The organism is Desulfoplanes sp. (assembly GCF_054921335.1).
Genome location: NZ_JBUDSQ010000021.1, coordinates 1 through 53,554, shown reverse-complemented (window position 1 = coordinate 53,554; position 53,554 = coordinate 1). Strand labels below are relative to the sequence as shown.

46 protein-coding genes and 1 tRNA gene are annotated in these 53,554 nt (G+C 55.1%); 14 read left to right on the top strand and 33 right to left on the bottom strand.

The window, feature by feature from the left end:
• Positions 1-215: 215 nt before the first annotated feature.
• The 20 genes from ACY692_RS06750 to ACY692_RS06655 form a co-directional block, all read right to left on the bottom strand.
• Complete coding sequence (locus tag ACY692_RS06750) at positions 216-3,059, bottom strand: ATP-binding protein (RefSeq protein WP_462324585.1); 2,844 nt, start codon at positions 3,057-3,059, stop codon at positions 216-218.
• Between the two features lie 378 nt (positions 3,060-3,437).
• Positions 3,438-3,905, bottom strand: coding sequence for a chemotaxis protein CheW (locus ACY692_RS06745; RefSeq protein WP_462324584.1), 468 nt, complete (start codon positions 3,903-3,905; stop codon positions 3,438-3,440).
• 51 nt (positions 3,906-3,956) lie between these two features.
• Positions 3,957-5,942: a methyl-accepting chemotaxis protein gene (locus ACY692_RS06740; protein WP_462324583.1), complete on the bottom strand. Its 1,986-nt coding sequence runs from the start codon at positions 5,940-5,942 to the stop codon at positions 3,957-3,959.
• A 14-nt stretch (positions 5,943-5,956) separates the two neighbouring features.
• Entirely contained in the window at positions 5,957-6,085 is a 129-nt protein-coding gene (locus ACY692_RS06735) for a hypothetical protein (RefSeq protein WP_462324582.1), read from the bottom strand.
• 401 nt (positions 6,086-6,486) lie between these two features.
• Entirely contained in the window at positions 6,487-6,780 is a 294-nt protein-coding gene (locus ACY692_RS06730; RefSeq protein ID WP_462324581.1) for a transposase family protein, read from the bottom strand.
• Between the two features lie 495 nt (positions 6,781-7,275).
• Complete coding sequence (locus ACY692_RS06725) at positions 7,276-8,154, bottom strand: CoB--CoM heterodisulfide reductase iron-sulfur subunit B family protein (protein WP_462324587.1); 879 nt, start codon at positions 8,152-8,154, stop codon at positions 7,276-7,278.
• Between the two features lie 8 nt (positions 8,155-8,162).
• Positions 8,163-8,660 carry a 4Fe-4S dicluster domain-containing protein gene (locus ACY692_RS06720; protein WP_462324580.1) on the bottom strand — a complete coding sequence of 166 codons (498 nt, stop codon included), beginning with the start codon at positions 8,658-8,660 and terminating at the stop codon, positions 8,163-8,165.
• Positions 8,661-8,956: 296 nt separating this feature from the next.
• Positions 8,957-12,022 (bottom strand): FAD-dependent oxidoreductase, encoded by a 3,066-nt coding sequence (locus ACY692_RS06715; RefSeq protein WP_462324579.1) that lies wholly within the window; start codon positions 12,020-12,022, stop codon positions 8,957-8,959.
• A 10-nt stretch (positions 12,023-12,032) separates the two neighbouring features.
• Positions 12,033-13,163, bottom strand: a complete 1,131-nt coding sequence (locus ACY692_RS06710; protein ID WP_462324578.1) for a 4Fe-4S dicluster domain-containing protein — start codon at positions 13,161-13,163, stop codon at positions 12,033-12,035.
• 16 nt (positions 13,164-13,179) lie between these two features.
• The gene (locus ACY692_RS06705) at positions 13,180-13,605 is read right to left on the bottom strand and encodes a hydrogenase iron-sulfur subunit (protein WP_462324577.1); all 426 of its coding nucleotides are present in this window, start codon (positions 13,603-13,605) and stop codon (positions 13,180-13,182) included.
• Between the two features lie 127 nt (positions 13,606-13,732).
• Positions 13,733-15,949, bottom strand: coding sequence for a 4Fe-4S binding protein (locus ACY692_RS06700; protein ID WP_462324576.1), 2,217 nt, complete (start codon positions 15,947-15,949; stop codon positions 13,733-13,735).
• A gap of 192 nt (positions 15,950-16,141) precedes the next feature.
• A complete protein-coding gene (locus ACY692_RS06695) occupies positions 16,142-18,412 on the bottom strand; it encodes a (Fe-S)-binding protein (RefSeq protein ID WP_462324575.1) in 2,271 nt (756 codons plus the stop codon).
• Positions 18,413-19,049: 637 nt separating this feature from the next.
• The gene (locus ACY692_RS06690) at positions 19,050-20,471 is read right to left on the bottom strand and encodes a sigma-54-dependent transcriptional regulator (protein ID WP_462324574.1); all 1,422 of its coding nucleotides are present in this window, start codon (positions 20,469-20,471) and stop codon (positions 19,050-19,052) included.
• 62 nt (positions 20,472-20,533) lie between these two features.
• Entirely contained in the window at positions 20,534-23,200 is a 2,667-nt protein-coding gene (locus tag ACY692_RS06685) for a hybrid sensor histidine kinase/response regulator (protein ID WP_462324573.1), read from the bottom strand.
• 251 nt (positions 23,201-23,451) lie between these two features.
• Complete coding sequence (locus tag ACY692_RS06680; protein WP_462324572.1) at positions 23,452-24,507, bottom strand: potassium channel family protein; 1,056 nt, start codon at positions 24,505-24,507, stop codon at positions 23,452-23,454.
• A gap of 67 nt (positions 24,508-24,574) precedes the next feature.
• Positions 24,575-25,783 carry a putative sulfate/molybdate transporter gene (locus tag ACY692_RS06675; protein WP_462324571.1) on the bottom strand — a complete coding sequence of 403 codons (1,209 nt, stop codon included), beginning with the start codon at positions 25,781-25,783 and terminating at the stop codon, positions 24,575-24,577.
• 629 nt (positions 25,784-26,412) lie between these two features.
• Positions 26,413-26,583 carry a hypothetical protein gene (locus ACY692_RS06670; RefSeq protein WP_462324570.1) on the bottom strand — a complete coding sequence of 57 codons (171 nt, stop codon included), beginning with the start codon at positions 26,581-26,583 and terminating at the stop codon, positions 26,413-26,415.
• A gap of 379 nt (positions 26,584-26,962) precedes the next feature.
• Positions 26,963-27,199, bottom strand: a complete 237-nt coding sequence (locus tag ACY692_RS06665) for a DUF4492 domain-containing protein (RefSeq protein WP_462324569.1) — start codon at positions 27,197-27,199, stop codon at positions 26,963-26,965.
• A gap of 190 nt (positions 27,200-27,389) precedes the next feature.
• Positions 27,390-27,737: a DsrE family protein gene (locus tag ACY692_RS06660; protein ID WP_462324568.1), complete on the bottom strand. Its 348-nt coding sequence runs from the start codon at positions 27,735-27,737 to the stop codon at positions 27,390-27,392.
• Positions 27,738-27,996: 259 nt separating this feature from the next.
• Entirely contained in the window at positions 27,997-28,155 is a 159-nt protein-coding gene (locus ACY692_RS06655; RefSeq protein WP_462324567.1) for a rubredoxin, read from the bottom strand.
• Positions 28,156-28,472: 317 nt separating this feature from the next.
• Here ACY692_RS06655 and ACY692_RS06650 point away from each other — a divergent pair, with 317 nt between their 5' ends.
• The 5 genes from ACY692_RS06650 (at position 28,473) to ACY692_RS06630 (ending at position 34,504) form a co-directional block, all read left to right on the top strand.
• Complete coding sequence (locus tag ACY692_RS06650) at positions 28,473-29,066, top strand: superoxide dismutase (RefSeq protein WP_462324566.1); 594 nt, start codon at positions 28,473-28,475, stop codon at positions 29,064-29,066.
• Positions 29,067-29,213: 147 nt separating this feature from the next.
• Positions 29,214-29,606 (top strand): cytochrome c3 family protein, encoded by a 393-nt coding sequence (locus tag ACY692_RS06645; RefSeq protein WP_462324565.1) that lies wholly within the window; start codon positions 29,214-29,216, stop codon positions 29,604-29,606.
• 110 nt (positions 29,607-29,716) lie between these two features.
• Complete coding sequence (locus ACY692_RS06640; RefSeq protein WP_462324564.1) at positions 29,717-30,595, top strand: hypothetical protein; 879 nt, start codon at positions 29,717-29,719, stop codon at positions 30,593-30,595.
• Between the two features lie 162 nt (positions 30,596-30,757).
• Positions 30,758-31,822 (top strand): hypothetical protein, encoded by a 1,065-nt coding sequence (locus tag ACY692_RS06635; protein ID WP_462324563.1) that lies wholly within the window; start codon positions 30,758-30,760, stop codon positions 31,820-31,822.
• Positions 31,823-31,825: 3 nt separating this feature from the next.
• Positions 31,826-34,504 (top strand): c-type cytochrome, encoded by a 2,679-nt coding sequence (locus ACY692_RS06630; RefSeq protein ID WP_462324562.1) that lies wholly within the window; start codon positions 31,826-31,828, stop codon positions 34,502-34,504.
• Positions 34,505-34,755: 251 nt separating this feature from the next.
• On the opposite strand, the gene ACY692_RS06625 is transcribed toward ACY692_RS06630, so the two are convergent.
• The 7 genes from ACY692_RS06625 to ACY692_RS06595 form a co-directional block, all read right to left on the bottom strand.
• Positions 34,756-34,929, bottom strand: a complete 174-nt coding sequence (locus tag ACY692_RS06625) for a hypothetical protein (protein WP_462324561.1) — start codon at positions 34,927-34,929, stop codon at positions 34,756-34,758.
• A 21-nt stretch (positions 34,930-34,950) separates the two neighbouring features.
• A complete protein-coding gene (locus tag ACY692_RS06620; RefSeq protein ID WP_462324560.1) occupies positions 34,951-35,679 on the bottom strand; it encodes a DVU0298 family protein in 729 nt (242 codons plus the stop codon).
• The gene (locus ACY692_RS06615) at positions 35,672-36,880 is read right to left on the bottom strand and encodes an FprA family A-type flavoprotein (protein ID WP_462324559.1); all 1,209 of its coding nucleotides are present in this window, start codon (positions 36,878-36,880) and stop codon (positions 35,672-35,674) included. The genes ACY692_RS06620 and ACY692_RS06615 overlap by 8 nt, the downstream gene beginning before the upstream one ends.
• 293 nt (positions 36,881-37,173) lie before the next feature.
• Positions 37,174-37,335: a rubredoxin gene (gene rd / locus ACY692_RS06610; protein WP_462324558.1), complete on the bottom strand. Its 162-nt coding sequence runs from the start codon at positions 37,333-37,335 to the stop codon at positions 37,174-37,176.
• Positions 37,336-37,382: 47 nt separating this feature from the next.
• Positions 37,383-37,580 carry a rubredoxin gene (locus tag ACY692_RS06605; protein WP_462324557.1) on the bottom strand — a complete coding sequence of 66 codons (198 nt, stop codon included), beginning with the start codon at positions 37,578-37,580 and terminating at the stop codon, positions 37,383-37,385.
• A gap of 207 nt (positions 37,581-37,787) precedes the next feature.
• A complete protein-coding gene (rbr, locus tag ACY692_RS06600; protein WP_462324556.1) occupies positions 37,788-38,363 on the bottom strand; it encodes a rubrerythrin in 576 nt (191 codons plus the stop codon).
• 91 nt (positions 38,364-38,454) lie between these two features.
• Positions 38,455-38,880, bottom strand: a complete 426-nt coding sequence (locus ACY692_RS06595; RefSeq protein WP_462324555.1) for a Fur family transcriptional regulator — start codon at positions 38,878-38,880, stop codon at positions 38,455-38,457.
• A 198-nt stretch (positions 38,881-39,078) separates the two neighbouring features.
• Between ACY692_RS06595 and ACY692_RS06590 the strand changes: the two genes are divergently transcribed.
• The gene (locus ACY692_RS06590; protein ID WP_462324554.1) at positions 39,079-39,534 is read left to right on the top strand and encodes an Hsp20/alpha crystallin family protein; all 456 of its coding nucleotides are present in this window, start codon (positions 39,079-39,081) and stop codon (positions 39,532-39,534) included.
• 79 nt (positions 39,535-39,613) lie between these two features.
• Positions 39,614-40,465, top strand: a complete 852-nt coding sequence (htpX, locus tag ACY692_RS06585; protein WP_462324553.1) for a zinc metalloprotease HtpX — start codon at positions 39,614-39,616, stop codon at positions 40,463-40,465.
• Positions 40,466-40,581: 116 nt separating this feature from the next.
• Here the strand turns inward: htpX and ACY692_RS06580 are convergent.
• Positions 40,582-40,668 (bottom strand) — tRNA-Leu (locus tag ACY692_RS06580).
• 200 nt (positions 40,669-40,868) lie between these two features.
• Here ACY692_RS06580 and ACY692_RS06575 point away from each other — a divergent pair.
• On the top strand, positions 40,869-41,201 hold the full coding sequence (locus ACY692_RS06575; protein ID WP_462324552.1) for a hypothetical protein: 333 nt from the start codon (positions 40,869-40,871) through the stop codon (positions 41,199-41,201).
• A 106-nt stretch (positions 41,202-41,307) separates the two neighbouring features.
• Here ACY692_RS06575 and ACY692_RS06570 read toward each other — a convergent pair whose 3' ends face one another.
• On the bottom strand, positions 41,308-42,285 hold the full coding sequence (locus tag ACY692_RS06570) for a hypothetical protein (RefSeq protein WP_462324551.1): 978 nt from the start codon (positions 42,283-42,285) through the stop codon (positions 41,308-41,310).
• Between the two features lie 554 nt (positions 42,286-42,839).
• Between ACY692_RS06570 and ybgF the strand changes: the two genes are divergently transcribed.
• The 6 genes from ybgF to xerC all read left to right on the top strand — a co-directional run bounded on the left by ybgF (position 42,840) and on the right by xerC (position 47,886).
• On the top strand, positions 42,840-43,586 hold the full coding sequence (ybgF, locus tag ACY692_RS06565) for a tol-pal system protein YbgF (RefSeq protein ID WP_462324550.1): 747 nt from the start codon (positions 42,840-42,842) through the stop codon (positions 43,584-43,586).
• 13 nt (positions 43,587-43,599) lie between these two features.
• A complete protein-coding gene (gene dprA, locus ACY692_RS06560) occupies positions 43,600-44,775 on the top strand; it encodes a DNA-processing protein DprA (RefSeq protein WP_462324549.1) in 1,176 nt (391 codons plus the stop codon).
• A 62-nt stretch (positions 44,776-44,837) separates the two neighbouring features.
• Positions 44,838-45,194 carry a hypothetical protein gene (locus ACY692_RS06555; RefSeq protein ID WP_462324548.1) on the top strand — a complete coding sequence of 119 codons (357 nt, stop codon included), beginning with the start codon at positions 44,838-44,840 and terminating at the stop codon, positions 45,192-45,194.
• Positions 45,191-46,021 carry an HDOD domain-containing protein gene (locus ACY692_RS06550; RefSeq protein WP_462324586.1) on the top strand — a complete coding sequence of 277 codons (831 nt, stop codon included), beginning with the start codon at positions 45,191-45,193 and terminating at the stop codon, positions 46,019-46,021. The genes ACY692_RS06555 and ACY692_RS06550 overlap by 4 nt, the downstream gene beginning before the upstream one ends.
• 22 nt (positions 46,022-46,043) lie before the next feature.
• The gene (locus tag ACY692_RS06545) at positions 46,044-46,979 is read left to right on the top strand and encodes a GGDEF domain-containing protein (RefSeq protein ID WP_462324547.1); all 936 of its coding nucleotides are present in this window, start codon (positions 46,044-46,046) and stop codon (positions 46,977-46,979) included.
• Entirely contained in the window at positions 46,954-47,886 is a 933-nt protein-coding gene (xerC, locus tag ACY692_RS06540; protein ID WP_462324546.1) for a tyrosine recombinase XerC, read from the top strand. Before ACY692_RS06545 ends, xerC begins: the two co-directional genes overlap by 26 nt.
• Here xerC and ACY692_RS06535 read toward each other — a convergent pair.
• From ACY692_RS06535 to ACY692_RS06520, 4 genes are all read right to left on the bottom strand, one after another.
• On the bottom strand, positions 47,825-48,205 hold the full coding sequence (locus ACY692_RS06535) for a response regulator (RefSeq protein ID WP_462324545.1): 381 nt from the start codon (positions 48,203-48,205) through the stop codon (positions 47,825-47,827). The two genes, xerC and ACY692_RS06535, sit on opposite strands and share 62 nt — an antisense overlap.
• Positions 48,206-48,430: 225 nt before the next feature.
• On the bottom strand, positions 48,431-49,870 hold the full coding sequence (locus ACY692_RS06530) for a sigma-54-dependent transcriptional regulator (protein WP_462324544.1): 1,440 nt from the start codon (positions 49,868-49,870) through the stop codon (positions 48,431-48,433).
• A gap of 9 nt (positions 49,871-49,879) precedes the next feature.
• On the bottom strand, positions 49,880-51,349 hold the full coding sequence (locus ACY692_RS06525; RefSeq protein WP_462324543.1) for an ATP-binding protein: 1,470 nt from the start codon (positions 51,347-51,349) through the stop codon (positions 49,880-49,882).
• A gap of 669 nt (positions 51,350-52,018) precedes the next feature.
• Positions 52,019-53,356 (bottom strand): ArsB/NhaD family transporter, encoded by a 1,338-nt coding sequence (locus tag ACY692_RS06520; protein ID WP_462324542.1) that lies wholly within the window; start codon positions 53,354-53,356, stop codon positions 52,019-52,021.
• Positions 53,357-53,554 lie beyond the last annotated feature (198 nt).

Sequence of the window (53,554 nt, the reverse complement as noted above, 5' to 3'; positions counted from 1 at the left end):
GGAAGGTCCTGTAGGTCATGGCTCGGCGATGGTGTGGCATGTTGTTTATGGATACTATCGATGCGCTCTTGGCATGAGGGGAGCCTGAAATTTTTTATCTTGGATGGACGATTTTGGGGTCAAAAATGTGGTTTTAAGGCCGAAAATGGCTGCTTTTAAGCGGTTATTGATAATAATTTTGAGATGTTATCTTGGTCCGACCCCGATAAAGAGATCTATGGAACCATCTCGTACAGCTTGTTTTTGAGTTCGTGTATGGTGAACGGTTTGTGAATGAACGAACAGCCTTGCTGCATGGTATTTTTACTGTCGAACATTTTACGGGTATGGCCGGACATGAACAGGGTTCTGAGACCGGGAAATTTTTTGCGGAGATTCTCGCTCAGGACCGTACCATTCATTCCCGGCATGACCACGTCCGTGAACAAGAGATCCACATGATCCAATTCTTCGATCAATTCCAGGGCGTGTTCCGAAGAGGACGCCTCGAATACTTCGATACCGCAGTGTTCCAGAAGCATAATGATCGACTTGCGGACCAGCTCCTCGTCCTCCACAAGTAGAACCTTTTGGATTCCATGGGTATTCAGGGAGGATGCGGGGTGCTGGATCACTTTTTTCTCGGCCTGCTCACAGATTGGAAAATAGAGGCTGAAGGTCGTTCCGCAACCCGGGTCGCTGTATACGTTGATCGCTCCGCAGTGTTCACGAACGATGCCATAGGTCGTGGCAAGACCGAGCCCCGTGCCGGAGGAACCGGGCTGGCCTGATTTGGTGGTGAAAAACGGTTCAAAAATCTTTTCCTGTGTCTCCTTTTCCATGCCGCAACCATCATCATCCACTTGAACGTTCACATACCTGCCCGGCTTGATGCCTCTGGAGATGGTGGTCTCGGTATCGACAATTTCGATATCGGCCACGCATACGATCAGCATGCCTCCATCGGGCATGGCATCCCGCGCATTGACGGCAAGATTCATGAATATCTGTTCCAACCGCCCCGGGTCGCCCATGATTCTTGCTTTACTCTCCGTGCAATCCACGACTAATCGGATATTTTCTGTCAGGGTTTTGCGGAGCAAAAAATCCATATCTTTTATGATCCGTGAAAGGACCAGTGGACGCAGTTCCATGGTCTCGCGACGGGCAAATGCGAGTAACCGGCCGATCAGATCTCTTGATTGCATACCGGCCTTGAGAATTTCCGAAGCGAAACGCTGATTGGGGTCATCCTTGGGCATTTTGAGTTTCAGAAGTTCGATAAAGCCGAGAATGGGGGTTAACAGGTTGTTGATGTCATGGGCAATTCCGCCGGCCATGCGTCCCACCGAATCCAGCTTCTGCCCCCTTGCGACCTGCTCTTCAAGTTTGCGTTTCGTGGTGATGTCACGGTTCCACGAAATGAATCCATCCAGATTTCCTTCAGAATCATAAACCGGATTGACCGATACCTCGCTCAGATAATTTGTTCCGTCTTTTTTTGTTTTGACCAGGGTCCCCTGCCAGGATCGTCTTGCTTCCAGATTTTTGTAGAGAGACTCACGTACGGACGAATCGGTATCTGTCGCACCCAGGGTGCGGGCATCCTTGCCCATGATTTCATAGAGGAAATATCCGCATTGGCTTTCAAAGGCTGGATTGACATAGGTAATGGCGTGATCCGCCGAGGCCATGATGACCCCGTCGGTTGAATCATGCACTGCCATGGCCAACCGTTCCCGGACGTGTCGCATGGCCAGAGTGTACAGGGCATATCCGAGATCCCCGGCAATTTCCTGCAACAACTCGTGTTCCCTGGGGTCCAGATGGAATCCAGAGGGAACCGAGACGACCAGGATGCCATAAACCAGGTCCTGGTAACCGATTCTGACAGCCATGGCCACTCGCTGGCCGTAGGTTGCGGAGAGGGGGCAGCCTTTGCAGGTGTCCAGGGGTCGATCTTTGACAATGACACCGCGTTTTTGGCGCAGTTCACGCAGACAGAAAGGTTCGTTGCCTTCCTCCAGGTAGGCGGCCATGGGCTTGAAGTTTCCGTTGAATCCCGCCTTGAAGAATCGGGGCATGTTTTCCTGGTCCGTCGGAGCGATCCATGCGGTACGGTACCCCCTGGTTTCAACCAGCAGCTTGCAGGCGGTATTGAGCATCTCTGCCGGATTTTTCTCCTGGGTGATCAATTGGTTGACGTTGCGGATCGCTTGCAGGATTCGGTTGAGGTGGTCGATCTGTTCGTTGTTTGCGGATCGCTCGTCCAGAAGCCGGTTGAAAAACATCCCTCCGGCCAGACTGGCGATGATGTACAAAGATCCGGTGAAGAAACCCTGCCCCCCGCCGACCCACATGGATATATGAACGAAATCCGTTTGATCCGGATTGAAGGCCAGAAAGCGGATGACATCCTGAACCAGACAGAGGCCAAGGCCCAGTCCAAGGGATCCCCCGAGTATTCTGATGGGTCGGTTGGTCTTCGATCGGGGATCGAGACCGGCCAGGGAACGCAACCAGGGGATTTCCAAAAAAAATGCGGTCAGGAGAAGAAGGATATACGCCGTGACGAAATGCTTGAAAACGACCAGGGAGATCCAGTCCGCTGGTACCGCCGTCCATACCGGATCTTTGGCCCACCAGAACGTGTTCAGGGAGACAAGCCATGAAAAAATCGTATAAAATCCTAGGGAAGCGGATATTCGAAAGGGGATTTCAACCAGAAAAGAGGTCGAGAGCCATGAGTGCTTGGGATGGGCACGGCGGAAATCGGCCCAAAACCCATGCCAAACGATCCACAGGGTAAACATTGGTACGGAGTATAACAGACCGTAACCATCTGACTGCCAGGTCCACCACATGGTCTGACATCCGCCAGCAAGGGCCGAAAGCAGCCCATATCGCCATCCCCATGTCAGGGCGATCAGCAGAGGAAAAAAAAGACCCGGCAACAGGGTGATTTCGAGGGTGGCGCTGTCAAAGACCGATATCGGATAAAAATTGAGGATACAACCGATACCGCCGAAAACTATCGAGACAATGAATTTGTATTTTATGGACAAGGGCTTGAGGGGCATGGATCCCAAATCTGGTTTGAAGTGGAGTGGACTCGTGGGGAGAAGGTGAGGATCAAACAGCCCCCGCATCTACGAAATATCTATAGAAAAAATCAGGTAAACGTTATACAAAATCGTGTAAATATTTTTTTGCGTAAGAGCCTTGTATGACAAAAGTTGTGAAACAAAAATCAAAACTTCGTTCACATGTTGTTACAGCAGTTCGATGGTGTGGGTTCCAAACGGAAGAAGAGCAGTTGGATCATTTCACAGGTTGATACAGCAAGCGATCATTGTTCCAGGTAAAACCAAAGCCGGGAAAAAGACCGATTCGGTCTTTCCCGGCTTCTACCAACCTTGAATGAAAGGGCTGATATGCAGTCTGTTCTTGATACATTTTTATCCGGTTGCCTGCAGATCAATCTCTTCGCTGTGCGCAAGGGTAGTTCCGTCGAGGATGATGACAAACTGGTCATGATGTTTGCCGATTTTCTTGATGAACCGATTGTCTACACTCATCCCGGAAGCTGGAACGGGCTCCATGTTCTCTTCTGCTATCTGGAGGACCTCGCGGACGGAATCAACCTTCATTCCAATGGTCATCCGGGTATTTTCATGATCAACGACCATAATGATGATGCTCGTATCAACCGTATCTTCCTTGTGGGGAAGCTGGAATGTTGAACGTAGATCGAAAACAGGCACCGCGTGTTCCCGAAGATTGATCACCCCGAGCACGGCTTCGGGGGTCTGGGGGAGTCTGGTTATCCTGGGCAGCTCGAGGATCTCCTTGACCGATCCTATATCGATCCCGAAAATTACCCCATCCAGAACAAAGGTCAGAAATTGATCACGTATGTGGGTCATGGATGACTCCTGTTTTTAGGGATGATGAGATGATGATGCCACAAGCCCCTGTTAGAATCGTTCGAATTCCGCATCGTTTTTCGTATCTTCGAGCTGAAGATCGATGCCCACGGTTTTGTTGTCTTTCTGTCTCCTGTTGGTTGACGAGCCGGGAAGCTGGCCTTGTTTGGCGGTCCGGGCCGGACGTGCCCCGTTTCCTCCGAGTGCCCCAACCAGTCTCTGACCATTCCCGATATTGAAAAAGGTCATGGTCGCCTGGAGCTGCTCGGCCTGGGAGGAGAGTTCCTCGGATGTAGCAGCCATTTCCTCGGAGGCAGAAGCGTTTTGCTGCACCACCTGGTCGAGTTGCTGGACCGCCTGGTTGATCTGTTCGGATCCGGCGTCCTGCTCCTTGCTGGCAGCAGCGATCTCCTGGACCAGATCCGCTGTCTTGCGGATGTCCGGCACGATGGCATCGAGCATCTTTCCCGCATGTTCGGCCTTGGCAACGCTCGAACCGGACAATTCACTGATTTCGGCGGCCGCGTTGCCACTGTTTTCAGCGAGCTTCCGAACCTCTGCCGCGACAACCGCGAACCCCTTGCCGTGCTCCCCTGCCCGGGCAGCCTCGATAGCCGCGTTCAAGGCCAGGAGATTGGTGTTGCGGGCAATTTGCTCGATAATGGAAATCTTGTCCGCGATGTTCTTCATGGCATCCACTGTCTCGCCAACTGCCCTGCCTGTTTCCTGCGCATCATCAGCGACCCTGACGGCAATTTTTTCGGTCTGAAGGGCATTTTCCGTATTCTGCCTGACATTGGCGGCCATCTCCTCAATACTCGACGAGACCTCTTCGATGGATGCTGCCTGTTCTGTGGCGCCCTGAGAGAGCTGTTCAGCCGAGGCGGAGAGTTCCTGACTACCCGAAGCCACATTGTCGCTGGCCGATTGAACATCAACCACGATTTTCTTGAGTTTCTGGACCATGGCGTTCAATGATCCCGCAAGCAGACCGATTTCGTCCTTCTGGTCGATGTCGATGTTCACCGTCATGTCACCCCCCGACATTCCCTCGGCCGCAACAACGCCCTTTTTCACGGCCAGCACAATCGCCCGGGTGATTACAAAGGCGATCAATATGCCCAAAACAAGGGCCACACCGGTCGAGCCTATCAAAAAGACATTGGCGGTACGGATCTGCTCTTGCATTTGGACTTTCTGATCCTGCCTTGCCTCGTTGCAGACCGCAATGGCCTTGCGCGCCAGGCTGACCATTTCCTGCTCCTGGACCTTTTGTTTTTTCAACAGATCGGCAAAGGCCCAAAAAGCGTTTTTGTATGCCTCGAGATCGGCAATGACCTGTTTTCCCTGTTCGATATTGGCTTGAACCTGGAATTTTGCGGTCATCTCCTGGGCAAGGGTCAACCCTGCCTTGAAATCTTTCCGTGCTTCATCGATGGCGCTCGATTTCCCGTTTTGGATGAATTCCAGGACATTTTTTCGAACCAGCAAGAGATGGTTCTGGATAGCGGCAGCATTGGTCGCCTTTTCGAATTTGTCCTCGATGGTGTTCTTGTCGAGGATGGATTCACCCATGATTTTCTGGAATTGGCGGCCCTGTTCCTGCTGCATGGCCGCAGCTTCGGCAAGGACTCGATCCGCACTGGTCTCCATCTTTTCAAGGAGTTCACTTTTTTGTTTCTCCAGTTCGACGTATTTATCAAAGGAAGCGATGTATTCCTGTCCCCCCGTAAGCACACGGTCCATAAGATCCTTGTGTGCCTGAAGATGAAATTTAGCCTTGCTGGCCTCTGCCTGTTTCTTTATTTCACCCGCGTTCTCATGAACTTTGTCAATAGATGTTTTTTCCTTGCGCAAGATAAAGTTTTTCTCATATTGCCGAGCCTTGAGGATTCCCTTGACCAGGCGGTTCATGTCGTCTCCCTTTGCGCTCCGATCCACGACCCCATGCATGCTTTTCCAACCAATAACAGCAACTGCCAGCGTGATCAGCAAAATAACGGCGAATCCACCTCCAATCTTTTTCCAAAGCAACATGTTTTTGAACACCTTCACAACTCCTTCTTGTTGAGAATGAGGCCGCGAGTACCCATGTATTTACTCACGCGGTCGACGATAGCCTCCTCTGTCAGACGTTCAATTTCGACACACAGGGGAAAGCATGAAAATGAATGCGTCATATCCCCTCTTGCATTTGATGTGAAGGAATTATTTTAACTGGTTTTTTCTCAAACCCTACCATGAGACCCTACCATTCCCGAGGGGAGCCCCCAAGCCAGGGTAGGGGAGACTGTTAGTGAGAATTTGAAAATTTTAAATTGAAATTCAGGCAACAACATTTTGAAATAAAATGATTTGTTTTGCTGGTCCAAAAAATCGTTCTCATGGGATGCCACGAAAAAGCAGGACGGAGAGCAGAGCGGGGTACTGAAAAACCTGTAGTCGATTTTTCAAAAACCCCCATAGGGAAGGGGGAAAGGGGAGGAAGAAAAAAATGGAAAAAACGGTTTCAGGGGGGGGGAGGTCTCACGTTTTAAGGAACGGAGACCGGAGGAAAGGAGGCGGGAAGATGCCCCCTTTTTCAGGTTTTTTGTTCTTTTTTTGGCTCCTCGCTATTTCGTTTGGGTGGGGGAAGGGGAACGTTGGCTGTCAGGTACGTCTGATGTTGAAAAAAATTGAGATGCCGCCATGTCTTTTCGATCGTGTCGTGATTTTCGAGCCCAGCTTGACCGCATATCGGGCATGTGAACGTACTCCCTCGGAGGAAGCCAAGTCTGACGTCGAGTCGCTGATCTTGAGGATCGAATTCAGATGAAACTACCTCCCAAGGCGGAGTCAAACCGAGTGCTTTTTGGAAGAGGTCTAAGTCTTTCATAGCCACTTTTGCAACTCCGACGCCGCCCAGACCTCAACCCCCTACCCGAACGAAATAGCGAGGAGCCCTTCTGTTTTTGGGGGGCAGTCTTGATTTGAGTGTTCGGCATCCCTTGAACGGGATTCGTAACTATTCAGGACGAGCACTCGCCATGAGGGTGTGTCTTTCTCTGGGAACGCCGAGCGTCTGCTCGGCCTTTTGGGAAATGCCCAATGGGTATATCGTCATTGTGTTCGGTTCTAGTATGTGCCCCTATTCCCTGCGGATTCGTCGACGCATTGCCGAGCAGACGCTCGGCGTTCCCGGGAGGAGCAATGCATGATCGAGCCTTCATCGGCTGAATAGTTGCCGGGATTCTTCTATAGCATCACGGAGATTATGTTGTGTGGGGTTCGTAATGCAGATCGCCCGCAGGGAGGAGAATCCCTACGGGCGATCTGCGTTAGGCGGAGCACGATCCGCCGTGCTCCTTGAGGAGGGTGGATGGCAAAAAAATCAGAACCGCTCGAGGATGGCATCCCTGGGCATGGTCGAAATACTGGCGACCTGTTTCGGGTCCTTGCCCATGCACAGGGCCAGAAGCTGGCTGTAGTCGAAGACCGGGATGGTGTAGCGTTCTTCACCGACCTGCTGGTTGAGGGTTTTCTGGACGTTGTCCAGGTGCATGAGGCAGGTGATGCAGGAGGTGACGATGAAGTCGGCCCTGGTTTCGTCGATAATGGCGTCCAGGGTTTCCTGGATGAAAGCGTTGGCCTCGGCGGGCGAATTGTTGGTGAAGCCGCCTGCGCCGCCGCAGCAGGTGTGTTCTCTGGAGAAGTGGTCCACTTCCGCGCCCAGGGCCTCGGTCAGGTTTTCCAGCCCCACGGGGTTGCGGGATGACTTTTCAAAGCCCACTATGTCGCTGGGGTAGAGGGTGTGGCAGGGGTATTGGACCACACCGTGGAGCCCTTCCAATGTGTGTTTCAGGGACCGGGCGATGGTTTCCGTGCCCACCTCGTTGTACAGGACATCGCTTATGTGGCGGACTTTGGCCTTGCCGGTCACGGATCTGCCCGTGGGTTCGAGCAGTTTGTTCACCCGGCACAGCGTTTTTTCGTCGTGGATGAGATGGTGGCGTCCCATGTTCAAAGAGCTGTAGCAGGATCCGCATTCCACCAGGATGTCGACATCCTTTTCCTCGGCAATGGACAGGTTCCAGCCGCTGGCGGCCAGGTGGGAGTCATCGTCCGTGGACGGGAAGGAACCAAAGGCCGGGCAGCAGACATAGCCGTCCATTTCAACGAGATCCACGCCCAGATCCGGCATGGTCTCCCGGATGGCCTTTTCCAGATCCGGTCGGATGGCCGGCATGTTACATCCCAAAAAAAATCCCATTTCCATGGCTAGTCCTCGCTGAACATATAGGCGTTTTCATTGATGAGTTCGGTTTTCATGAGCATTTCCTGGAACTGTTTCCGCTTCTCGGGAAGTTTGCTCAGAACGGGCAGTTCGGGCAGACCGAGCTGTTCCCTGAGCTCCGTATTCGCCCCCACGGCCTGGGTGTATCCCCTGCGGTAGATGTCCACGATGGAGGGGGGGATGCGGGTTTCGTCGTTCTTGCTCTGCCATTTGCGCACGGCCAGACAGAGCTCGAAGGGTTTGACGTCCATGGGGCACATCTCCTCGCACAACGAGCAGGAAACACAGGTCCACGGGGTGTCGTCGTCAAGGAGGTCATCCTCGAGTCCAAGGATGACCTTACGGGCCAGGTTGCGGATGAGCAGGGGCGGATCGGCCTGGGAGGCCGGGCAGCCTGAAATGCAGGTGCTGCAGTTGTAGCAGTGCAGCAGGTCGTCGTTGTTGTATATTTCTTTCCACAGAGTCGGATCTGTCTGGTTCATATCCATAATGTGGATCTCCTTGGTTTAGATGGCCCACGGAACACACGGAAGACACGGAAACGGGGCGGGGATCGTCGGCAGATGCCGTCGTTGTTGCAAGGATTGTTTTCTCTCGCCTCCCGGGGCTCGAGAAAACTGGGCACGGCGCGCCGTGCCCCTACGGGTTTTGGGGCAATGGGCTCGGTATTGTGGGATTCATGGGTGATTGCCGGGTGCCCGTACGTGATCCTGCTATCCTTGTGTTCTTTTTTTTCCGTGTATTCCGTGTGTTCCGTGTGTTCCGTGGGCTCATGGTATTACATGAACATGGAATCGAGCACGGCCATCATCTGTTTGTCCTGCCAGCCGAGGACTTCGGCTGCGTTGTTGGGGCAGGTGGCTGCGCAGATGCCGCAGGCCTGGCAGACTGCCGGGTCGACCACGATGCGGTCGTAGTCTTCGTCGTACCGTCTGGCCTCGTAGGGACAGGCCTCCACGCAGCGTCGGCAACGGGCGCACAGTCCGTCGTGGGTTACGGAGAACTGTCTGGCCGTGTGGACCACCCTGCCCGCCAGATAGGTGTATCCCTTCTGGGCCGCTGCCTGGGCCTGGACCACGCATCCCGGAAGGGTTCTGGGCGAATGGGCCGTGCCCGCCACATAGACACCGGGTCGGGGGCATTCCACGGGCCGCCATTTGGAGTCGGCCTCCACAAAGAAGCCGTCCTGGTTCAGGTCCAGGCCTCCGAAGGCTTGGGCCAGTTCCCGGTTGGCGGGGGAGGGGGCCAGGCCTGTGGACAGGACGAGGAAGTCCGCCCGGATCTCCGCCGGTACATCCAGGATGGTTTCCTTGTATCTGATCAGGGGCTTGTCGTCCTCGAGCTCGACCCGGGGTTTTTCATCCAGGGAGTAGGTGACAAAGATGATCCCCTTGCGCCGGGCCAGGGTGTAGTATTTTTCATAGTCCCCATAGGTCATCATGTCCCGGTACAGGACCACGATCCTGGCAGCGGGGTTCTTTTCCTTGACCCGCAATGCATTGGCCAATGCAGCCTGGCAGCAGACCCGGCTGCAGTATTCCTTCTTGCCCTTTTCCCGCGAACCCACGCACTGGATCATGACGATGGTCTCGGCCTGGTCTGTTTCGGGATCTCCCGTTGCCAGCTTGTCCCGGAATTCGCCCTGGGTGAGGATACGTTTTGACGTGCCGTAGCCATATTCGTCCGTGGATGCCTCGGCACATCCCGTGGCCAGGATGGAGACGCCGTGGTGCACCTGGGTCTCTTCCCCGGATTCGTTGTTCTTGATGGTTGTTGCAAAGGCCCCCAGAGTCCCCTGGGAGGAGGTGACCCGGCTGTTCAGATGCACGCTGACGTGGGGACTTTTCTCGATCCGTTCCTTGAGTCTTTCGGCCGTTGCCCTGGGATCAAGGCCGGTCAGGGTGCGGGAGACCGTGTTCCCGGCGTATCCTCCGAGCCTGGGTGCGGTCTCGATCAGGGCCACGTCAATGCCCCGTTTGGCTAGGGACAGGGCCGCGGTCATTCCGGATATCCCGCCTCCCACAACCAACCCTTTGCGTTCGACGGGCAGGACTTTCTCGTGCAGGGGGGTGCGGTACCTGAGATCCTCCATGTCCGCCCGGATGTCTCTGACCAGGCCGTGAACCGTGGCTTCGCTCACCTGGAAATCACGTTGTTCCATGAGTCCCAGAAAATCGAAGATCTTGACCAGAGAAGGGTTCATCCCGGCCTTGGCGATGGTTTTACGGAGCTTGTTCCGGTAAAGGTACTGGCTGCAGGCCCCGATGAGCATCCGGTTGCCCGTGGTGGAGGCGAGCAGGGAGCTCAGTTCCTCACGTCCTTTTTCCGTGCACACGGCATCGATGGTATGGACTTCGGCCACGCCGGGCAGGTTGCCCAGTCTATCGGCCAGAAGGTCCACGCCCTGAACCCGTGATCCCACTTTTTTGGTACAGGTACACAGCAAGAGGACCAGGGCGGGTGGTTCGTTTTCTCGGGGTGAGGGGGCTGGTTCGCTTTCCTTTTCCGTGAACCGGACATCCTGGGTGGACAGAAGTTCGGAAACCTTGCCCGCGGCCGCCGTACCCCCGGCAATGGCCTCGCTGATATCCGTGAGCCCCATGAGAGACCCGCACACATACAGGCCGGGTTTGGACAGGCAGACCTTTTCCAGACCGTGGCGTTTGAGAAGGTTATTGTCGTTCAGTCCGGCCCCGGTCAGCTCGGCGATGCGCTTGTGTTTGGCAAAGGGATCCTGCCCCGTGGACAGCACGACCACGTCAAAGGAGCGGATCGAAAAGCTCTGGGTTGCGGGATCGAAGTAGCGGATCTGTAATAGGCCGTCCTTGTCCTTGCGGACCCCCTGGACCCGGCAGCGGATCTTTTCCACACCGTGCTGGGTTTCCGCCTTTTCCTGGTACCGGTAGAAGTCTTTCCCAAAGGTGCGCATGTCCATGTAGAAGATGGTCGTTTCCACGTCTTCTCCGCCCTTTTTATGGGCCAGGACCGCCTCCTTGAGGGCGAACATACAGCAGATGGACGAGCAGAACGGGGCCTTCTGGTGGCGGTTTCTGGAACCCACGCATTGGATCCACGCGAATTTTTTGGCCTCCCTGCCGTCGGAAGGACGTCTGATGGTGCCGTCATAGGTGCCCGAGCCGCTGAGCATGCGCTCGAACTGCAGACCGGTGACGACATCCGGGGACACGGTATAGGACTTGCCTTCTTCGGATGTCCGGGGATCGTGCAGCTTGACGCCCGAGGCAAAGATGATCGCCTGGACCGTGACGGTCTGCTCGGTGGGCTGTGCGTCCAGATTGATGGCCCCTGTGCGGCAGACCTCCACGCATTTGCCGCACCGGGTGCACACGTCCGCGTCCAGAACGTGTTTTTTGGGATTGGAATGGGGGACCGGCTGATAGATGGCCTTGCGCATGGTCAACCCCTGGTTGAATCCGTCCTTGGTCTCCACCGGACAGGCCTCGATGCACTCGCCGCATTCGCAGCAGATTTCCTGATCGATATACGCGGGCTTGGTGGTCAGCCGCACCTTGTACGCCCCCACGTCCCCGTCGATGGACACCACGTCGGTGGAGGCCAGAATCTGGATGTTGTCGTGGTACAGCCCCTTTCTGAGACAGAACTGGGACCCGGATTCCCGACCGACCATGGGGAGCATCCGGCACATGCCGCACTGGTCGTTGGGGAATTGATAGTCGAGCATGTCCAGGATGCCGCCCACCTGGGGGGAGATGTCCGTGAGCACCACCTTGTATCCGGTTTCAGCCAGTTCCATGGCCGCCTTGATGCCGGAGATTCCGGCCCCCACGACCAGAACCGTTCCTATACGCTGTTCTTCTGCCATGAGAGCGCTCCTATTTGACCTGACCGGTGACGTCGGTGAATTCGTTGTCGAAAAACACGGACAGGGGCAGAGGTTCTTCCAGGGAGCGGCCGGCCTGATAGTCGAACCGTTCCTGGATTTTTTCGCTCGCCGATCTGAAGATGGGCATCAGGTCGATCCCGTTGGGACAACTGCTGGTGCACTGGCCGCAGCCGATGCAGGAGGTGCCGATATGGGAGATGCGGGTCATATGATAGAAGACCGTGTCCGCGGGCATGGGCAGATCGCCCAGGGCCTCGGACCGGTCCATGAACTGATCGCCCGTGTACCTGAAGGTGTCGGTGACGAACACGCATTCCTTGCAATAGCAGACCGGGCAGGCCACCCGGCAGTTGTAGCAGTTGACGCAGGGGGCGAGATAGTCGGTCAGGGCCGGGATGGAATCCACGGTTTCCCGGTATTTCTCCAGGACCTGGTCGCGCTGTTCCGTCCGTTCCCTGACCAGGGCTTCCAGTGCCGAGGCACGCTTGGAAGGAAGATCCGAGGTCGGCAGCCCCAGGGTTTCCAGGGCCGCTGTTCCCTTGTCCGAGACCGCCTGGACACAGACTTCATTGTTCCCCGTACCCACGAGGCAGAGATGCAGATCCACATTCTCTGTCGCCGGGAATTCGCAGATGGCGCAGGCCCCGGCTATGTCCGTATCGCCCGTTTTGGTTGTTCCCTGACGGGCATGTTCCAGAAAGGATTCCGTGGTCATGCCTTCTGAGCACAGTTTGGTGAAATCCTTGTTTTCGTACCGGCCGTAACAGTCCATGCCGATAAGCAGCACGTTGGACAGGTCGGCCTGCTTGAGCTTGACCAGCTCCACCAGGGCCCGCATCTCGCAGGACCTGAGGACCACGCCCAGCTTGCGCTCGCTTGGGCGGGTGGTGATGGACGAGACCAGTTTGGCCGTGTTCACCGGCACTACCGGGGCAAAGGGGTCCACGTTCTCCAGCCTGGCGGGATCGTTCACCAGGGTCTGTCTGACCATGCCTGATCCCGTTGTGACCGGCACCAGCAGGGCATGCACGGTCTCCTTTTCCAGCAGTCCCTTGAAAAATCCGGCCAGTTCCTTGTTCATGGTGTCCTTGCCAAAGGACAATGTGCAGCATGTACTCATGATCGTCTCCCCGCCGTTACCCGGCCATTTGTGCAGCATGGACCGGACTCGGGCCGAGGACCCGCAGCTTTTCGGTCATATCCCTGGTGACTTCCTGGAGCATGTTCCCGTCGCTTGCCGCGATCCAGCGCAGCCAGAACCGTTGTTCGTCGATCCCGTAGCCTTTGAGGAGTTCGGTGAGCATGGCCACCCGTCGTCTGGCCTTGAGATTGCCGTTGATATAGTGGCAGTCGCCCGGCCAGCAGCCGCCGATGAGCACGCCGTCGGCACCGTTTAGAAAGGCCTTGATCACGTATTTGGGATCGACCATGCCGCTGCACATGACCCGGATGATCTTCAGGTTGGGCGGGTAGGAGAGGCGCGAGGTACCCGCCAGATCCGCGGCCGTGAACGTGCACCAATTGCAGAAAAATGCCACGATGTTCGGTTCGAATGTATCCATTATCAACTCCTGATTCAGGGTAACTATTCTCTGATGATTGATTAGAGTATGTGAAGTGATGTCTGCTTCCGTCATCCCGGCTTTTTACGCACGGTTCGACAGCCATGCGCACAACCGGGGTGCCCGGTCAGTCGCAGTTGCAGAAAATGCCGTCGAGTTCGGCCAGAACCTGTTTGTCCGTGAAATGCTGTACCTTGGCCGCTCCGCTGGGACAGTGACCGGCGCAGCTGCCGCAGCCCTTGCACACGGCGCTGTTGACTTCGCTTATCCCCTTGAGATTGTTGAAGGTGATGGCCCCGTACGGGCACAGGCCGATGCATATCTGACACCCCACGCACACGTCCGGATCGATGGTGGAGACCATGGGCGAGACCTCGACCGTGCCGCAGGAGCTCAGGGCCAGGCACTGGGCCGCGGCCGCCTTGGCCTGGGCCACGGTGTCCGGGATGTCCTTGGGGCCCTGGCAGGCACCGGCGATGAATACGCCGCTTGCCGAGGTGGAGACAGGCTCCAGCTTGGGATGTTCTTCCAGTAAAAATCCGTCGCCGCCGATGGTGACTCCAAAGGTCCGGGCCACATGGGGGAGATCTTTGCGCGGTTCCATGGCCGTGCACAAAATGGCCATTTCCACGGGGATCTCCACCATGCGTGCCGACAGGGTGTCTTCGGCCCGCACAACGAGTTTATCGCCCGACTGTTTGATCTCCGAAGCCTTACCCCGGATCATGCGTACCCCTTCACTCTGGACCCGCTTGTAGAACTCTTCATACCCTTTGCCGAAACAGCGCATGTCGATGTAGAAATTGTACACCTCGGTGTCGTGCCCGCATTTGTCCTTGATCAGATGGGCGAATTTGAGCCCGTACATGCAGCAGGTGCGGGAGCAGTATTCGTGGTACCGGATGTCCCGGCTGCCGATGCAGTGGAGGATGGCCACGCTCTTGGGCGGCTTGGTGAATTTGCCGGGATTGTCCGGGTCCCGTTTGAGAATCTTGCCGCTGGTGGGTCCGGTGGCGTTGGAAAGACGTTCGAACTCCAGATTGGTGAGCACATTGGGGCAGCTTCCGTACCCGAGCTCCTTCATGGGCGTGGGATCCAGTGTATTGTAGCCCGTGGCCAGGATACACGAGCCCACCTTGATCTCCACGATCTCCTCTTTTTGGGAGAAGTCGATGGCTCCGGCCTTGCAGGCGGCCACGCATTTTTGGCATTTGCCCGTGTTCAAACCGATGCACGCCTCGGGATCGATGGTGGGTGCCTGGGGAATGGCCTGGGGGAAGGCGATGTCGGCCGCGTGGCGGGTGATGAGCCCCTGGTCCCAATCGGAAGACAATGTTTTGGGCGGGTTGCCGTCCGCGTCCACAACGCGGATGGCGTCTTTCTTACACACGGTCTGACACAGGCCGCAGCGGATGCAGGTGTCGTTGTCGATGACATGGGCCTGCTTCTTCTCTCCGGAGATGGCCTTTTCCGGGCATTTGCGGGCGCACAGGGTGCAGCCGATGCATTTTTCCGGATCGATTTCATAGTGGTAGGGAGTGGGCGTCTGCCGCTCGGGAAAGAGTTTGTAGCTCACCGGACAGACCTTGGCGCAGTCCCCGCAGCCCGTGCACTTGTTCATGTCGATGTACCGGGGATGCTTTTTGACACGCACGGTGAAGTTGCCGATATACCCGGAGATATCCATGACCTCGCTATAGGAGAGCAGCTCGATGTTCTTACTCTGGCCCACCGAGACCATCTTGGGGGTGCCGATACACGCGGCGCAGTCCAGGGTGGGGAAGGTCTTGTCGAATTGGAGCATGTGCCCGCCGATGGTGGGGGCCTTTTCCACCAGATAGGCCTTGTTGCCGGAAGATGCGATGTCCAGGGCGGCCTGCATGCCCGCGATGCCCCCGCCCACGATGAGGGTGTTGGTGCATACGTCGAAGGTGGACGGTGTCAGGTCGTGCTGGTGGACCACCCGGGCGATGCCCGCCCTGGCCAGGATTGTGGCTTTTTCCGTGGCCTCGTCCATATCTTCGGTGACCCAGGAGACGTGTTCGCGCACGCAGACCATGTGGAAGGCCCGGTACGGGTTGAGACCGCCCCGTTTGCAGGCCCCCTGAAAGGTTGTTTCGTGCATGCGCGGGGAGCACGAGGCCACGATCACACGGGTCAGCCCGTATTTCCTGATGTCCTTTTCAATGAGTTCCTGGCCCGGGTCGGAGCACATGAACAGATAGTCCCGGGAGACGACCACGTTCGGGAGCTTGGCCATTTCCTCGGCAACCTCCTTGACCCGGACCCGGTAGGCGATGTTCACCCCGCAATGACATATGTAAAAACCGATGCGTTCAGCCATGATGTTTCTCCTCAACCAAAACTATTTGGAAAACATGAATGTCGAGATGGTCTGCTACGAAAATGCCTTCCCTGCCATCTCATATGATTTAAGAAATTGAAAAATTTCAGAAATTTAAGAAATTAAAGACTAGAACGGTAACAGCCTGCAATATCTTAAATGTCTTAAATATCTTAAATCCAGAATTATATTTTATATATCGATGTTCGTTGATTCCGTGCCCAGAGACTCGGCAAGGAGTTCGGCCACGTCGCAGACCCGGATTTTTTCCTGCACTTTCATGTCCCGGATGGCGCTGTTCAGCATGCGGATGCAGTAGGGGCATGCCGTGGCGATGATCTCGGCCCCCGTGTCCAATGCCTCGCGTACCCGCCTGCGGGAGAGACGATCCATGGGCGGGCAATCCTCCTGAAGCCAAGCGCCTCCGCCCCCGCCGCCGCAGCACAGGCTGTTTTCCCGGGTATGGGCCATTTCCACGCGAGTAATCCCCGGGATGCTGTCCAGGATGGTCCGGGGGTGGTCATAGCTGCCTGCGTGACGCCCCAGATAACAGGGATCGTGGTAGGTGACCCGAGCCTTGACGGAATGTTCGGGCACGAGACGTTTTTCCCGGATGAGCCCGGCCAGGACTTCGGTATGGTGGAGGATGGCTATTTCGTCGTCCAGTCCGTCATAATGGCGGGTGAAGGTCTGCAGACAATGGGGGGAGTTGACCAGCAGCCGGGAGGCACCGGTTTCGAGGATGGCACTGGTGTTCATTTTTTTGAAGGCGGTAAAGAGGTCTTCGGAGCCTGTTGTCCGGGCCAGGTCGCCGCAGCATCGTTCCTTGGTGCCCAGGGTGCCGACGGTGACTCCTGCCTTGTTGAGCAGCTCGAGCAGTGCCTTTCCTGCCTGACGGCTGCCCTGACCGGGATCCGTGTCATGGGCTGTGGTGCAGCAGGTGAACAAACAGTAGTCCGTGTCCGGGGTGCAGGCTGTCAGCTCCACAGGATGAGCCCACTGGGTGCGTTGTTCCTGACTGCCCCCCCATGGATTGTTGTTGCTGTTCAGACTCTCAAGCGGTTGTTCCAGGAGGGTCGGCAGGTTGCGGGCCAGAACGTCCTGGGCGCGTACCGAGGTGAGCAGCTCGGCCATGTCGATACCCCGGGGGCAATGCTCCAGGCAATTGTTGCAGGTCAGGCACTGCCAGGCGGCATTGTCCACATTGTCCCGGGTGGCCGTCTCCAGACTGATGGCACGAAGCGCGAGTCTGGGACTGAGCCCGGACTGGGGGCAGACGCTGGTGCAGGTGCCGCATTGCATGCAGGTCTGGAAGGTTTCCTGAGCGCGCTTTTTGGTTTCCTCGAAATCCGTGATGGACGGCTGGGTCGCCTTTTCCCGAACCCTGGAGAGAAAGATGGCCAGGGGGCGGTAGAAGAGGTGGGACCATTTGCCGAAGGGAACCTCGATCATGAGCATGGGTACGGCAATGGCCAGATGGATGACATAGGTCACATAGGTGGCCACGGGGAATCCGGCCAGGCGGAAGAGATGCATGACCAGCCCGGTGGCGGCCGTGGAAAACAGGAGGATCAGAAAGAGCCAGTCCGAGAGTTCCGAATACCGGTGCATGAGTTCCTTCTGCTTGTACCGGCTGTACATCATCTCTCCGGTGACGCCCATGATGGTCCCGGTGGCATAGTACCCGAACAGGGCCGAAAAATGCCAGGAGCTGTCATCCACCTGGAACCACCGGATGAACACGATGATAAGCGACATCATGGTCAGATACCCGGTGACCAGGAAGAGATGCTTGATCCAGCGGGTCCGGTCCCCCCCGCATTCACTCCACCGTTTCTGGGTGGCAAAGTGCAGGACAAAGGTTTTCAGCTCCTCCTTGTACAGCCGAAGGGGAACCTTGGTCCCGGCCATGATGAACCGGTGCATGCGGAAGGCATTGGACAGGAGAAAGGCGGACAGGAGAAAGGCCATGGTCAGATCCCCTATCTCGATCCACAACACCGGAGCAAAGGTGTTCACGGAAACGCGGTCGGTGACCACCGGGCCGTGGAAAAATACGAAAAGAAGAATGATGAACAATGCCACCCCGCCCAGGGCCCCGAATTCCCATTTTTCCGAGGTATAGAACCGTCTGGCCAGCCCGGTCCAGTCGTACTGGGCGGTCAGCCAGCGGCGTACGGCCATCATGGTCTCGGCGGGCTCGGCCCCCCGGGGGCAGTTCTGGTTGCACTCCCCGCAATAGTAGCAGAGCCAGGGCTCTACCGAGGAAAGGAGCTTGTCCCGAACCCCCAGCTGGAGATAGCGGTAGATTTTTCTGGGAAAGGAATCCGTGCCTCGTGACAGGGGGCAGGAAGCGCTGCAGGTGCCGCACTGCATGCACAGATCCATGTCCTTGGCCCCGTAGGCCTGGACCTCACGGGCCAGGTCGGACTCGGTACAAAGATCGTTTGATGCTCCATCCATAATAGTGCCTTGTGTGAATGTGGAAGAATGTGGATTTTTGAAGTGGGTGCGTTTGAAGGCCTTAAGCAAGAGTCATACCTTCTCAAAAGTTTTGGATGTCAAACTTGTCACACGCATACTGCCGAAAACGAGTCGTTTTTGAATAAAACCCGCACCTCCTACGTTAAAAGACAGCGTTTTGAAAGGGAAAGGCGGGTTGGATTTTTTTGCGACCAGGGGATCGGTTGTTTCCATGGAGGGGATGCCACCCCAAAAACGGTGTGCGGGGCCGGAGGATGGCAAAAAATGGGGGCTCCGTCCTGGATTCAGGACGGATGAGGAATGGCGTTCAGAGGGGGGCGGCAGGGGGGCGCGTGAAGAAGGTCGTGGCTTGGGGAGGTGGGTCTTTGAATCCTGAAAACAGGATAGTAAGACCGATCATATCGAGATATCAGGAAATAATAGATTGTCCTATTTTTAGGACAAGCGCACGGAACAAGAAGGGGCTGGGGGGGCAACCAAACCCGTTTTGAAACCCGTAGTTTTGCACTGGAACGACGATAGTTCCAGTATGGGGGCTTACGGGCTCAAGGTGTGTTGAACAAAGGATTCTTGCACCGATCCTGAATAAAGCCCATGGTCCCAAACTGGTTTTGGTCTAGAATTCGATCCCGTATTTCTTGACCATGGCATAAAAATGGGACCGGGACAGGCCGGATAGTTGGAGGATTTTTTTGAGATTACCCCCGGTCTGTTCGACCAGTTCCTCGAGGTAGCGTTTTTCCATGTCCGAGCGGAATTCGCGGATGTTGGGAAGCTGTTCGGGACGATCCGGCAGAGGCGGCATGGTTACCATCGGGGGGTGGTTGGACGGCTCTTCTTCGGCCTGCCTGCCCTTGGACAGCAGGTGGGTTCTGGCCACCTTGATGCGGATGTCCGGAGGCAGGTGCATGGCATAGATGGTCTTTTCTCCGCCCGCGGCCACAAAGGCCCGTTCCATGGTGTTGGCCAGTTCACGCACATTGCCGCGCCAGTCATAGTCTTCCAGGGTGGCGAAGAGATCGCCGTCAATGCCCTTGTTGGGTTTGTTGTATTGCTCGCAGAGTTGGTTGGTGAAGAACAGGGTCAGGTGTCTGATGTCCTGCTTGCGTTCGCGGAGGGGGGGGAGATGGAGATGGATGGTCTTTAGCCGGAAATAGAGATCTTCCCTGAAGGTTCCCTTGTTGACCATGCTCTCAAGGTTTCTGTTGGTGGCCGCAATGAGTCGGAAATCGCTCTGGATTTCCCGGTTGCCGCCCACCGGACGAAAGGTCCGTTCCTGGAGGAACCGCAAGAAGGCTTTTTGGAGGGACATGGGCAGCTCCCCTATTTCGTCCAGAAAGAGGGTGCCGTTGTCCGCCTGCTTGACCAGTCCGGTCCTGTCCCGGTCGGCACCGGTGAACGCCCCCTTTACGTGACCGAAAAGGATGCTCTCCAAAAGACTTTCCGTCAGGGCCGCGCAATCCACAGGGACGAACGGCCCTGACGTCCGCAGACTGTTGGCGTGGATGGTCTTGGCAAAGAGCTCCTTGCCCGTGCCTGTCTCCCCGGTGACCAGAACGTTGGAATCGCATTGCGCGGCCTGGGCCACCAGATCGAAGCAGGTCCGCATGACCGGACTCTTGCCGATGACATTTTCCAGGTTCAGGGCCGTGGGGGCCTTTTTGTGATCCTTCTCCTTCCGGTAGGCCAGCACCCGGTTCAGGGTGAGCATGGTATCCTTGATGGGGGAGGGCTTGACCAGGTAGTCCCAGACGCCTCCTTGGATGGCCAGTTCGGCACCATCCGGGTCGCCCTTGCCCGTGAGGATGATCACCTCGGGTTCCGAAGGCGCACCCTTGATGGCGGGCAGGGCGTCCAAACCGTTGCCGTCGGGCAGCTGGACATCCAGGAAGACCACGTCGAAAGGCGTTTGCTCGAGCCGTTCCAAGCCCTGGGCAATGGTCTGTACGCTTTCGCAGGTGAGACGCATGCGGGCGATAAGGCTCTGCATGGTTTCGCAAACCTGGATGTCGTCGTCGATGACAAGAATTTTGTTCATAGCGTATATGGGGGACCGTCTTGGATTGTAGGGTGCGGGCGGAGTCCGTGCCGGTTTGTGCCTCAGCCGCCCGTCCGGTCGCCTTCGAGAACGCGACCAATGGCCTCGGAAAGGGACGCCTTGTTGTACGGTTTGGGAAGGACTTCCCGAATATTGTCCATTTCCCGTGCCGCTTGGGTGGCCATGTTTCTACCGGAAACCATGATCACCGGAATATGCGGGGCGATCCGGTCGAGTCGTCTGGCCAGTTCCAGGCCGTTCATCTCCGGCATGTCGTAGTCGGTGATGATCAGATCGCATTCGGCCTGTTTTTCAATGATCTTGAGGGCGTTGCGACCACTTTTGACCGGGGTGACCTTGTACCCGAGCAGGGCCAGGACGCGGGGAATGGTCTGCAATTGGTCGGTATCGTCTTCCACAAAAACAATCCGACCATAGCCCCTTTCTGTCATGCGGTCCACCTTGGGTGGGGTGTCGTTTTCCTGCTGTTCGACAAGGGGAAGATGGATGGAAAAGGATGTTCCTTCGTCCGGTTGGCTCCATACCTCGATGGCCCCCTTGTGTCCCTGGACGATGCCATGGACCACGGCCAGGCCCAGTCCGGTGCCCTCGCTCTTATCCTTGGTGGTGAAAAAGGGATCGAAGATCTTGTTCATGATGTGTGTTTCCATGCCCGGCCCGCTGTCCTCGATAGTCAATTTGGCGTAGTAGCCGGGCTCCACATCCAGAACATCGGCCCTGGTTCCGGCCAGGATTCCCGTGGACAGGAGCAAGCTCAACTCCCCTCCTTGGGAGCGCATGGCCTGGAAGGCATTGGTGCACAGATTCATGACGATCTGATGGATCTGGGTGGGATCGCCCATGCAGAGGATATTGGGGGAAGCGATATGTTCACCGACACGGATGTTCCCCGGAAACGAGGCCTTGATCAGCTCGGCCGCCTCATGGACGACCTCGGAGACATTGGTGGGCACAAATCCTTCCCGACTGGGCCGGCTAAAGGTCAGGATCTGTTTGACCAGTCGGCTGCCCCTTTGTGACGCGGTGAGCACCCGGGAAAGATCCTCATGGGTCATGGATTCCTCATCAATGTCCATGAGAGCCAGTTCTGTGGAATTGATGATGGATGTCAGGATGTTGTTAAAGTCGTGGGCGATTCCGCCTGCCAGGGTCCCGATGGCCTCCATCTTCTGGGATTGCAGGAGCTGATGTTCCAGGCTGATGCGCTGGGTGATGTCTTCCGCAAATCCCTCCAGGTAGGCAATGCTCCCATCGGGCTTGCGGATGATCCGCAAGTACAGGTTGGCGCTGATGACCGTACCGTCTCGGCGTTTGAATCTGTTTTCAAAATTGATGCTTCCCTCGGCCTCGGTGTCTGCTGCAAGAAGATGGTCCCATTGTTCGGGATCGGCCAGGAGTTCCTTGGGGACCGAGCCGATGTTTTTGACCAGATCCGAGGCAGAATCGTACCCGAGCATCCTGGCCATGGCCGGATTGGTATCCAGGAACTCTCCCTCGGGCGTGGTCCGGAAGATACCCAGGGCCGAGTTCTCAAAGATGCTGTGGTATTTTTCTTCGGCCTGACGGAGGTCTTCTTCGATCCTGCGCCGCTGCATGATGTTCAGGATCAGCAACAGGGAAATGCCCAAAAGCACGACCAGGCTTGTCATGATCAGCCAGAAGGTCTGCTTGTCCAGGGCATAGAACCGGTCGGGCTGATTGATGATCATGCTCCCCTCGGGCAATCCGCTCCTGTCGATGGAAAATTTTTCCAACATGGTGTAATCGAAGCTGTACTCGCCCAAATAATCCTCGATGATGGGGATCTCCCCCGGTGTTTTACCCTGAAAGAGTTCCAGAACCTCTTCGGCTGCCATTGCGCCGACCCTGCTCCCGTCGAGCAGTCTTCCCCCGACAATGCCGTGACCAAGAAAAAAGTGCCAGTTGCTGAAAATGGGCACCCTCGAGACGTCTGCGATGGAGGCCAGAACCTCTTCGGCCGAATAGAATTGGCCATGGGCATCCTTGTAAAAGGGGATCATGTAGATGAGCGCGTCTTGAGGGATGTCCGGAACCCGCGTGAGCAGCTCGTCCAGAGAGGATTCGGTCCAGAAGGCGACGTCGATGGATTGCTTGAAGGTTGCCAATGCCTTGGCAACCTGGTTGCGGATGGCCTGGCTGGTGATGTCGTTGTTCCCGATAACCACGATATGCCGTGTCTCGGGGCGGAGCTGCATGGCCATCCTGATGGTGTCGACGGCATCGATATTTTCGGCAACCCCTGAAAAAAGGTCCCGGTGCTCGATGGCACCGGGATCGAGATCGTTCACCCCGCAAAAGATGAACGGCACCCGTGGAAAAAAGGTCGGACCGTGATCCTGGAGGAATTCGAATGCGTAATTGTCCGAGACGATGATGGCGTCGAATTGAATGTTCTTGAACTTGTAGGCATACAGGTCGAGGAGCATGGAATGCATGGCCTTGGAAGTATGCCGTTTGGAGTCCATGTATTCCACCTGGAGATCGACATTGTAGGGACTCTTGGCGAACCGCTGTTTGACCCCCTGTACGATGGTGTCCGACCATGAGTACCCGTTCTCGTAGGAGTTGAGCAGCAAAACGTTTTTTCTGGGGGTGGCCCCAAAGATGCTTGGAGAATGCACAAGCCCAAGGGATAGGGTGAAAAGGACCAGGCAGGAGAGGCATTTGGGACTATGTAGGAAGCTCATGGCAATAAGTAGCTATTCAGGTCAAAATGTTATTAATATCGCAACATCTTAAAATTTATGGTCAAATCTGAATGCCGATCAACAAATTTGCGGGATAGGATGATTTAAGGGATTTAAGAAATGAGAGACCTACATGCTAACCGCCTATAATTTCTTCAATCTCTTAAGTTTCTTAAATCCGCAATTCTGATTTTTGGAAAATGCACCTGAATAGTTACAATCCAAGAAGGGATAATATATGATATATATTGTCATGTGTCGTGTTCATAGAGTCCTTCTGGGCAGCCAAAGAGTTCGGTCAATTGTTCCAAGGATCCTCCCGAGGTCATGACCAGAATGTAGTCTCCTGCAAGGACACGCATGGTATTGTCCGGAAGTTTGAACAGGGCGCGACTTTGCCCGGTATCCCGGCTGATACCGATAGCCAACGTGCCGCAGGTGGTTTGGAGTGTTGTAAACACCTCCCCATACAGCTTGTCCGCAAACGGGCTGTCTTCTGTAATATAGTATTGGAGGATGTCGTAATCGTCTTTTTGGGAGGCCGAGGCCAAGAGATCTTCGTTAAACCGGGCCACAGAGGGTTCGAATGTATAGCTGGCAACGATCTTGGAGGCTACTTCGTTCCTGGAGATTGTAAAGCTGACCCCGGCATTGATAAAGGTCTCCTTGAGCTCGGCATTGTCCAGCGTGACCACGAAGGAAAGGTCGGGGTAGTCTTTTTTGGCGTTCAGGATGAAAATGAGGTTCCGCGTGTCGTCCCCCAGACAGGGCATCAGACTGACCGCCCTGGCGGCATTGGCCTTGATCAGACACTCCCGACAGCCGAATTCCGAGTACAGGGTAAAGACCTGCCTGCGTGGGAAGCGGTCATGGATAATGTCGATATGGGCTTTGGTGTCTGTTATCACGCAGGCCTTTTTGCCGGCGTTGACCAACTGGGTAACAACCCCCTCGGAAAAATCGTTCCAGCCCACAATGACTACATGGTTGGTGAAGTCGGTGCCGTTCAATCCCATTCTGCGCCTCTCTGCAGCGGTTTGGATATGTTCGGTGAGTTTGCCAATGAAGCAGCCAAGCACGCCGAGACTGGCTGCTACCAGTGTGAACGAAAGGATTTTGCCTGTGATGGTCGTGGGATAATAGTCTCCATAGCCCACCGTGGTCAACGTGACCAGGGAGTACCAGAATGCGTCAAACAGGGTCCGGATATTGGGATCGGAACCGGCTGACTCCACGTAATACAGGCAGGTGATTACCGCCAGATACCCAAAGACTGCTGCTAGCAGAAAGAATGTTCGTCTTTTCATATCAACGCTGCTTGGATCCGGAGGGAACGAGGATCGTTATGGTTTCCCTGGTCCACGGTAGCCACCGTCAGACCGTTATTCTTCCGGATCCCAGACCATACGCCAGGAGGATACCGACCCCGAATCCCACGGCCAGGTTGGCCGCCAGGGTGATCCCAAGCATGACCACGACGACAAAGAGATCCTTGGGGGCTTTGACGTCGATAATGGTCATGGCGAGCTGGCTTCCGGCAAAGATGAGGAGCACGCCGAGGACGGCAAAGGGAATGAGGTGGACCAGGGCGATGGCGTGGGTGCCCAGAAAAAGGGCCAGGCCGATGAACACGGTGCCGATGATCAGGTTGGACCCGGCCGTGCGGGCGCCGAACCGGTAGTGGGCGGCCAGACCTCCGGCTCCGTGGCACAGGGGTATGCCGCCGACAAGAGAGCTGAATAGGTTGGCCAGCCCCATGCTGATGCACAGCCCCTTGTAGGTCACCCGGCGGGACCCCGGACCAAAATATTCCTGGGAGAGATCCGCATTGGCCACGACCGCATTGCCCAGGGTCATGGGGAGCTGGGGCAGGACCAGGGTGATCAGGGCCAGGGAGAAGTCCGCTGCCGTGGGGCATCCGAAAGGCAGCCATTTTGGAAGATGCACTCCCATTTGGATCTGCCCGAATCCTTCATGGGTACCGAAGAAGAGTCCGGTGAGCAACCCGAAGAGGATGACCAGGATGCCTGCGGGAAAGCGCTTGTCGTTCAGGAACCACAATGTCAGGGCCATGCCGACGCTCCCGAGGAGCAGGCCGATGGGGATAATGCCCAGGTTCTGGATGATCAGGTAGGGTTCACGAGCTCCCTCCATGAGCTGGAAGGAGGTGGTGCCCAAAGCGAACCGGACACCCTGGGCCATGAGCAGGGTGCCCGTGGCCAGTTGGACCCCCCGAATGACCGGTTTGGGGATATATTTACCGATGAGGTTCACGGCCCCCGTCAGGCCGATGGTCAGGAGCACCAGGGCCACGAGAAGGCCGGAGGCTGTGATCTGGGAGGGTGAGAGCCCCAGGGCGATGGCATACGCCCCAATGACCTTCATGGGCTGGACCGGAACCGTGACCCGATAATACATGCCCGCGGCCACATAGAAGAGGCCGATGGCCAGAAAGACTCCCGATGAGGACAGTCCGTTGACCATGATCATTCCGATGGCCAGGGGGAGAAGGGTTCCCAGATCACCCAGGGAACCGGCCAGTTCCAGGCGGTTGAAACGGATGGGGGAGGTCTGTGTGGTCATGGTGTCTCGTCGGGGCTTGTTGATGTTTGTGTTGCGTAGGGGCACCCCTTGCGGGTGCCCTTTATGGAAATTTTCAAGACGTCTGTCTACGGATGCTCCTGCAAAAAGTCGAAAACCGGGGTTCAAGCTCAGAACCATATTTTGTAACAACCTGATTTTATTTAAACCTTCCAGCTCAAATCGTAACCCTGCCTGCAAAAATCTAGGCTCCTCGCTATTTTTTACTGGCACATCTCTACGTAGCAATAAAAGGGCACCCGTAAAGGGTGCCCCTACGATTTTGGATACAATCTGTCCGGGCATTCAAAGGAAATTATTGGTGCCCGGCCTTGGGTTACAGCAGATCGGTTTTTTTGAGCACAGTTTCAGCCCCTTTGTACGAGGCGATGATGAGAATCACCCATCCGATGAGAAGTACGGCTGTCATGATGGTCTCCTGTGTGGGTCTTGTTGGTTGGTGAATATGTCCGGGATGATGAATGATTATTTGCATCCGCATCCTGGAATCTGTCAAACAGGCCCGGCGCGCCGTGCCCCTACGGTTGTTGTGGGAGCGTCGGTTTGTATATGCTCTTCAGAAACATTGGAAAAATGGATCGTAACCTGCGAACTGTGTCCTGCGCCCTCTCCTAATACAACTCTTTGGCCGTCTCCCCCTCAAACTCCGACGCATCCAATTTTTTTGCATCCATCAATCTCCACACCCAGGCGATGTAGGCCAGAACAAAGGGCACGGCCAGGGCGATATAGGACATGGCCGTGAGGGTGAATTGGCCCTGGCCCAGTTGACCTGACTCCAATCGATCTGTTCTAACACGGTTGGCCCCTTGGTTTGAAGATGCAAGGTTGGAGGGTAAAGGATCTACGATATGGGATATAAGATATAAGATGAAGTGCACAGTGCACAGTACGCAGTGCAATCCGTCATCACGGAATGTAGGCATCTGCAGGTGGATATCTATAACGACACAATCAAAAACTCGTAGGGGCGGTTCATGAATCGCCCGTTTTTGCAGCCCCAAGGGAGGGGCTGTGGAAATAATTTTTGCTACCCTGTAATGCTAATGTGTCTAAGCCGCAGTTTTAAGTTAAAGCGGTTATAGAATTTTCTTGTTTTTTATGGCTGATTTTTACGAGTAAGGTACGAATAGCTGTTTTTGTGATTGAGCTTGTCTCCGGTCATTTATCGCTCACCGAGTCGCCTGCCGGATTGCCTTGGTTTTGGGTCAGCGAGGTCAGCACATGGTCGGCCCGTTCGTGGTCCGAGGTATAGGTGGTGGCCAGAAAATCCGGAAAAAAGAGGATCTTGATCATCCCGAAGATGACCACGATCTTGATGAGGATGATCTTCCACAATTTGCGTCCAAGGACCATGGATCGGAAGCCGTCAACATAGAGAGTACATGTTTTTGACAAAGGAAGGCATGGTTTGCTCACAGGTTGAAGGGATGATCGTTGACCGGGAAAGCGACTTGGAACGGGAGATGGTTGCTCAAGACCCGTTAGTACCTTATTCAAAAGGTTCTGTAATAAAAAAGAAGAAAATTGCATAGCCGCCTGAACGTAAAACTTAAAACCTAAAACGTAAAACTGCGGCTTGCCCGCATTAGAACGTGATGACGGTGAATCCCTGATCCATGTAGCCGGATATAGAGGGGTGACCCTTCATGTCCGCAAGCATGGTCATACCGGTTGACTTGACCTCTGCAAGAACACCGAGTTTAGCGGAACATGCCTGACAGGCGCCGAAAAACAGCTCTTTGTCACATGCCTTGGCGTAGAGCTGGTGGAGGGGATGGTCGTCTTTGGCGAGCTCCGGCACGAGTTTCACGGCTGCGCCTTCCATGACGATACCGACTTCATGGCCTTTTTCCGCCATGTCCAGTCCGTTGAGCAAGACATGGATGAAACACATGGGGTCGCCGTTGAAGGCGAATAGAACGGTCTTTTGCATTCGAACCTCCGGATGTGGTGGGTGATTACCGGTTTGAGTGACATATTTCAGCCGACTAGCACAAAGTTTGGTCGTCTTCCAGAAGAAAAGATCCGTGACAGAATCCGGCCCCCTGATATCCTGAAGCAATCCGATTGTCGATATTAATAACCATTATTGATAAAAAATACTTTCTCCCCACGTGAGAACATGGAAAGGGGAGGAGAGAAAAGGCGGAACCAGGCGTTCCGCCTCGGGTTGATACATGGGGGGAAGGGGATTAATCCAATTCCTCGAAAAACTCTTTTTCCGCACCACACTTGGGGCAAACCCAATCCCCGGGAACATCTTCAAAAGCTGTTCCTGCTGCAACACCATTTTCTGGATCACCCAACTCGGGGTCGTAGATGTAACCGCAGGGGCATTCGAATTTTTTCATGGCTCATCTCCTTATGTCGTTGTGCCGGTCAAAAAAAAGTGGCGATTTGATGAAACCTTGTTGGATATTCGGCAAAATTTGTCAATACCTCGATCACGCTGTCCAGCTCATGGGGTCCACCTTGGTTTTCAAGCCCGTAGATGACTATATGGCTTGAAGAACGAATACGAGAAGGACGATTCCGTAGACTCCGCTCCTTCACGTTCGGGATTTATCCCTTGCCTTTTCCCGTGATTTTGTCCAATGAATAATGAGCTTTCAACATGTTACTCATCGCTTTATTGCATTCCCACTTCAACCAGAAGGAGGAGATCTACATGCCCATCACACTTCCCGAACTTCCCTATGCCAAGGATGCCCTCGAGCCGGTCATCAGTGCCCAGACCCTGGATTTCCATCACGGCAAACACCATAACGCCTATGTGACCAACGCGAACAAATTGCTTGCGGGAACCGATCTCGAAGGCCTGGATATGGAAACCATTATCCAGAAGACAGCCGGAGACGATGCCCGGGTCGGTATTTTCAACAACACCGCCCAGGCCTTCAACCATTCCTTTTACTGGAAATGCATGAAACCCGGCGGAGGCGGAGCCCCTACCGGTTCCATCGGGGAACGGATCACCGCGACCTTTGGCTCCTACGAGACCTTTGTCGACAGTTTCAAGACAGCCGGGGTGACCCAGTTCGGCAGCGGATGGGCCTGGCTGGTCCAGGAGGGTGACGATCTCAAGATCATGAAGACCCTGAACGCCGACACCCCTTTGGCCCACGGCATAAAACCCCTGCTCACGGTCGATGTCTGGGAACACGCTTACTATCTGGACTACCAGAACCGTCGCCCCGACTACCTTGCCGCCTTTCTGGACACGTTGGTCAACTGGGATTTCGTGAACGATAATTTGGAATAGTAAAATCCGGCACTTGCCATTTGGCCCTCTGGAGACTACAGGCACGTGAAAGAACCGTGGACATCCACTTTTTGCGAGAGGGCTGTAGCACAGTGTAACCGTTGCGTTTGTTTGTTTAGTTTATCGATGCGTTGGAGGTTAATCGTTATGAAGAAGTCTTTGTTGGTCAGCCTGTTCAGCCTGGCCATGATCTGCATGTTTGCCGTGCCCAGCGTCTTTGCTGTCGATGCACCAGCCGGCGAGATGCTCATCAAGGCCCCTGAAGGTGCCAAGACCAGAAAAAGTCCTGCCCCGTTTTCCCACGAGAAGCATGCAGAGCTCGACTGTACCGCATGTCACCACACCTGGGACGGCAACGGGCCTATCAAGAAATGTACGGATTCAGGCTGTCACGACAGCCTGTCTAGGGACAGAGATAACAAGATCAAGTACTACAAGGAAGCTTACCACGAGAGTTGCTACAAGGGTTGTCACAAGGACCGTAAGAAGGCCGGCGAAACGACTGGCCCCACGTCCTGCAGAGACTGTCACCCCAAATAAGCTACTGAGTCCAAACTGGACCCCTCTCGCAAATCCTTTTTGTATAATGGGCCAGGGCGGGTTGGACCAAACATGACCACATGCCATGACAGGGCATACAGGAGAGGTCGATGGGGATTGTCTTGCAATACGCTTCCCGTTTTTTCGACGCCTGTCATTCCTGTTTCGATGCAGCACATGTCTGGTTCGGCCGCTCCCTGGCCCTTGTTTTTGTTCTCTCTCTCATTCTGATCCAGGCCAACGATCTGGATCTTCTGCCCGCCTTCCTGAGTCCGCTCCTCCCCACCAATCTCTTTCAGGCCGTGCACATCGTGTTCACCCTGGTGCTCATTGTCGAGATCATCGAGATGGTTTTCGTGCTCCCCAAGTCCTTTACTCGGGCCGTGGGCAAGCAATTCGAAATTTTCTGCCTGATTCTTCTCCGTCACGCGTTCAACGAACTGGTCCATTTTTCCGATACGTTGACCCTGGCCGATCACGTGGCCCCGGTACTCCGTATCATGGCCGATGGTTTCGGGGCCCTGGCTATTTTTTTGCTTCTTGGGGTCTATTTTACCTTCAGGCGTCCCTTGCAACGGTTTAGGGATCTTTCCTTTCTCGAGGGATTCGTGGCCACCAAAAAGCTTTTGGCCCTGGTTCTTCTTGGTTTTTTTCTTGGAGTGGGAAGCTATAACGGTATTGCCGTTATGCGCGGGACGGCTCCTATCCATTTTTTTTCCATCAGCTACACCGCCCTCGTTTTTGCAGATATCTTCATCGTTCTTGTCGCCCAGCAGTATTTCACTTTTTTCCCGAGTGTCTTCCGCAACGCAGGGTTGGCCGTAAGCACAACGCTCATGCGTATCGGGTTGTCCGCGCCCCCGTTTTTCGACGTCCTTTTGGGTGTCGTGGCCATCCTTTTTGCCGTGGGTATCCAACTGGCTTGCTGTTTCTGGATCCGGTTCGTGGACCGGGGGGGGGATGCGCGCGATATGGTCCGGGAAACGTAGGAAAAACACATATGTGCTCATTTTTCCTACGCACTGCGTACTGGGCACCTCAGACCTTTTTCTTCCGAATCCCCATGCATCCTTGAACAATTTTCTGTAATGGGCTACTGGCTAGACATCTTTCGTGCCGTCCTTTTTCAATCTCAACCAGGAAGAGAGCCCATGGACCCTTCACAGCTTTTACCGGCGACTGACCCCATTTCCGTTCCCTGGATCTGGTTCGAGGGGTTGGGAATCCTGACCTTTGTCCTCCATCTCCTGTTCATGAATGCCATGTTCGGTGGGAGCATCATTGCCCTTGCCGCCAGGGGGAAGGGCGAACAGGGGAGGAATCCCGTTGCCAAGTCCCTGTCGACCAAACTCCCGACCCTTGTCGCCCTGACCGTGAACATGGGGGTGGCCCCCCTGCTTTTTGCCCAGGTTATCTATGGTCATCTCCTGTACACGAGTACCATTCTCATGGCCGTGTATTGGCTTTCGGTCATCGCGCTGGTCATCACGGCCTATTATCTGTTGTACTATTACGATTTCAAATACGATGTCTTGGCCGGGAACCGGAAACTTGTCATCGGTCTGGCCGTGGTCCTACTCGTGGCGGTCTCGTTCATTTTCAGCAATGCCATGACGCTGATGCTCGTCCCCGACGTCTGGCCGGCCTATTTTTCCAATACATCTGGAACATTGCTCAACCTTGCCGACCCAACCCTCATCCCCCGTTATCTCCATTTCGTGGTTGCAGCCCTGGCCGTGGGCGGGTTGTTTGTTGCCCTTGTCGGATCCGCGCAAACACGCAAGGGCGAGGACGGAGAACCATTCGTCACGACAGGGTTGAAGTGGTTCACCACCATGACCCTGGCCCAATTCGTCATCGGGACCTGGTTTTTGTTGAGCCTCAAGCGAGAGGTCATGCTCGCCTTTATGGGGGACAACGGTCTCTATACCGCCGTATTCCTCTTTTCTCTGGCGATGAGCCTGGTGGTCCTGTACGCCGGGTTCACTCGAAAAATTTTCCTGGCAGTGGGATCGACCGTGGCCACGGTCACATTGATGGCCGTTGTTCGGGCCATGGTCCGGCTGGAATATCTGGAACCCTATTTCCATCCATCCAATCTGAGTTTGGAACCCCAGTATTCCCCGCTTGTCCTTTTCATCGTCTTTCTCATCGTCGGCCTTGGTCTCGTGGCCTATATGATCAATCTCTATCTGCGCGCGGGCAAGGAGGGCTGATCCATGGAATATCCCATCTGGCAATTGACGACTCTGGCCGGCGGTTTCTGGATCGCTCTCATCGCCGTGGTGCATGTGTATGTGGCCCATTTTGCCGTGGGCGGGGGGCTGTTTCTGGTCCTCACCGAACACAAGGCCCGCCGGGAAAACTCTTCGATCATGCTGGCCTATGTGAAGAAGCACACCAAATTCTTTCTGCTCTTGAGCATGGTTTTTGGTGGGCTCACCGGCGTGGGCATCTGGTTTTCCATAGCTCTCATAAGCCCTCAGGCCACCTCGAGTCTGATCCACACATTTGTGTTCGGCTGGGCTACGGAATGGGTCTGTTTCGTGGGTGAGATCGTGGCTCTGCTGGTATATTTCTATGCCTTCGACCGGATGAAGGCACGCGATCATCTCATTGTGGGCTGGCTCTATTTCATTTTTGCCTGGCTTTCCCTGTTCTTCATTACCGGTATCATCGATTTTATGCTCGCCCCGGGGCGTTGGATCGAAACCGGGAATTTCTGGGATGGGTTCTTCAATCCTGTGTTCTGGCCGTCCGTACTTTTCAGAACCTTTATCGCCTGCATCTTTGCAGGGTTGTTCGGATTCGTCACGGCCACGCGCATCACGGACGGAACCACCCGTTTGTCCGTGGTCCGTTCCTGTTCCCTGTGGACCATCGTTCCCTTCCTCGGTGTCATCCTGTCCGGCTGGTGGTATGTGGCCAGCTTTCCCGAGTTCGCCTATGAGATGGTGGTCTTCAAGATCCAGAAGCTCGGCCTGTTCGTGCCCGGATTTTTGATCCTCGGCGGGTTGATCATGTTTGGCGGGTTGTTCATGGCCATCAGGATGCCCGCAACCATCAAACGGCCGACCGCGTTTGTGCTCCTGGCCATCGGACTCGGCTACATGGGGTGTTTTGAATTTTCGCGGGAAGCGGCCAGAAAACCCTATTTGATCAACGAGTATATGTATTCCAACGCGATCATGCCTGCCCAGGTGGATACATTGAATGAGACCGGGGTGCTTCCTGCCGCCAAATGGACTGCCGTGGACACGGTGACCATGGAAAACGAGATGAGGGCTGGTCAGGAACTCTTCCAGCTGGAATGCGCCTCCTGCCATTCCGTTGGCGGGCCCATGAACGACATACTGCCTCTGACCGAGAAATTTACGGTTTTCGGCCTTGATTCCCAGCTCAATGGGCAGGGCAAGGTGGTCAGGTACATGCCTCCTTTTGTGGGCACCCAACGGGAACGGTGGGCATTGGCCAGATATGTGGTCGACGGATTGCATAAGGGTAACCCCCATCTGGGTGATGGCCCGGCCCAGAAACCCGCGCAGTTGCCCACCCCGGTTCCGGCCAGGGAAAACGACGAATATGTCCTGCTGGCGTGGAACAATCTGGGCATGCATTGTATTTCCGACAGCGATCCCTATTGGATACTTTTGCCGCCGGCCAACGACATCTTTGCCCAGCTCGTCAGGCGAGGAGAGACACCCGAAGTGGTCACCGAGGGCGTCGAGCTCTCCTACCAGGTCGAGCCCGGTTTCGAGAATCCCGCAGGCCATGTCCGGTTCTGGGAATTCGCCCAGTCTCTGTTTGGGTTGGACGCGCCCTTGCCTGTCAATGTGGGGGTCTCCGGGAACAAGGTTGCCGGGGTGATGAAGCCTACCCACGGAGAGAACGGATTCGAGGCCTCCCTTATACCGGTGGTTCCCTATCCGGATGACGGCTCCTTCAATCCCTATCCCCTGTTCACGGTCACGGCCAAGGACAAGAAAACGGGCGGGGTCCTGGCCACGACCAAGTGCGTGGCCCCCACCTCCACTGAAATGGGGTGCAAGAACTGCCATGGTGGAACCTGGCGGGTGGCGGGTGTGGCCGGATTCTCCGACGAAACCTCGGCCGATATTCTGGCCGTGCATGACCGGATCAACAAGACCACGCTGCTCAAGGACGCGCTCGCGGGCAACCCCCGACTCTGTCAGAGCTGCCACAAGGACCCGGTCCTCGGGGCCAAAGGCACGCCGGGCCTTATCAGCTTTCCGGCGGCCATCCACGGATGGCATGCCAATTATCTGACCGAGCGGGATGAAAAGGCCTGCTACCGGTGCCATCCTTCCAAGAATACCGGGGCGACCGGGTGTCTGCGCGGTGTGCACGCCGGGGTGGGCATGACCTGTATAAACTGCCATGGAACCCTGGAGGATCACGCATTGAGTCTCCTGAAGTACGAGGAAGAGCGGGGGATCAAGGACGCATCACGGCTGATGGCCAATCTGAAGCCCCGGGTGGTCGATTCCAAGGCGGTTATCAAGCCCAGAAATCCCTGGGTGAACGAGCCCGACTGTCTGAATTGCCACGTGGAGTTCGAACCCCCGGCGTCCAAGAATGTGTCTGGATTCAACACCTGGACTGCCGGCCCGGACGAACTTTTCAGGGGCCGTACCGGTGAAATGGGCATCATGTGCGAGGCCTGTCACGGCTCGACCCATGCCAATTATCCGGCCACCAATATCTACGGCAAGGACCGGGACAACATCCCGCCCCTGCAGTACCAGGGGAACAATCTGCCCATAGGTTCCAACGGCAATTGCGGGGTCTGCCATACCGAGTCCATGGAGGATTCGGAGGGGCACCATTTCGGGATGACTTCGGCGTTTCGGAATATGAGTTTGATTTCAACGCAATAAAGGCGAAAGGCATTGTCGCGCAGAGGCGCGGAGACGCAGGGGGTTGCGGCGGAGCTTCAGGCAAAAACCAAGAGCTCTGTCTGGAATATGGGCTTAGGGGTCCCAATCCTGCAAAGCCAAATGCCTTTATCTTTCCTCTGCGTCCCTGCGCCTCTGCGCGCGAAAAGCCTTTTGTCTTTCATATGCCAAAGGCCCTCTGTGCTGCATGCAGCACAGAGGGCCTTTGGCATATGTGGAGGGTCGTTCGTTGGTTATTTTTTACCGGAGGTGGGATCGAGGGCCTTTTTGAGTTTTTCCTTGGAATCGTATTTTTTGCTCAGATAGCCGCACACCGGGCATTGGATCCAGTACCAGGAGCCGTTGGTCGATATTTCGCACGGGGTCGCGCACATGGGACAGGTGACGGTTTCCGTTGCCTCGGTCATGGTCGTTCCTCCTTCCTGCCGTTACAGGGGCTTTGGCTTTGCGTCGAGTCCCCTGCGGGCCAGTTTGCCGATGGTCGTGGTTTGGAGTTTGCGGTCGATATACACCTCAATCTCCCGGGGATCCTCGGTGAACCGGGTGACGGCGCTCTTGGCGTTCATGTCGTTGATGAATCCGAGTGCCCGCACGGCCAGGCCGATGATTTCGGGATCGTCTTCACGCTCCAGCTGCCTGACCAGTAGGGGGAGTGCCTTGGGAGAAAGATCGGGCCGTTTTTCAAGCAATCTTCCAATGCCCCAGAAGGCACCCCGGCGCAGGGGTATATGCTCGAGAAAGCAGTCCGGCTTGCCGTCCCGGTCAAAGATGTAGTGCATGAGCACCGGGTAGAACTCCTTGGCCAGCGTGGGCTCGTTGGCCATGATCTCTCCCATGGCTTCGGGCGCGCCCCAGCCGATGCCCCCGGATTCGTCGTTCAGGTTCCAGATGAATCTACGCATGATGACCCTGCCCCGCTCAGGGGCCTGGGCCGTCAGGGTGACCATAATCCGGCCGAACCCGGTAATGGCATGCCAGCGGATCAAGGGATCGCTGTTGCACAGTGCCGAGAACAGGGGCCCGATGACCTTTTCGGGTGGGTAGTCGTCCAGTTCGGCAAGGCGGTCTTCCCAGTCTTCGCTGCCGAGGATGCCGAAGACCGCCTTTTTGACCGTGCGGCCGGGCAGGGAGCGGTTGTCGTTTGATGTTTTATTCATTGGCTGCAAGCTTTTCTTGGACGGCCTTGCCCACGGATCGGCCGAGTTCGCGGCATGCGGCCAGATCTTCGTGGGTGGGCCGGTTTCTGACACGGATGCCTTCGCCGACCATCTCGATCTTGGCCGATTCCATGGATTCCGTGATATGCTTTACGGATTCTCCGCTCCAGCCGTAGGAACCAAAGGCTGCGCCCACACGACCCACGGGCCGGAGACCTTTCATATACGTCAAAAAGTCCGCCACCAGGGGCAGGATGCCGTTGTTGTGGGTGGACGATCCGCAGATCACGGCCGTGGCATCGGCCAGTTCGCCCATGACCTGGCTGTGGTGGTAGGCCTTGAGATGCATGAGTTTGTAGCTGATCCCTTCGTCGCTCAGCCCTTCGCCGATGGCCTTGCCCATTTTTTCCGTGCTGTGCCACATGGTGTCGTAGACGATGACCGCCTTCTTGTCCGTGACCTGACGGCTGTACCGGTCATAGGCCTCAAGGATCTTGTCCACGTGGGAGCGCCAGACAACGCCGTGGTCCGGTGCGATCATGTCGATTTCCCAGCCGGTCTTGCCCAGGTTTTCAAAGACCTTGCGGACCTGGGGGGAGTAGGGGAGGACGATGTTTGCGTAGTAGAAGCTCGTCTCGTCCATGAGGGCGTCGAGATCCACCCCGTCGTCGAACCGTTCCACCGAGGCCAGGTTCTGGCCAAAGGCATCCTGGGAGATGAGCAGCTTGTCTTCGGGGATATAGGAGAACATGGAATCGGGCCAGTGGACCATGCGGGTTTCCAAGAATTTGACCGTTTTCTTGCCCAGGGAGATGGAATCGTTGTTGCCCACGACCTCGTAGGGCCACTCTTCATGGTGGTAGAGTTCGAGCAGTGCTTTTTTGCCCATCTTGGAGCAGAACAGCTTTTCCGGTTTGACCTGTTCCATGATCCAGGAAAGGGCGCCGGAGTGGTCGGGCTCCATGTGGTTGGCCACGATATAGTCGATGTCCTCGAGCTTCACCAGACTGCGTATCTGATGATAGAGGTCCATCTTGAACTCTTCCTTGACCGTGTCGAAAAGGGTGATCTTGTCGTCGATGACCAGATAGGCGTTGTAGGTGGTTCCCTTGGGCGCGGTGGAATACCCATGGAAATCATGGTCGTTCCAGTCGATGGCTCCGACCCAGTAGACGTTGTCTTTTATTTGCACGACAGCCATAAGAACTCCAGATGGTTGGTTTTATGTTTTAGGTGTTAGGTTTTATGTTTTAGGTTTTAAGGGGTACGTGAGGAGGATTAAGGGGAAGACGCTGTGTTGGGATTATCTCGTTACGATTCTGTAGGGGCCGGTACGGGGGCCTGCCCCTACTGGTAATCTGATAATTACAAGATTTTTTCATCGTGAAGGGCGCGAAGGTTTTTACCTAAAACCTAAAACATAAAACCTAACACCTTGAAAAAACGTTCCCCGGAATTCTGCAGGACAGAACTCCGGGGAGCCGATGTTCGATGTTACGCTTCCGGGGCGAACGCGTCCTTGTCTGCGCCGCAGACGGGGCAGACCCAGTCCTCGGGAATATCGGCAAAAGCGGTTCCGGGGGCGATGTCGGTATCGGGATCACCTTCAGCGGGGTCGTAGACGTAGCCGCAAACAGTACAAATATACTTGTCCATGTCGAGAGTTCTCCTTGTGGATGGAATTGAAAGACGAGGTATTCACCCTATCCCACAGAATCCGGACCTGCAAGGGGGCGGAAGGATTTTTTCGAAGCCCCGCAGATGGGACATTTCCAGTCCTCCGGCAGGTCTTCGAACTTGGTTCCCTTGGGGATCTTGCCCTTGCGGTCACCCCGGTCGGGATCGTAGACATAGCCGCAATTAACGGTCTGACAACGGTACATCTCTTCGGGATTGGCCATGGTTTACCTCGCATGTTGGTGGTTGGTATGCAGAGAGTTTTCCGCTTCTTTTCAAGCACGTAGGCAAAAAAATCTATAGCCCTATTACTCAAAAGTCCTGCAGGGGCGATCCCCTCAAGAATCGCCTGTTTTTGCGGCCCCCCGGGAGGGGCTGCAAAAACATCCTTTGGTACCCTGCATGTATAACGATTATTTGTGCGGCTGTGTTTACCAGTTTTCTCCCAGCAGTTCGAAATATTTTTGCTCGTGGTCGCAGGCAGGGCACTTGGCAGGGGGCTCGGTGGTCTCGATGATGAAACCACAGTTGATACACCGCCAGACAACCTTTTCCTCCCGCTTGAACACCCGGCCCTGCTCGATGTTTTCCGCGAGATCCAAAAACCTTTTTTCATGCTGCTTCTCGGCGATGGCTATGCTGCGCATGGCTGCGGCGATCATGGGAAACCCCTCTTCCTGCGCGGTGTCGGCAAATTCGGGATACATGCTCTCGTGTTCGTGGTGTTCACCACTGGCAGCGGCCCTAAGATTTTCCTCGGTGGTTCCCATACCCCCACAGGGATAGTCGGCCTGGATCTCCACATCCCCGCCTTCCATGAACTTGAACAGACGCTTGGCATGCTCCTTTTCCTGTAGAGCGGTCTCGGCAAAGATCTGAGAGACCTGGACATACCCGTCCTTTTTGGCCTTGCTCGCGAAGTAGTCGTAGCGATTCCTGGCCTGGGCTTCTCCGGCAAAGGCGGTCAGCAGATTCTTTTCGGTTTTTGTTCCTTTGATCGAGCTCATGGGAATCTCCGTTCGGTTTTTGATTGTCTACAATAGGAATAAAGGGGTATATAAGTAAAAAACTGGTCCGGTGCAATAGGGCTGATCGAATTTATTGCATATCCCCAGTAGGCTGAACCAATTTTTGTTTTTGGCAGCTCGGACAGAGACCGTAAAAAAAGGTCGTCTGTCCAAGGATAGTAAATGAGGAAACCATGCCGGACTGATCGACAGGAGAGTCAGTGGCGTTGAACACGTCGCCGACCGCACCGCATTGGATGCACACGACATGGTGGTGTGGTGTCGCGTCCCCATCGAACCGTTTCTGTCCTCCAGGAGCGCGAACGGTCTGGATATGGCCGTCTGAGCTGAGCACCTCGAGGTTGCGATAGACCGTCCCAAGGCTGATTTTTGGCAGCTCCTTGCGGACCATGTCGTAAACCTCGTCCGCCGTGGGATGGGAGGTGATTTGGCGCAGTTTTTCCAGGATGATCTTGCGTTGTTTGGTCAGGCGTCTTGTAGGGGGGGTTGGATCCATAGGAACCTCTTTGTTATTGGTAGTAATTACTTTTAGTATATTTTGCAAAATGTCAAGGGAATTTACGGCAAAGCGAAACGACGATCTCCCGTTGACACAGGCAGTGAGATGGTTAGAAATCAAACGGATACCCGGGATGTGTCTGTCTTTTCCAGTATGCTCTGAAAACCGTGATCGTTTGTATAAGGAGATAGTTCGATGGCCAAGTTTACGCGTAATCCCTGGCTCGAGATCCAGGCCATGAAGGATGAGATTGGCAGGATGATGGATGATGACCACAATCAGGGGCGATCTACGTATTTGTCCAGGGAACGTCAGGCCCATTTCAAGCCGGTTGCAGATGTCTACGAGAACACTGACGGGTATGTGATCCAGGTCGAATTGTCAGGGATGGAGCGGGATGCTGTCAACATGGAGATTTTTGGGCGCGAACTGATCGTGTTCGGGGAGAGGCGGCACGAAAAGGATATCGGCGGTAACGCCTATCATGTCCTGGAGCGATCGTACGGTCCCTTTGCCAGACGGTTCGATCTGCCCGGAAATGCCGATGTGGCCGGTATCAAGGCCACCATGCAAAAGGGCATTCTGACCGTGGCTATCCCCAAAAAAGACAGAAAAAAGACCGGCAGGCGTATCGAGATCCAAGAGGGGTGAGGGCGGTTCTATGTTTTAGGTTTTACGTTTTAGGTTTCAGGTGGTTACCGATTTATAGCAAATAAGCGGAGGGATTGATTTGAGTTCGCAATTACGTACGGGGGTTCTTTTGGCGGCCCTTACCGCCTTGATCATTCTGTTCGGGCGTCTTCTGGGCGGGCAGACCGGGATGGTCGTCGCCTTTATGCTGGCCATGGTCATGAATGTGGGGAGTTACTGGTATTCGGACAAGATCGTCCTGTCCATGTACAAGGCCGTGGATTTGGCCCCATCCGACGCCCCCATGGTCCATGCCATCGTTGACGAACTCTCCCATCGGGCCGGTTTGCCCAAGCCTAGAGTGGTCCTTGTCCCCGAGAACACCCCCAACGCCTTTGCCACAGGACGAGATCCCAAGCATGCGGTCGTGGCCGTGACCCGGGGACTCCTACAGGCTCTGTCTCCCGAGGAGGTCAAAGGGGTGCTGGCCCATGAGATGGGACATGTCAAGAATCGGGATATCCTCATCCAATCCGTGGCCGCCACGCTGGCTGGAGCGATCATGATCGTGGCCAATATGGTCAAGTGGGCCACGCTGTTCGGATTCGGGGGGGGCGATGACGAAGAGGGCGGCAATCCGCTTTTTGCCTTTGTCTTGGCCTTGATCGCCCCCATAGCGGCCTCTCTTATCCAGATGGCCATTTCCCGTTCAAGGGAGTTCTTGGCCGATGAAACAGGTGCACAACTGTCCGGAAATCCCAACTACCTGGCCAATGCCCTGGAAAAACTCGATGCCTACAGCAAGCAGGTCCCCTTGGAACACGGTAATCCGGCCACAGAACACATGTTTATCGTCAATCCTTTTGCCGGCATGTCCGTGGCCAAGCTCTTCAGCACCCACCCCCCGACCTCTGAGAGGATCCAGCGACTCCGGAACATGGCTCGGTCGTAATCCGGACGCATCTCCAGCCAAAAATCTTGTACCATCCTTGTACCAAAACAGCTTTTCACAAAAAAAGGACCTAGAGAGATTCGCAATGAATTCTCTCTAAGTCCTTATTTGTATTCTGGTACCCGGGACGGGACTTGAACCCGTACAGCCTTGCGACCGAGGGATTTTAAGTCCCTTGCGTCTACCAATTCCGCCACCCGGGCAATGGGTGAATGTTCATAGCCGGGTTGGTATCAAGCGTCAATGGGGAGTGTTGCGTATGCCCGCTTTCCGTTGTGGATGTCGTCGGAGGGCGGGGTATACTGGAACGCAACTGGCGCACATCGTCCCATGATTTTACTGGACATGCTGTCGGTTGGAGAAGATGGTGGTTTCCGAAAAATCCAAACAAGTGAGGACAGATATGCTACGTAGTGAAATTTTGGGCCTGGGCGCAAAGGAATTGCTGGCCATGGTCGCGGAGAGGTTTGCCGTGGAGCTTGGGGGGCTCGATGATGTCCCATATCTTGGAGACGCCTGGAAGATCGTGGAGAAACTCGATCAGATGGGATGGGCCGTGGACATCAGGAATATGAACGGGCGCAAGACCGTGGATGCCTTCGGGTTCCGTGACGGCGGGCCGGTCACGGTATTTGCCCGCTATGGGGAGGATCCCGATTTTATCAGTGTCTGTGAGGGGATTTGCAAGACCGGGTTGGTCATTCTTGCGGAGTCCAATACCTCCGTGATCCAGTGAATGGTTTTGCCCACAGACTTTCCCCTGACCATTGTATGGGGATCAAAAAAACAAGGTCCGGTTCATTGGTAATGAGCCGGACCTTGTTGCATGCGTGCCATTCTTCTCAACCGATCCCGAAATAGGTCAGTATGTCGGCGATAAACGTGTGGGGGATGTACAGCCCGGAATATTTTCCAATGATTTCCCACAGGGCTGCTATGGTTGCAAGGAGGAAGACCCAGGATAGAAGTCCGCTCACGAAGACCATGCCCTTGTAACGGAGCGGGGTAGCGCTTTTCATGATCAGAAGCCAGATGCCCACGCATAGAATAATGCTGGCCGCACGTGTTGCGAGGGCCGTCGTGAGGGCGGTGGATCCCGGAATTTCCACACTTGATTGGGCCAGCAACGATATCCACATACAGGTGATGAGTACACCAAAAAAGGGAAACAGCGCCCATTTGGCACAGACCGGGAGTGCAAATTTATAGTAATCACGGCCAAAATCATCACGGTTGCGTCTGAAAAGCAGATAGATGGAACCGAGCACAGCGGACATGCTTATGGCCAGAAAAGCCCATTGGATCCCCACGGCCCAAAGCATGGATCCGATAGGTGGGATGGATGGCCAGATCGGTCCCTGTTCGCCGAGGGCCAGGGACCGCACGGCCAGTGCGGGTATCCAGAAAAGGGGTTTGGTCAAGACGAGCCCGACGAGCCCGATGGCCATGTGGACGGGCTTCTTTTCTTTCCTGAGTCGTTTCCAGGTGGCGAAATAGGTGATGAGCACCCCGGTGCCTATAAGGGCCAGTCCCAGGGTTGCTAGGAGGACCCGGGGATGTTCCCGCAAGGGGACGACAATGTCGGTTTGGGTATATAACAGCCCCAGGGTCAACGCGCCAAGACCGAGCCATGTACCAATATGTATGAGAGTGCCTAGGCGGGCCATCTGCATGGCCAGTTTATCCAGAAAAATACGTTTGTTCATCCGTCCTGCGATTTCGCAGACAAATGCAATGATAAAGGTCCCCCAAAATCCGGCAAACACGAAGAACACTAATGCTGCAAGAGATGCCTGGGGGAACAAGAGCTGGTTACCCATGGAAACGCTCCTTTGTCGTGATTGATATGGCTGTGCGACAGGGGCCGATAGTATTGCCCGGGGCCTGTATCCTGTGCGGGATAAGTTATAACCTGTGAGTACCGGTGGGCTCTGGTCGGGATATCCCGGTCCGGTAAGACCCGTGCCCAACCCATTATTTTTTCTCGCCTCCCGGGCTTGAAAAAACGGGCGATTCGAATCGCCCCTTGTACGAATCTATCCGGAATGATGGCATTTATGGCTATTTTCACCGGGAATTGCTGGGTTTTGGTCATGGACCGATACGGGGGGCTCTGTCCACCGGGCAATGGACCGTTGGATCCGTGGACTGGTGATCCTTTGGGATTGGAACGTACATCGGTTCTATTGAAGACCGGACCTTCCAGTATAGCTTTGGCTGAACTGCAATGCCGTGGATGGACGGTGCATGCCAATGTGGACGGCTTGTGCCCGAAAATGCCCTGATTATCAAGGATTCCTATAGTCCTTTCCTTGAAAATTTATGGTTCTTGTCCTATTGATGGGGGATAACCATTCAAAATCGGAGAAGGATTATGCGGTTCTCATATTTGATCGCGGCAATGTTTTGCTATCTTGCCATGGTTTCTGGGTGTGCCAATACAAGAGCCCCCTTTGAAGCAAGGGTGACCGACGGGTTGGCGGGTCTCGAGGAAGAGCAACGGGAGGCCAAAGAGGACCGCCGTCGCATTCTGCAAGAAATGGGCGAGTTGTCAGCCCGCATTGACGGGCTGCGTATGGATGTGGCCAATATTGCGCTAGAGGTCGGAACCATGTCCGCACCGGCTGTGGGTCCAGAAGGGCTTGGCAGCATGGAGAACGCCGATCTTCACGACGCGGGGCCAAATCCGCGCACAGACGACCCTGCCCCATGCCCCAAAAAGAAACCAGTGGACCCTGCTGCCGGGCCGGGGGGCGGTGAAACATACCAGAAAGGTCTCGATTTATTGGAAAAGGGCAAACCACTTGCCGCCAGAAAAACCCTGGAAACCTTTGCCAAAAATTATCCCAACACACCGCTCCAGCCCAACGTTTTGTATTGGATCGGAGAGACCTATTATTCCCAGCAGCGTTTCGACCGGGCCATTCTGGCCTTTAAAAAGGTCCCGGAGAAATATCCCAAGGACGACAAGGCCCCAGATGCCCTGTTCAAGATCATAGCCTGTTACGTGCGACTGGGGGACCGGCAAAACGCCGGATTCTACATGGGCATTCTCACGAATGAATATCCGGGGACCCGGGCCGTTGGTCTGGCTGAAAAGCGGTTTCCCGGGTTGCGGTAGCGGCGGTCGTCCGATGCAAGGAACAGCACATGCCTGGTTCTGGCCGACGGTCGATACCCACGCGAGGGAGAGCGAATTCTCCGCCGGTCTGGCCCTCCGGCACACCAAGGGGATCGGCCCGCGCACGTGGAAAAGGCTTGTCGATCATTTCGGGTCACCTCTGGGCGCGGTCCGGAACCGTGCTCACTGGACCCGCGACGGGGTGGCCTCGGCGGGACAGGTCAGATCTTTTGGGGAGGAAACATGGGCCCGGGAAGCCGTCAAGGAACGTGACGCTGTCCATGGTTCCGGTATGGTCTATGTCCTTTATGGCGAAGAAGAATACCCCGAGCGTTTGGGGGAGATATGTGATCCCCCGATCATTCTGTATTGCCTGGGAAATCCATGTCTGCTCAAGCGTCCCTGCCTTGCCGTTGTGGGATCGCGCCAATGCACGTCCTATGCGGCGTCCATGGCCGGGAAACTTTGCAGGGAACTCGCTGCGGCCGGCTTGACCATCGTTTCCGGATTCGCCCATGGCGTGGACCGTATCGCCCATGAGACGGGTTCCAGGGAACCGGGGTCGACCATTGCGGTTCTCGGGACCGGTTTGGACATCATCTATCCTGCTGCCAACAAGGATTTATGGGAGCCCATTCTGGGGTCAGGACTGATCGTCTCGGAGTTTGCTCCTGGGACTCTGCCCGAACCGCGTCATTTTCCCTACAGGAACCGGATCATAAGCGGATTGTCCCTAGGTGTGCTCGTTGTACAGGCCGCGGCCAAGAGCGGCAGCCTGATCACGGCCCGTCTCGCTCTTGAGCACAATCGGGAGGTCTTTGCCGTTCCCGGACCCGTGGGCAAAGGATTCGAAGGATGCCACGAACTGATCCAGACCGGGGCCAAGCTTGTCCAGACCGGGGAGGACGTGCTCGAAGAACTCCGTCCATTGCTCAGTGGAGGGGAACAGGAGCTGTCCTCCGGTCCCTCGTTCCAGACGCCGGAAACATCCGTGCCGCCCGATCCCGCCCTGGACGACCACCAGCGCCGGGTTCTCGATTGCTTGCGGGAGCATGGAAAACTGCACATCGATACCTTGACGCAACTGCTTGGATGGGAGACCAATGCGGTAAGTCATACACTCGTCATGCTTGAGATCCTGGATAGGGTTGAACAGCATGCTGGCAAGATCTACTCCATTACCGAGTGACCCGGCGTCCTGATGGAACGGTTGGGTCGCTTGTCACGAAAAAACACAGCGGATTGGAAACCATGCAAAAAATTCCCTTGGTCCTTGCCGAGCCTGACATGGTGCTTGAAAAGCCTATCACCCGGGACAACGGTATGATCCTGGTCGGAGGGGGGACGGTGTTGACCGAGACCCTTATCGAGCGTCTCAAAAACATGGACATCGGTTCCATAGTCGTCCAGGGGCACCCCCTCGAACTGGATGGCGGCGGGGCTGGGACATCCTTTGGCAGGCGCAAGGAGCGTCTGGAGCATCTTTTCAGACATGCGGGAAAAGACCCGTTCATGGCCGAGGTCCGGACATTCCTGGATGATTATTTCACACGCAAGGGGGCGGTGGAACAGATGGCTGAACGTGGAGCGGAGGAAGAGGAGGCATAATGGATGATCTGAGAACCGAATACAAGGGCAAGCTTCTGGCGGTCAAGGATCTGCCCACCCTGCCCACCGTCCTGAACAAGGTTTCCAAACTTGTCGAGGATCCCAATTCTTCCACGGAACAGATCGCGCGGGTCATCTCCATGGACCAGGTCCTATCGGCCAAGGTCCTCAAGATGGTCAATTCTCCCATCTACGGGTTCCCGGGACGTATCGGGACCATCCAGCATGCCCTGGTTCTTTTGGGCTTCAACGTCATCAAGGGGATCATCATCAGCACATCGGTCTTCGATATGATGGAGGAGAGCATGAAGGGGCTCTGGGACCATAGCATGGGGTGTGCCCTGGCCAGCTCGACCGTGGCCAAGCATGCCGGGTTCAAGGACCCGGAGGAGTTTGCCGTGGCAGGACTGCTGCACGATATCGGTAAGGTTCTGGCCGTGGTCCAGTTGCCCGAATGCAAGGATGGGATCAGGGATGCGGTCAATAACGAGGGACTGACCTACATCGAGGCCGAGAACAAGGTTCTGGGGTTCGGCCATGACCGGATCAACCAGTGGTTGGCAGGGCATTGGAACCTTCCTCTCAAGCTCAAAGAAGGGCTGGCTTTCCACCACAACCCCTCCTTGGCCAAGCATTATCCCGAGGTCGCCCAGGTGGTCCATGTGGGGGACTTCTTGACCAGGGTTTTCGAGATCGGTTCCGGGGGCGACGACCAGGTCAGTATGCTCGATCCCGGAGTGCTCAAGGGCTTGGGGATCGATTTCGTTCTCCTTGAAAAGATCCTTGACGATCTGCTGGAAGAGTTTGAAGAACTGGCTATTTTTTGATCCTGATTTTTAGGGAACCCCGATGGTCCTTTCACGCAAGAAACATTTTTTTCTGATCACCCAGGACGCCGAGCTCCGGGAAATATTGAGCGCCCTATGGCCCCAGGACGAAGTTTCCTGGACGTTTTTCTCCCGTGGATCCGAGGCCATGGAGTATCTCTTCCACAGCCCGCCGGATTTGTTGGTGGTGGATAACGATCTGGCCGATTTCAAGGGGAAGGATCTGGTCCGATTGATCAAGAGCGAGAACGTCTATCGTCAGGTCCCTGTTGTCCTTTGTCTGGACCACAGGGACCTTCCCCTTTCCGCTTCCAGTGCGGAGATCGATGATTTTTTGGTCCGGCCGGTCAAAGGTGATGTGGTCAAGAGCCGTCTGGATCTCGCTGTCCTGCGTGGATCACGTGAACTCGATGCCAGTCCGTTGACCAAATTGCCGGGCAATACTTCGATCATCCATAAGATCCAGACCCTGATCGACGCCAAGGAGGATTTCGCCCTCATCTATGCGGATCTGGACCATTTCAAGTCCTTCAACGATAAGTATGGTTTTTCCCGCGGGGACGAGGTGCTCATGATGACCGCACGGGTCATTGTGAACAGTATCCGGGGGATCGCGCAGATGCATTCTTTTGTCGGCCACGTGGGCGGTGATGATTTTGTGTGCACCCTGCCTGCGGACAAGGCCGAGGCGGCCTGCAAGAGTCTGATCGAAAATTTCGACTCCATTGTTCCCAATTTTTATGACCGCGAGGACAGGATCCGCGGAGGCATCCTGTCCAAGAACAGGCAGGGCAGGGAACAGAATTTTCCTCTTATGGCCATTTCCCTGGCCGTTGTTTTCAATGTCAATTGCAAGCTGACACATTATGGCCAGGCCTCGCAAATCGCCATGAATCTCAAGAAACAGGCCAAGAAGAACCAGGCGAGCAGCTATGTCCTCGACAGACGATCCACCTGAATTTTTGACGGACTACCTTGATTATCTCCGGGTCGAGCAGGGATACAGCCAGGCCACTCTTGGGGCGTACGCCACCGATCTGTCCCAGTTCGAGAGGGTCTTGACGACCCGAGGGGCGAAAATGGACTGTCCCGAAGGTATTGGGAAAAAACATGTCCGGGCCTATGTTGCTGATCTGCATCGCCAAAAAAGGACCCCGGGGTCCGTGGCCAGAAAGCTTTCCAGTCTCCGGGGTTTTTTCAATTTTTTGATCAAGCGCGGCATCATTGACCACAATCCGTGCTCCGGTGTGCACAACCCGAAGCAGAAAAAACAACAGCCGACATTCTTGAATGTCGACCAGGCCCTGGAACTCATGCAGGTGCAGGTGGAGAAGACGCCCAAAGGACTCCGCGATCTCGCCCTTGTCGAACTGCTCTACGGGTCGGGCCTGCGTATAAGCGAGGCCCTCGGTCTGGATGTCGGGGATATTGACCCCGGACAATCCTTTGTTCGGGTCACCGGCAAGGGGCAGAAGGAACGTATCGTTCCCCTGACCGCTATCTCTCTGGAACGTATCTCCACCTATCTCGAGCGCCGCGCCTTTTTTTCCTCCTCTGCCAATGAAACAGCCCTTTTTTTGGGCACCCGTGGCCGTCGGCTCGACCGACGCCAGGCCTCGCGGATCATCAAAAACCTGTGCACGCTGGCAGGACTGCCCCAGACCATCCCTCCCCACGCGCTACGCCACAGTTTCGCAACCCATCTTCTGTCCTCGGGCGCTGACCTGCGCAGCGTGCAACAACTCCTAGGCCATGCCCACCTGAGTACCACCCAACGCTACACCCATCTCCAGCTCGAACGTCTCATGCAGGTCTACGACCATGCCCATCCGCGGTCGTTGACGAACAAGAATTCAGGGTCGTGATCAGTTCGGCCAGATCGCTCTGCTTCTTGGCCACATAGAGGTTTGGATCACCACCGAAACCGTTCTCGTCGTCAAAGGAATGGACGATGATCGGTTGGTCGGGGTGCACCCTACGGATGGTCGAGATGGCCTGATGGATATCGATGCGTGGAAGGTCCCGTTCGATGACGATCGGCTCGTCATCTCCCGTGGTGTGCAATTCTCGGAGCAATTCCCGACCGTTTTTGAATTCCCGGGTCCGGTATCCCTGGGACAGGAGCTCTCGGGAAATGAATTGACGGACGTATTTGTTCCCTTCGACAAGGACGATGGTCTTCATGCACAACTCCGCACATGGTGGATATGATACCGATTGCAGTGGCAATGAGCGTGCCATGGTTCATGGAGGGATGGTTGAGGTATATCTTATCGTTTTTGTTGGCAGTATAGACGTATCCGCAGAAGAGTCCGCCCCGGCCCCTGTTCCCCGGTGTTGGTTTTGTTGACACTATGTAAACACTGAAGGGGGGGGGGACGCAATCTTTTGGGTATGCGTGGGCCCGGATCATGGTTTTGGGGATGGGGCGACGACCGTTTGGGTGGTGATGTCCAGCTTGTCGATTTTCGCCAGCAGGGTCGGCCTGGAGATGCCCAGATATTTTGCTGTTTTGGAATGGTTGCCCCGGCAGATCCTGAGTGCTTCGCCAATGATGGTTGCTGACATGCGGTCCATCATGTCCGAATATGGTGTTGCCGAGGATTTTTTCAGGGAACAAAGGGACTGTCTTGTCCACGCCTGGATATCCAGGGGGTGGGATTCGGTTGTACCCGGGTTCGGCGATGAAAGGGCCTTGTCGATTTCTTCTTCGGTCAGGGGGCAGCCCCGGTTGAATATGAGGGCCTTCTGGATGGCGTTGGAGAGCTCCCGGACGTTACCCGGCCAGGGATATTCTTGTAGTTTTGTTACCCCGTCCTGGGTGATCCCTGGATTTTGCCCATTCATGGTCAGGGAAAAGTTGTGCAGGAAATAGTCGGCCAGAAGTTTGATGTCCGATTCCCGGTTCCGTAGAGGGGGAAGGTTCAGGGTGACCACCTTGAGTCTGTAGTACAAGTCTTCACGGAAGGCCCCCTTGGACAGAGATGTTTCGAGATCTCTGTTGGTCGCCGCTATGACCCGGACATCCACGGGAATGGGATGGCGTCCCCCAAGACGCTCGATGCTCCTTTCCTGGAGCAGGCGTAAAATTTTGGCCTGGATGGACAGGGGCATGTCCCCGATTTCGTCCAAGAACACCGTTCCCCCATTGGCCTGTTCTATCTTTCCCACCTTCCGGGTGGTCGCGCCGGTAAAGGCCCCCTTTTCATAGCCGAAGAGTTCGCTTTCAAGCAGGGTTTCCGGAATGGCCACGCAATTGATGATCAGGAACGGACGTTCGTTGCGCAGACTGTGCTGGTAGATTGCCCGGGCTGCGAGTTCCTTGCCCGTGCCGGATTCGCCACGGATGAGGACGGTCGCGTCTGTCGGCGCCACCCGGCCGATGGCCTTGTAAACATCCTGCATGGGGGTGCTGCGACCGATGATCACATCCCCCCCCGCACTCGATTCCAGGGTTGCGTCGAGCTGAACCGTGGAACGCATGAACCGCGCGGACTCGAGTCCCTTTTTGATCAGTTCCAGGATATCCGGGATGTCGAAGGGTTTGACGATGTAGTCAAAGGCCCCGAGTTTGGTGGCCTCGATGGCCGTATCCGTGGTCCCAAAGGCGGTCATTATGATCACCGGAAGCTTTGCGTCGATTTTTTGGATTTCTTTGTATCCTTCCAATCCGGTCATCCCCGGGAGTCTGAAGTCCATGATCACCAGATCCGGTTTGTCCGATCGGACCACCGCGATCCCGTTTTCGGCGCTAGCTGCGGTGAGAACGTGATAGCATTCCTGCTGGAGGATCCTTTCGAAACTCTGGCGCAATTGGGGATCGTCGTCGACGACGAGTATCTTCTCCATAGTGGCTTCCTATTTTCTGGAACATGGTAGGGTTATGGTGAAGGTCGTGCCCTCGCCAGTAGTCGAGGCGACGCTGATCCAGCCGTCGTGGTCCTCGATGATCCGCTTTGCAATGCTCAATCCCAGTCCGGTTCCTTCTTCCTTGGAACTAAAAAAGGGCTGAAAGACTTTTTCCTTGGTCTCCGGAGAGATGCCAGGACCGTTGTCATCGATAGTCAAAACGACAACGTGACCAAGGGGATCCACGATCCCCTGCTTGGCACCGATGAATATTTCTCCCCCCTCGTGCATGACGTCACAGGCATTTTCAAGAAGATTGACCAGGACTTCCTTTATCTGGTCCTGATCGAGCATCAACCGGGGAAGGTTGGGGCCGATGTCCGTGGTGATGGCTATCCCGTAGGATTCGAGCCGGTGTTTCATCAGCTGGATGGCCAGGATGATGATCCCGCGCAGCTCTGTTGGTTGGGGTTTGAGTTTTGGACGTCGGGAAAACTCCAGAAAGTTGCTCAAGATTGTGTCGATGTGACGGATTTCTTCGGAGATAACGTCGAAATCCTCGCTCTGGACATCATTGAGGTCCAGGGACCGTTGCAGGGAAAAAAGGCGCATCTTGACCGATGTCAGGGGGTTGCGCACGCTGTGGGCCACTCCTGCCCCCAGCTTGCCGATGGTGGCCAATTTTTCGGTTTGCTGGAGATGCTCCCGGCTTTCCTCGAGCTGGGACCGGGTCAGATTGGCATTGCGGATCAACCGCTTCACCCGGCGGCTGAGCTGGATGATTTCATTTTTACTCCCTGGAAAGGAATCGGTCAAAGTCTTTTGCAGGGAGACGACCAGCTCGTGTACGGGGGCAAGGACCCGATTGAAGATGATGAACGCCAGAACGCTGGCCAGGGTTATTCCGATAAGAAAAAGACTCCCCGTGACCACGTTCAATCGGTGCTTTTGTCTGGCGACCTCGCTGAAATGTTCGTCGATACTCGTCTTGTGGATTTTTTTGTATTTGGCGCACAGATCGACAATGTTGAAGAACTGGTTACGCACGGACCAGTGCAGCTTGGCCCCTTCCTCGCGTCTCCCGTCCCTGTATAGTTGGATGACCTGGGCCCTGGCCATGGCATAGGTGAGATACTTGGATTCGATGGTATCCAGGATCTCCCGGGAAGAAAAATTCTGGCTCGTCTGCCTGGCCTTTTGGAGCCATTGTTGGAACGACCCGTGGTATTGGTCGAGTTTGGCCAGCCAATGCGGTGTCCCCTGCAAAAAATAATATGTCACGAATCCTTTTTGCATGACCAGGGCGGTCTGGAGCTCCTCGGCGGACTGCAGGGCGGCGATGTCCTCGTTGATCACCTCGGAAAACAACCGATCAATGTGGTACAGATGCCAGACCGTGACCAGAAAGGTGCCCATCAGGCAACAGGCCAGACCGGTGATCAGGATGCGGAATTTGACGCGCAGACTCAGAATTTCCATGGAAATACCGTCGGGTTCAGGGATGTGATGTAATAAGGGATAGGGAGGGGAGTCCGCCGCACATGGTAGTAGATTGTAATACGTTCGCAGTTCGCAGTACACGGTGCGCAGATTGTTGCTTGGTAGTTATCTTGTAATATGATGCTCATGCAAAAAAGTCGAAAATCGAGGCCCAAGCTCAAAAGAATATTTTGTAATAACCTGATCTTACTTAACCCTTTCAACTTAACCCTTAACCTTGCCTGCAAAAATTTATTTTTTGCAGGAACATATAATATATACTGACATGCATGGATTTTGTATTGTTTGAATTGATATAGCTATTCAGCCTGCCTTCCCCAAGAATCAGAATTACAAATTTAAGAAATTTAAGAGATTTAAGAAATTACAAGCGGTTATCGCCCAGGTCTTCAATTTCTAAAATTTCTGAAATCCTTAAATCTGTAAAATTTACGGGCTGGCACTCAAATTTAACGATACATTCCAACCTGTTGCTCCTGTTAAATTTTGACCTGAATAGTTACGAATTGATTTATTATGCGGGCCGAAAGAAAAAAATTTCTGTCGGCCCGCATGCATTTTCAAAAAACATCGATCATTTTTGGAGTGCCGATTGCCCTATGCTGCGTGCTGCGTAGTGTGTGCTGGGCATAGAATCCTTTTTTCCCTCTACCAACCCAGTATGTAGTACCGTACGTACACATAGATCATGGCCAGGAATACGGTCAGGATCATCACCGGAAGACCGTATTTCAAAAATTCCATGAAGGTGATTTTGTGGCCGGCCTTTTCGCTCATGCCCACGACGATTACGTTGGCAGAGGCACCGATGGGGGAGCCGTTGCCGCCCAGACAGGCACCCAGGGCCAGGGCCCACCATACGGGCATCATGGCTGCGTGCCGTATGTGTTCGGCTGAGGCCGCACCCGGCGCTACGTCATAGACTTTGTGGATCATGTCGATGAGCAGGGGGTTCATGGTGGCCACGAAGGGGATGTTGTCCACGATGGCCGATGCAATGGCCGAGAACCAGAGCATGACCATGGCAAGCAGGGTCATGTTGTCGGGTTTGGGATCGGTCACCGCGATCATCGCCTTTGACATGTCCGCGACCAGTCCGACTTTGACGATCCCGCCGATGATGATGAACAGTCCGATGAAAAAGAAGATGGTCGGCCATTCCACTTCGGCCAGGATGCCGTGGGGCTCTTCGCCGGAGATGAGCAGCAGGGTGGCCGCACCCATGAGGGCGACGCTGGCCGGCTCGTAATGGAAGAACCCGTGGAGCATGAATCCGAGGATGGTCGCCCCCAGGACAACGAGACTCTTTTTGAGCAGAAGGGGATTCTTTATCTGCTCATTCTCGTTCAGGGACATTACCCGTTTTTTGAGTTCCTCACGCACATGGAGCTTGTTCCCGAACAAAAGTTTCCAGACGAACATCCAAATGAGAAAGATGATAATGATGGCGGGGCTTAGATGGATGATGAAATCCATGAAATTCAGGCCTGCCTTGGACGCGATCATGATGTTGGGCGGGTCGCCGATGAGGGTGGCCGTTCCCCCGATGTTCGAGGCCAGAGCCTCGGTTATCAGATAGGGGATCGGATTTATTTCCAGCTGGTCCGCAATGAGCAAGGTGACCGGAGCGAGCAGGAGCACGGTGGTGACATTGTCCAGGAAGGCGGATCCAATGGCCGTTATCACCGCAAAAATGGCCATGATCTTGAAAGGCTCGCCCTTGGCGATTTTGGCGCATTTGATGGCCACATACTGGAACACCCCGGTTTTTGTCATGATGTTGATGATGATCATCATGGAGATGAGCAGGAAGATGACGTTCCAGTCAACGCCAAGGTCGATATCGTGGAAGGCCTCGTGCTGGAGAAGGACTTTGGTTATCAGGGTCAGGGCGGCCCCGAAAAGGGCAACCTTGGTCTTGTGGATTTTTTCGGAAATGATGACCGCGTAAGCCACCAGGAATATGGTTGTTGCTGTCCAGAACATGGGAAACTCCATATATATGATGTGAATGATTGAAAACCGATTGCAGGATTGGCCCACATTGTATCATCGTTGGGGATCCTTCTCCCGGGGGGGTGGCCACTATTTGGGCCCCCGGGAGGGGCCCGCGTGGGCACCGGGCCCGCCGGCAGGGTCCCCCCTGTAGGATCGGTCCGCCAGACGTCTCCGGGGATTGCCGTT

What these genes read in the sequence shown, in the direction of transcription:
- ACY692_RS06555 (WP_462324548.1), top strand. Translation starts at nt 44,838, where the DNA reads ATGCAAAAAATTCCCTTGGTCCTTGCCGAGCCTGACATGGTGCTTGAA.
- ACY692_RS06695 (WP_462324575.1), bottom strand. Translation starts at nt 18,412, where the DNA reads ATGGATGGAGCATCAAACGATCTTTGTACCGAGTCCGACCTGGCCCGT.
- ACY692_RS06745 (WP_462324584.1), bottom strand. Translation starts at nt 3,905, where the DNA reads ATGACCCACATACGTGATCAATTTCTGACCTTTGTTCTGGATGGGGTA.
- ACY692_RS06710 (WP_462324578.1), bottom strand. Translation starts at nt 13,163, where the DNA reads ATGAGTACATGCTGCACATTGTCCTTTGGCAAGGACACCATGAACAAG.
- ACY692_RS06630 (WP_462324562.1), top strand. Translation starts at nt 31,826, where the DNA reads ATGGAATATCCCATCTGGCAATTGACGACTCTGGCCGGCGGTTTCTGG.
- rbr (WP_462324556.1), bottom strand. Translation starts at nt 38,363, where the DNA reads ATGAGCTCGATCAAAGGAACAAAAACCGAAAAGAATCTGCTGACCGCC.
- ACY692_RS06645 (WP_462324565.1), top strand. Translation starts at nt 29,214, where the DNA reads ATGAAGAAGTCTTTGTTGGTCAGCCTGTTCAGCCTGGCCATGATCTGC.
- ACY692_RS06640 (WP_462324564.1), top strand. Translation starts at nt 29,717, where the DNA reads ATGGGGATTGTCTTGCAATACGCTTCCCGTTTTTTCGACGCCTGTCAT.
- ACY692_RS06740 (WP_462324583.1), bottom strand. Translation starts at nt 5,942, where the DNA reads ATGTTGCTTTGGAAAAAGATTGGAGGTGGATTCGCCGTTATTTTGCTG.
- ybgF (WP_462324550.1), top strand. Translation starts at nt 42,840, where the DNA reads ATGCGGTTCTCATATTTGATCGCGGCAATGTTTTGCTATCTTGCCATG.
- ACY692_RS06730 (WP_462324581.1), bottom strand. Translation starts at nt 6,780, where the DNA reads ATGAAAGACTTAGACCTCTTCCAAAAAGCACTCGGTTTGACTCCGCCT.
- ACY692_RS06545 (WP_462324547.1), top strand. Translation starts at nt 46,044, where the DNA reads ATGGTCCTTTCACGCAAGAAACATTTTTTTCTGATCACCCAGGACGCC.
- ACY692_RS06605 (WP_462324557.1), bottom strand. Translation starts at nt 37,580, where the DNA reads ATGGCCAATCCCGAAGAGATGTACCGTTGTCAGACCGTTAATTGCGGC.
- ACY692_RS06660 (WP_462324568.1), bottom strand. Translation starts at nt 27,737, where the DNA reads ATGCAAAAGACCGTTCTATTCGCCTTCAACGGCGACCCCATGTGTTTC.
- ACY692_RS06680 (WP_462324572.1), bottom strand. Translation starts at nt 24,507, where the DNA reads ATGAAAAGACGAACATTCTTTCTGCTAGCAGCAGTCTTTGGGTATCTG.
- dprA (WP_462324549.1), top strand. Translation starts at nt 43,600, where the DNA reads ATGCAAGGAACAGCACATGCCTGGTTCTGGCCGACGGTCGATACCCAC.
- xerC (WP_462324546.1), top strand. Translation starts at nt 46,954, where the DNA reads ATGTCCTCGACAGACGATCCACCTGAATTTTTGACGGACTACCTTGAT.
- ACY692_RS06635 (WP_462324563.1), top strand. Translation starts at nt 30,758, where the DNA reads ATGGACCCTTCACAGCTTTTACCGGCGACTGACCCCATTTCCGTTCCC.
- ACY692_RS06750 (WP_462324585.1), bottom strand. Translation starts at nt 3,059, where the DNA reads ATGCCCCTCAAGCCCTTGTCCATAAAATACAAATTCATTGTCTCGATA.
- ACY692_RS06650 (WP_462324566.1), top strand. Translation starts at nt 28,473, where the DNA reads ATGCCCATCACACTTCCCGAACTTCCCTATGCCAAGGATGCCCTCGAG.
- ACY692_RS06720 (WP_462324580.1), bottom strand. Translation starts at nt 8,660, where the DNA reads ATGAACCAGACAGATCCGACTCTGTGGAAAGAAATATACAACAACGAC.
- ACY692_RS06700 (WP_462324576.1), bottom strand. Translation starts at nt 15,949, where the DNA reads ATGGCTGAACGCATCGGTTTTTACATATGTCATTGCGGGGTGAACATC.
- ACY692_RS06675 (WP_462324571.1), bottom strand. Translation starts at nt 25,783, where the DNA reads ATGACCACACAGACCTCCCCCATCCGTTTCAACCGCCTGGAACTGGCC.
- ACY692_RS06535 (WP_462324545.1), bottom strand. Translation starts at nt 48,205, where the DNA reads ATGAAGACCATCGTCCTTGTCGAAGGGAACAAATACGTCCGTCAATTC.
- ACY692_RS06625 (WP_462324561.1), bottom strand. Translation starts at nt 34,929, where the DNA reads ATGACCGAGGCAACGGAAACCGTCACCTGTCCCATGTGCGCGACCCCG.
- ACY692_RS06590 (WP_462324554.1), top strand. Translation starts at nt 39,079, where the DNA reads ATGGCCAAGTTTACGCGTAATCCCTGGCTCGAGATCCAGGCCATGAAG.
- ACY692_RS06615 (WP_462324559.1), bottom strand. Translation starts at nt 36,880, where the DNA reads ATGGCTGTCGTGCAAATAAAAGACAACGTCTACTGGGTCGGAGCCATC.
- ACY692_RS06595 (WP_462324555.1), bottom strand. Translation starts at nt 38,880, where the DNA reads ATGGATCCAACCCCCCCTACAAGACGCCTGACCAAACAACGCAAGATC.
- ACY692_RS06575 (WP_462324552.1), top strand. Translation starts at nt 40,869, where the DNA reads ATGCTACGTAGTGAAATTTTGGGCCTGGGCGCAAAGGAATTGCTGGCC.
- ACY692_RS06520 (WP_462324542.1), bottom strand. Translation starts at nt 53,356, where the DNA reads ATGTTCTGGACAGCAACAACCATATTCCTGGTGGCTTACGCGGTCATC.
- ACY692_RS06655 (WP_462324567.1), bottom strand. Translation starts at nt 28,155, where the DNA reads ATGAAAAAATTCGAATGCCCCTGCGGTTACATCTACGACCCCGAGTTG.
- ACY692_RS06690 (WP_462324574.1), bottom strand. Translation starts at nt 20,471, where the DNA reads ATGAACAAAATTCTTGTCATCGACGACGACATCCAGGTTTGCGAAACC.
- ACY692_RS06725 (WP_462324587.1), bottom strand. Translation starts at nt 8,154, where the DNA reads ATGGGATTTTTTTTGGGATGTAACATGCCGGCCATCCGACCGGATCTG.
- rd (WP_462324558.1), bottom strand. Translation starts at nt 37,335, where the DNA reads ATGGACAAGTATATTTGTACTGTTTGCGGCTACGTCTACGACCCCGCT.
- ACY692_RS06525 (WP_462324543.1), bottom strand. Translation starts at nt 51,349, where the DNA reads ATGGAAATTCTGAGTCTGCGCGTCAAATTCCGCATCCTGATCACCGGT.
- ACY692_RS06530 (WP_462324544.1), bottom strand. Translation starts at nt 49,870, where the DNA reads ATGGAGAAGATACTCGTCGTCGACGACGATCCCCAATTGCGCCAGAGT.
- ACY692_RS06735 (WP_462324582.1), bottom strand. Translation starts at nt 6,085, where the DNA reads ATGACGCATTCATTTTCATGCTTTCCCCTGTGTGTCGAAATTGAACGT.
- ACY692_RS06620 (WP_462324560.1), bottom strand. Translation starts at nt 35,679, where the DNA reads ATGAATAAAACATCAAACGACAACCGCTCCCTGCCCGGCCGCACGGTC.
- ACY692_RS06685 (WP_462324573.1), bottom strand. Translation starts at nt 23,200, where the DNA reads ATGAGCTTCCTACATAGTCCCAAATGCCTCTCCTGCCTGGTCCTTTTC.
- ACY692_RS06715 (WP_462324579.1), bottom strand. Translation starts at nt 12,022, where the DNA reads ATGGCAGAAGAACAGCGTATAGGAACGGTTCTGGTCGTGGGGGCCGGA.
- ACY692_RS06705 (WP_462324577.1), bottom strand. Translation starts at nt 13,605, where the DNA reads ATGGATACATTCGAACCGAACATCGTGGCATTTTTCTGCAATTGGTGC.
- ACY692_RS06570 (WP_462324551.1), bottom strand. Translation starts at nt 42,285, where the DNA reads ATGGGTAACCAGCTCTTGTTCCCCCAGGCATCTCTTGCAGCATTAGTG.